The following is a 56,812-nucleotide window of genomic DNA, read 5'->3' as shown; positions in this document are numbered from 1 at the left end:
AGAAGGAGGACCCCGGCTGCTCGAGGAAGGCCAGTTCCTCGGGAGTCGACTCGCGCCCGAGGATGGCGTTGCGGTGGGGATAGCGGCCGAAGCGCTCGATGATCTCGCGGTGCCGCTGCTCGTGGCGCAGGTTCTCCTCCAACCCCGGCTGGTCGAACAGGCCCAGTGCCTCGTCATGGATCGGCAGCGACTCGCTGTGCATGAACGGCATATAGAGGAAGGCGCGCCAGGGTACCTCGAGATGATGATCGATGCGGTTGGCCACCGCTTCCTGGGCCAGCACCAGGGCGACGGGGTCGCGGGCGAAGGCGAGCGGGGTATCACGATGGATGTGGCGCGAGAACTGATCGAGCACGATCACCTCGGCCAGCCGGCCACGGGCCGAGAACCGCCACTGCCACAGCTCGCCGCGACCGGCGGCCTCGAGCAGTGGGCCGAAGCGTTCGCGTATGGTCGCATCCAGGTCGGGATCCTTGCGGAACCACCGGGCCGGCCCGAGCCCGTGGAACCAGAAGTCGATCACCGCCTCCGCTCCCGGCAGCCTGTCGTCCATGCCGCTCTCCCTGTCATCCACGGTTGCCGCCGCGCCCGGGCGTGCTTCGAGCGCCCGGCCGCGGCTGATACCATTAGCCTACACGGCCCCCGAGGAGTCCACATGTCCGTTGCGTATTTCCTGGAAATGACCACCTTCGTCTTCAACCTGGTCGGCCTGGTGGTCTGTCTCGGCGGCCTGACCCTGGTCCATCGCACCCGCCATCGCTGGCCCGGCTACCTGCTCGCCGGGGGCGGCTTCCTGATCGCCGCCTTTCCGGTGCTCTACCAGCTGTTCGCGGGCATGGCCTGAGCCAGACGGCGGCCCCGGCATCGCCGCCTCGTCGGCGCGATGTCCGAATTGGTGGGATATGGGTCATTGCGGACATGCCGCGCACAGCCGACACTCTCGTGTGATCGCCACCGGAGAGTGTCGCCATGCCCCGAACCGTCGTCATGCTGGCCTATCCCGACTGCCAGCTGCTGGATGTCAGTGGACCCTGGCAGGTCTTCGCCACCGCCAATGAGCTGAGCGGGCGCCCGCTCTACGGGCTGCACCTGGCCTCGGCGCAACCGGGCACCGTGACCACCAATGGTGGCCTGGCCCTTCAGGCCGGGATCACCTGGCAGCGGCTCGATACCCTCGGCCCGCTGGATACGCTGCTGATCCCCGGAGGCAACGGGGTGATGGCCCAGTGCCGGGATCCTGCCCTGCTCGAGACCCTACGCCATCAGGCCGGGACGGTGCGGCGCCTGGGCTCCGTCTGCACCGGCGCCTTCCTGCTCGCCGCCGCCGGCCTCCTCGATGGCCGCCAGGCGACCACCCACTGGCGCCACTGCCAACGGCTCGCCAGCGACTACCCCAGGGTCGAGGTACAGACCGATGCGCTGTATCTGGAATCCGGGGGTCTGTATACCAGTGCCGGCGTCACGGCCGGTATCGACCTGGCGCTCTCGCTGCTCGAGACCGACCAGGGGAGCGAGCTCGCCGGGCGGGTGGCACGCGAACTGGTGATGTTCCTGCACCGGCCAGGCGGACAGTCCCAGTTCAGCGAAGTCCTGGCCCACCAGCAGAAGGCCAGCGGTCCCCTGCGTCGGCTGCTGGACCGGCTCCACGCCGACCCAGGCAAGCCGTATCGCCTGGAGGAGCTGGCCGACTACATCGCCGTCTCGCCCCGCCACCTGTCGCGGTTGTTCCGCCGCCAGCTGGACACTACCCCCGGCAACTACCTCACTCGCCTGCGGCTGGAGCAGGCGCGTCTGGCCCTGGTCGAGAGCCCGCAACCGCCCTCCCTGGAGCGCCTGGCCCGCCACTGGCAACTAGGAGGGGCCGAACAACTGCGCCGCCTCTTCCAGCGCCACTACGGGGTCTCGCCTACCCTTTATCGTCAACGCTTCAGCCATTGCCCCGACAACCGAAGCCCCCGCTCACTCGCCAAGGATGCCCAGGAGCCCCCATGCCCATCAGTGTCTCCCTACTCTCCCTCTGCCAGGCGCTGCTGATCAGCGGCAATATCCTGCTGATCGCCGTCTCGCCGCTGATCGGGGCCGCCCTGGCCCCCAGCGCCACCTGGTCGACCGCGCCGGTGGCCACCCAGTGGCTGGGGCTGATGTGCGCGACCATTCCCGCCTCGCTGATCATGGCCCGGCTGGGGCGCCGGCGCGGCTTCATCCTCGGCAACCTGACGGGGCTCGGCGGCGTCGCCGTTGCCGCTCAGGCGCTGATCGGCGCGTCATTCGGCCTGTTCATGCTCGGCACCTGGCTGATCGGCATCGGCATCGGCTTCGGCCAGCTCTACCGCTTCGCCGCCGTGGAGGCCGCGCCCCTGGCGCTGCGCGACCGTGCCATCGGTCTGGTGATGGGCGGCGGCGTGCTGGCCGCCTTCTTCGGCCCCTGGCTGGCCCGGGTCAGCCGCGAACTGACCGAAACCCCCTTCCTCGGCAGCTTCCTGGGGCTCGGCGTGCTCTACCTGGTCGCCCTGGTCATCCTGCTACTGACCCGCCTGCCGCCGCCCGAGGTCACCCACGGCGAGGGGCGGCCGCGCCCCCTCGGCGAGATCGTGTGCCAGCCGGTGTTCCTCGTCGCCGTGGTCTCGGCCCTGATCGGCTACGGGGTCATGAACCTGGCGATGACCGCCACCCCCCTGGCCATGGCCGGCGCGGGTTTCCACTTCGACCACGTCGCCACCACCATCCAGTGGCACGTGCTGGCGATGTTCCTGCCCTCCTTCGTGACCGGCCACCTCACGGCCCGCTTCGGGCCCCACCGGATGATCGCCACCGGCTGCCTGCTGCTCGCGGCGTGCGGCCTGGTGGCACAGATCGAGGCCGGCGTGGCCGGCTTCTACGCCGCCCTGATCCTGCTCGGGCTGGGCTGGAACTTCACCTTCCTGCCGGCCACCGGCCTGCTCACCGAGGCCTACCGCCCGGTCGAGAAGGCCCGCACCCAGGCCACCAACGAATTCCTGGTCTTCACCACCGTGGCCCTCACCGCCCTGCTCGCCGGCCCCCTGGTGAACCTGCTCGGCTGGTCGCTGCTCAATGCCCTGCTGGTGCCGCTGGCGCTGCTACCCATCGCCCTGCTGATCTGGCAGCGGCTTGCCAGACGCGGCCAACGCCCGCACATTAGCGGCTGATCCTGCTGCGAAGGGAATCGTTTCCGATGCGCCAGCCCCTGGCTCGCGAACTCCATGACCTGCTCGAGCGCGGCCGCGACCGCCAGCTTCGCCTGGCGGTCACCGGCCTGTCGCGCTCGGGCAAGACCGCCTTCCTCACCTCGCTGGTCAACCAGCTCCGCCACGCCGGCCTGGAAGCACGGCTCGACCTGCTGCCGGCGGCCCGGGAGGGGCGCCTGCTCGGCGCCCGCCGGGTCAACCAGCAGGACCTGGGCGTGCCGCGCTTTCCCTATGACCGGGCCATGGCGGCGCTGGACGCCTGCCCGCCGTACTGGCCGGAACCGACCCGCGGCATCAGCGAACTGCGCCTGACGATTCGCTACCGCCCGGCGAAACGCGGCTGGCTGGGCAGCGAGGCCCGCCAGCTGTCCCTGGACCTGTTCGACTACCCCGGCGAGTGGCTGCTCGACCTGCCGCTGCTGGAGCACGACTACCCCAGCTGGAGCCGGGCCCAGCAGCCGGCGCGTGGCCACGCCCGCGCCGCCCTGTTCAGCGACTGGCAGGCCGCGGTGGCCGAACTGGACCCCGCCGCCGCGGCCGACGAGGGGCAGCTCGCCGAGATCGCCGAGCGCTATGCCGAGGGGCTGCGGGCCGCACGGGAGGCCGGCTTCGCCGACCTGCAACCGGGACGCTTCCTGCTGCCGGGGGAGCTCGCCGGCGCGCCGGTGCTGCAGTTCTTCCCGCTGCCAGGTATCGAGCAGGCCGCCCCCGGCACACTGGAGAAGCTGCCGCCGGAGAGCAATTACGCCACCCTGGCCAAGCGCTTCCGCCACTACCAGCAGCACATCGTGCGCCCCTTCTACCGCGACCACTTCCGCCGCTTCGACCGCCAGATCGTGCTGGTGGACCTGCTCGGCGCCCTGAACGCCGGCCCGGAACGCTTCGAGGATCTCTCACGGGCGCTGGCCAACCTGATGCAGAGCTTCGACTACGGCAAGCGCAGCCTGCTGTCGCGGCTGTTCGCCCCGCGCATCGACCGCCTGGCCATCGCCGCCACCAAGGCCGACCACGTCACTCCCGAGCAGCACGCCCGCCTGGTCGCCCTGCTCGAGACCCTGCTGGCCGAGCCGCTCAAGGACCTGCGCTTCGCCGACGTGCCGGTCCGCGCCCTGTCGCTGGCGGCAATCCGCGCCACCGAGAGCCGCGAGGTGAGCCATCAGGGGCGACGCTCGCCGGCCCTGCGCGGCATCGACCTCGCCGGCGAGGAGCAGCTGCTGTTTCCCGGCGAGGTGCCGGACCGGCTGCCCGACGCCGACTTCTGGGCCCGCCAGGGCTTCGACTTCCCCGCCTTCCGCCCGGCCCCCCGGGAGGGGGGCGCCCTGCCCCATATCCGCATGGATGCCGCCCTGGACTGGCTGATCGGAGACAAGCTGCAATGAGCGACCCCCGCGCCCCGGACCCGCGCCCGCGGCAACGCTTCCGCCTCGAGGAGCCCCCCGCCGACGAGGCGGAGCACCCCGACCCGCGCCCCGGCGAGCAGTTTGCCGCCGACCTGCCCAGCGAGCCGCTGGAAGCGCCCGAGGCCGGCCCCACCGAGCGCGCGCTGGAGGCGAGCCTGGCCCCGCCGCGCAAGCGCCGCCGGGGGCTGCTGGCCCTGCTCGCCGGCACCCTGGGCCTGGGCGCCGTGGAAGCCGGGCAGACCCTCTACGCCGCCAGCCTGGGCGGCGACTGGCTGGCCGGGGCCTGGAGCCTGCTGCTGCTGCTGGCGCTGGGGCTCGGCGGCTCGGCACTGGGCCGCGAGCTGTGGCGGCTGCGCCGGCTGCGCCGCCACGCCCGGCTGCGCGAGCGCCTGGTGCAGTTGCCCGAGGCCACGCCCGAGCAGGCCCGGGCACTCGCCGAGCGCCTCAGGCGGAGCCTCGGCCTCGACGATGACCACCCCCACTGGCAAGCCTTCATCGCCGCCCGCCAGCCCCACCACGACGGCCGCGACCTCCAGTTGCTGCTCGCCCATCACCTGCTCACCCCCCGCGATCGGGAGGCCCGGCGGCTGATCTCGCGGATGTCCGGCGAGACCGCGGTGATGGTGGCGGTCAGCCCCCTGACCCTGGTCGACATGGCACTGGTGGCCTGGCGCAACCTGGCGATGATCGACCGGCTCTGCCGGCTCTACGGCCTGGAGCTGGGCTACGCCAGCCGACTGCGCCTGCTGCGCAGCGTGCTCTACAACATGGCCTTCGCCGGGGCCACCGAGATGGCCGGCGAGGCAGGCATGGAGCTGCTGTCGCTGAACCTCGCCGGCCGGCTCTCGGCCCGCGCCGGCCAGGGGCTCGGCGTCGGCCTGCTCAGCGCCCGGCTCGGTCTGCGTACCCAGCGGCTGACACGACCGCTGGCCTTCCCCGACGGCGAGGCGCCGCGGGTGAGTGACCTGCGCGGTGAGCTCTGGCAGCAGCTGCGACAGCTGGAAACCAAGGAACGCGAGGACGACCAGGGCAAGGCGTGATCTCGGTCATGACAGGCTGACGGCCAATGGCTACGCTTTGTCTGAAAACTGCCTGCGCTCGGTCATACGGCGTTAAAAATCGGCTCAAAGTACTCATTTACACCGCGTAAACTCCGTCTTTTCGCCGATTTTTGCCTTGTCTGACCATCGCTCGACGACTTTTCGGACAAAGCTTAGTCTCGTAGGGACGATGCCACTCTCATTTTTCAGTCACACAGGACGCTGCCATGTTCAAGACCATCCTGGTTCCCATCGACGGTTCCGAGCACGCCAGGAAGGCCCTCGCCGTGGCCTGCCAGCTGGCCCGCCAGAACGACACCACGCTGCACATCCTGCACATCCCCGAGGAGCTCGCCCACGAGACCACGCTGGTGTGGGGCATCGGGGCCGTCGCCCTGGAAGCCTCCCGCGAGGAGCGCGAGCGCACCGGCCGGCAGATCGTCGACCGCGCCGCCGCGGACGCCCGCCAGCAGGGCGCCACCCGGGTCGAGACGCTCATCGGCCAGGGTGACCCGGCCCGCACCATTCTCAGCGAGGCGCGCAAGAGCGGTGCCGACGCCATCGTCATGGGCAGCCGCGGCCTCAGCGACCTGCAGGGCTTCGTGGTCGGCAGCGTCTCCCACAAGGTCAGCCACGCCGCCGAGTGCACCGTGATCACGGTGCGCTGAGGCGCCCTCCCCAACGACACGCCCCACGGCGCCTCTCAGGCGCCTCTCAGGCGCCGTGGGGCGCCGTGGGGCGCCGTGGGGCGCGACACCGGCGAGACCGCACCTGAAGTCCGACAGGCTGCTAGGCTCTGAGTATCACCATGAATGCTCAAGGCAAGCGCCATGTTCGACTCCATCCTGATGCCCGTCGACGGCTCCGAACACGCCAAGAAGGCCCTCGCCGTGGCCTGCCAACTGGTCCATGAGGGCAGCACACTGCACCTGCTGCACATCCCCGAGCAGATCTCCCACGAGACCCCCCTGGTGTGGGGCATCGGCCCCGTGACCCTCGAGGCCTCCCAGGAGGAGCGAGAGCGGGTCGGCCGGCAGCTGATCGCCCGCGCCGCCGAGGCCGCCCGCGAGCAGGGTGTCACCCGGGTCGAGACGCAGCTCGTCCAGGGCGACCCGGTCCGCACCATCCTCAGCGAGGCAAAAAAGCGCGGCGTCGACGCCATCGTCATGGGCAGCCGCGGGCTCAGCGACCTGCAGGGCTTCGTGGTCGGCAGCGTCTCCCACAAGGTCAGCCACGCCGCCGAGTGCACCGTGATCACGGTGCGCTGAGGCCGCGTCACCCTTCACGCCAGGCGGCGTTCCGTCCCGCTGTCGAAGAGCACCGCGCGGCCCATGTCGACCCGCAGCGCCAGGCGTTCACCGGCGGCCACCCGGCACTTGGGCCCGACCCGGGCCGTCACCTCACCGGTGCCCAACGGCAACCGCAGCAGGATATCGGCGCCGGTGGGTTCGACCACGCTGATGCTGACCGAGACCGGGGTGTCGCGGTCATGCTTGCCGAGCCGCTCGTCCTCCTCGCTGAAGTGCTCCGGGCGCAGCCCCAGTACCACCTGCTTCCCCACCCGCTGGGCCAGGTCCGGGGTCTCACGGGATACCGGCCAGGGCAGCACCAGGTCCTCCTCGCCCGGCGTGGCGATGCGCAGGCGGTAGTCACCCGCCCCGCCCTCCAGGGTCGCGGCGATGAAGTTCATCGACGGCGAGCCCATGAAACCGGCCACGAAGATATCCACCGGGTCGTTGTAGACCTCGTCCGGCGTGCCCAGCTGCAGGATGCGACCGTCGCGCATCACCGCGATGCTGTCGGCCAGGGTCATCGCCTCGATCTGGTCGTGGGTCACGTAGACGATGGTGGTGCCGAGCCGCTGGTGCAGCTTCTTGATCTCGGTGCGCATGTCGACGCGCAGCTTGGCGTCGAGGTTGGAGAGCGGCTCGTCGAACAGGTAGATCTTCGGCTCCCGGGCCAGGGCGCGCCCCATGGCCACCCGCTGGCGCTGGCCGCCGGAGAGCTGCGCCGGCTTGCGGTCGAGCAGGTGGGAGATCTGCAGCAGGTCGGCGACCCGTTCGACGGCGGCCTCGCGCTCGGCCCGGGGCACCTTGCGCATCTCCAGGCCGAAGCTGATGTTCTGGCGCACCGTCATGCTCGGGTAGAGCGCATAGGACTGGAACACCATGGCGATGTCGCGCTCCGCCGGTGTCTTCCAGGTGACCGCCTCGCCGGCGATCAGGATCTCCCCGTCGGTCACCGGCTCGAGCCCGGCGATGGCGTTCATCAGGGTCGACTTGCCGCACCCCGAGGGCCCCACCAGGATCAGGAACTCGCCGGACTCGATCGCCAGGCTGACATCCTTGAGCACGCGTTCGCTACCGAAGTCCTTGCAGACATTAAGAATTTCCAATGCAGACATGATGTCCTCCTCAACCTTTGACGGAACCGGCGGTGAGCCCCCGCACGAAATATTTGCCGGCCAGCACGTAGACCACCAGGGTCGGCAGCGCGGCGATCATGGCGGCGGCCATGTCGACGTTGTACTCGCGAACACCGGTGGAGGTATTGACCAGGTTGTTGAGCGCCACCGTCACCGGCTGGGTGTCGTGGGCCGAGAAGGCCACCCCGAACAGGAAGTCGTTCCAGATCTGGGTGAACTGCCAGATCACCGAGACCACGATGATCGGCGCCGACACCGGCAGCAGGATGCGCCAGAAGATGCGGAAGAACCCCGCCCCGTCGAGCTTGGCCGCCGACACCAGCTCGGTGGGCACCGCCACGTAGAAGTTGCGGAAGAACAGGGTGGTGAAGGCGATACCGAACACCACGTGCACCAGGATCAGCCCCGCCCGGGAGCTCGACAGCCCCAGCCAGCCCAGCGTCTGGGCCATGGGCAGCAGCACCACCTGGAAGGGGATGAAGCAGCCGAACAGCATCAGCGCGAAGACCAGCTCGGAGCCCTTGAAGCGCCACTTGGTCAGGGCATAGCCGTTGAGCGCCCCGATCACCGTGGAGATCAGCACCGCCGGGACGACGATGGCGATGGAGTTGAAGAAGTAGCCGCCCACCCCCTCGCAGCGCATGCCGGTGCAGGCCTCCCCCCAGGCCTTGGCCCAGGGCTCGAGGGTCGGCGCCTGGGGCAAGGCCAGCAGGGTACCGGCGCTGATTTCGCTCAATGGCTTCACCGAGGTGATCAGCATTACGGCGAGCGGCAGCAGGTAGAAGAGCGCGGCCAGGATCAACACGGCATAGAGCGTCAGGCGCCCCAGCCGGGCCGCAGGCGTGCGGCGACGAATCACGTTATCCATGCTTGCGGCTCCGCAGTTCCGAATAGAGATAGGGAATCAGGATCGCCAGCACGCCGCCCAGCATCAGCATGGCACTGGCCGAGCCCAGGCCGATCTGCGCCCGGGTGAAGGCGTGGGCGTACATGAAGGTAGCCGGCAGGTCCGAGGCATAGCCGGGCCCACCGCCGGTCAGCGCCACCACCAGGTCGAAGCTCTTGATGGCGATATGGGCCAGGATCATCACGGCGCTGAAGACCACCGGGCGCAGGCAGGGAATCACCACCCGCAGGTAGATGCGCGGCAGGCTGGCGCCATCGAGCTGGGCGGCCTTGATGATGCTGTCGTCGATGCCGCGCAGCCCGGCCAGGAACAGCGCCATGACGAAGCCCGAGGCCTGCCACACGGCGGCGATCACCAGGGTGTAGACCGCCATGTCGGGGTTGATGAGCCAGTCGAAGGTGAAACTCTCGAAGCCCCAGGAACGCACCATGGCCTGGATGCCCAGGCTGGGATTGAGCAGCCACTTCCACACCACCCCGGTAACGATGAACGACAGCGCCATGGGGTACAGATAGAGGGTGCGCAGGGCGCCCTCCTGGCGGATGCGCTGGTCGAGCAGGATGGCCAGCAGCGCCCCCACCACCAGGCAGATGCCGACGAACAGGGCGCCGAACACCACCAGGTTGGTCGAGGCCACCCACCAGCGCTCGTTGACCATCAGCCGCCCATACTGGGCGAAGCCGACGAAGTCGTAGCTCGGCAGCATGCGCGAGTTGGTCAGCGACAGGATGAAGGTCCACAGCATGAAGCCGTAGACGAAGAACAGGGAAATGGCGATGGAAGGCGACAACACCAGTCGCGGCAGCCATGCCTGCAGTCGAGCGCGTGCGGGTCGCCCGACCGCGACACGCGACGTGCGCGTCGAGGAGGAAACGGTCGACATGAGGGGTACCTCGTGTGGCTTCCACGCCGCCGTCCAGGGGACGGCGGCGTGGAGTGGGGGTCACATGGCGACTTGAGCGGCGCTCGTCATGCGCTTGGCGGCATCTTCGGGCGTCATGTCACTGGCATTGAAGAAGTTGGTGACGATGTCGAAGATGGCCCCCTGGACATCGGCACGTACCGCCATGCCATGGGCCATGCTGGGCACCAGCCCGCCCGTCTCGGCGGTGTGCTGGAAGTCTTCGAGGGAGCGTTGCGCGCATTGGTCGAACTCGCTCATGTCGATATCCGGGCGCGCCGGAATCGAGCCCTTGGCCAGATTGAAGGCCTCCTGGAAGGTCGGCTCGAGCACCAGCCGCGCCAGGGTCTGCTGGGCTTCGCGCTCCGCCTCTTCGGTGACGCGGAACATCGCCAGGCTGTCGATGTTGAAGGTGAAAGCCTCGGCGGTGCCCGGTGCCGGAGCACAGAGGTAGTCCTCGCCGGCGGTGAGACCGGCGGCGGTGAACTCGCCCTTGGCCCAGTCGCCCATGATCTGCATGGCCGCGTCGCCGCCGATCACCATGGAGGTGGCGATGTTCCAGTCGCGTCCCGACATGCCATCGTCCATCAGCTCGCGCATGCGCTTGAAGGTCGCCAGGGCCTCGATCATCTCCTCGCCCCCCAGGGCCTCGGGATCGAGTTCCACCAGGGCGCGCCGATAGAAATCGGCGCCGGCGGTGGCCAGCAGCACCGTCTCGAACACCGTGGCGTCCTGCCATGGCTGGCCGCCATGGGCCAGGGGCACGTAACCGGCGTCACGGATCGCCTCACCCGCGGCGAACAACTCGTCGAGGGTGGTGGGCAATGCCACGCCGGCCGCGTCGAGCACTTCCGGGTTGGCCCACAGCCAGTTGACGCGGTGCACGTTGACCGGCACTGCCACGTACTGGCCGTCGTGCTTCATCATGTCGGCGACGATCTCCGGCAGCATCGCGTCCCACTGCTCGGCCTCGGCCACGGCGTCCAGGTCCCCCAGCAAGCCGAGTTCGCCCCATTCCTGGATCTCCGGCCCCTTGATCTGCGCCGCGGAAGGCGGGTTGCCCGACATGGCCCGCGACTTGAGCACGGTCATCGCCGTCTCGCCGCCGCCCCCGGCCACGGCGAAGTCCTGCCAATCGTGCCCCTCGCCCTCCATCAGTTCCTTGAGCACGTTGGCGGCCCGCGCCTCGCCGCCGGAGGTCCACCAGTGCAGTACCTCGACCTCGCCGGCCTGGGCCTGGGCGGCCCCCAGCGCCGTCGCCACGGCCAGACCGAGCAGGGTTTTGCGTAGCAGTGGGGGGTGCTTCAATGCGTGCATGGGCGTGTCTCCGTCTTGTTATGGATCTCGTCGGCCGCGGGTTGCGACGGCCTGGTAGAAAGCTAGCCCATTTTCCGCCCCTGCGGGGGTTACCTAGTGCTGGATAGTGTTGCCGGTTTCTTACGAGGTTGAAACATTGCCGCGGCGCAGGGCCTCGATAGCGTCGTAGCAGGCTCCCATGGTGTGGTAGTCGACCTTGCCGGCGGGGCTCTTCTCGTCGGAGTAGTGGCGATTGTCGGGGCCGAGGATGCGATACCAGGCACCATGCTCATGGTCGATCATGTGCCGCCAGCTGAACTCCCACAGCCGCTCGTACCAGCGCCAGAAGCACCGCTCGCCGGTACGGCTGCCCAGCATCGCCGCGGCGGCCAGGCTCTCGGCCTGCACCCAGAAGTACTTGTCGCCATCGAAGATCGCGCCGTCGAGGTCGAGGCCATAGACCAGGCCGCCGTGCTCGGGATGCCAGCCGGCCTCCACGCTGCCGAGAAACAGCTCCCGGGCCCTGGGCAGCAGCCAGGGCGCGGGGTGCCGCTGTTCCAGCATCAGCAACAGCTTGGCCCATTCGGTCTGATGGCCGACCTGGTAGCCCCAGGGGCGGAACAGGTGTTTCGGGTCGTCGCGATGGTAGTCCAGGTCGAGCTGCCAGTGGCGATCGTAGTGCTCCCAGATCCAGCCATGGCCCCGCTCTGCCTGGCCCAGGCAGATCGCCTCGGCGACCTGCAGGGCACGCTCCAGGAACTGGGCATCGCCGGTGGCATCGAAGGCCGCGATCAGCGCCTCGCAGCTGTGCATGTTGGCGTTTTGCCCCCGATAGTCGGACACCTGCCAATGCCGATCCGCCTCGTCGGCATAACGCCGCCAGCGGGGCTCCCAGAAGCGCCGCGTCTGCAACTCGTGAACCCGATAAAGCCCCTCTCGGGCCTCATCGATGCCGGCCTTGAGCGCCGTGGCATGGGCCAGCAGCACGAAGGCCAGGCCATAGCAGTGGTTGGTGTCGTCCTCGACCCGGCCATCGTGCAGCGTCCAGGCATAGCCCTGGTAGTCGGGCTGGAAATGCCGCTCTTCCAGGTATCGCAAGCCGTGACGGGCCCAGGCCAGGTAGTCCGGCGCCTGGAAATAGGCGCCGTAGCGGGCGTAGGTGAAGACGTAGCGGGCACTGGAGACCAGGTGGCGATGGCGGCGATCGTAGACCTCGCCATCGTCGCGCAAGTAGTGGAAGAAACCGCCCTCGGGATCGATGGCGCGCGGGTGATAGAAGCCCATGGTCTTGCGGATGTGGGCCTCGAGAAAGGCACTGTCGTAGACGTTCATGGTCGGCACTCTCGGTATTCGGACACAAGCGATGGCCTCAGCCTAGTCGATCGCCCCTCGCCCCCCATGTTTCTTAGATTGCACCAAGTTGCTCGCGGGGCAGCACCAGTGTCGCCACCAGGCCACCATCGGGATGGTTGGCCAGGCGCAGCTCACCGCCATGGGCACGCACGATATGCCGGGCGATGCCGAGCCCCAGGCCGGAGCCGCCGGTATGCCGGCTGCGCGACGGCTCCAGGCGGACGAAGGGATCGAAGACGCGCTCCTGCTCGGCGTCGGGAATCCCGGGGCCGTGGTCACGGATCGCGATGTGCAGCGCCGTGCCGTCCTCGTCCAGGGACACCTCGGCTCGCCCACCGTAGAAGATGGCGTTCTCGAGCAGATTGGCCAGGCAACGCTTGAGGGCCAGCGGCTTGACGGTCAGCGGTGTGGCATGCCCCTCGATGGCGACCTCGCCGCCTTGCAGGCTCAGCTCCTCGGCCAGCCCATCGAGCAGGTCGCGCAGTGATATCTCCTGCAACGGCTCATGGAGATCGAACCCCTTGACCGAGGCGAGCGCCCCCTTGACCAGCTGAGCGAGCTCATCCAGCGCGGCGCAGAAGCGCTCGCGCTGGAGCGGATCGTCGAGCAGCTCGGCGCGCAGTCGCATGCGGGTGATCGGCGTCTTCAGGTCGTGGGAGATCGCCGAGAACAACCGCTCCCGCTCCTCCACCTGCTGGCAGATACGGCGCTGCATGCGATTGAAGGCCACGGCCGTGGCCGCCACTTCCCGCGGCCCGCTCTCGCGCAGCGGCGGTGCGTCGAGGTCGTTGCCCAGCAGATGCGCCGCCCGCGACAGGCGCCCCAGCGGCAGGGTGGCGCTGCGGATGCCCACCAGCGACAGCCCGATCACGGTCAGCAGCACCAGCAGCGCCGCCAGCAGGCGCTCCTCGGACAGCCAGCCGTGCGCGGTGAACAGGTCCTGGATGGGCAGCAGCGTCGCCACATACAGCCAGGTCTCCGGCTCCAGCTCCATCTGCACCACCAGGACCGGTGGCGACAGCGGCTCCATCAGCAGGCTGTGCTGGCCCCAGCGGCGCGGCAGGTCGTGCAGCAACACCTCATTGTTGAGCAGACGCAGCTCCTCGGGGCGCGAGAACTCCACCAGGGCGTCGCGGATGCCCAGCTCCGAGGCCAGCACCCGCTGGAAATTGTCGACCACCAGCGACTTGCCGGGACCGTCGCCGGTATCGAGGATCGGAATGCGGTGATCGTTGACGCTGACGAAGAACCGCGTGCCCCCCATGTCGCGCAACTGGTCGAGCACGATATGCCGGTAGTCGTAGGGCAGCGAGCGGAAGAAACGCATCGTGGAGGCGACGCTGTAGGCCACGTTCCGCGACAGTTCGTCGAGCTGTTCGAGCTGGCTGGAGCGTGCCTGGGTCGTCCAGATGGCGTAGCTGGCGAGCTGTGCGCCCAGCACCCCGACGACCATGATCAACACGAAGCGCCCGCGTAGGGTACGCGGCAAGGCGAGGGCCAGTCGTCGGCGCAGGCGCCGCCAGGGCCCGTCCCGATTCACGGCAGCACGTCCACCCGGGTGGCCAGCACGTAGCCGGCCCCGCGCACGGTGCGGATCAGTTGGGAGTGCTGGGCATCCTCGCCGAGTCGCTGGCGCAGCCGGCAGACGTGCACGTCGATGGAGCGGTCCAGCGGCGGGGCCGGCCGGCCACGGCTCAGCTCGTACAGCCCGTCGCGGGACAGCACCTGTTCGGGGTGCTCGAGGAACACCTGCAGCAGTTGGAAGTCGGCACCCGACAGCGGGCTGCGTTCGCCCTGGCTGTCGATCAGCTCACGGGTCACCCGGTCGAGCCGCCAGTTGCCGAAGGCCACCAGCCGGGTGTGCTCGGGTTCGCTGCTCGGCGTGCGGGTCCGGCGCAGCACCGCCTTGATGCGCGCCAGCAGCTCGCGGGGGTTGAAGGGCTTGCCCAGGTAGTCGTCGGCGCCCAGCTCCAGGCCGAGGATCCGGTCGGTCTCGTCGGCACTGGCGGTGAGCATGATGAGCGGCACCTCGCTCGTCCGGCGCACCTCGCGGCAGATGGTGAAGCCGTCGTCGCCGGGCAGCATGATGTCGACGATCAGCAGGTCGGGGGTCTCCCGGGCCAGCAGGCGGTGCAGTGCCTCGGCATCCTCGGCGACCAGGGCGCGATAGCCGTGGCGGCCGAGATAGTCGGCCAGCAGCTCGCGGATCTCGGGGTCGTCGTCGACCACGATCAGGGTGGCAGGAGTCGTCGTCATCGTCGCCTGGTGGCAGGGGCGGTGCCGGCACCGCCCCTGGCGTATTGTCGTTATGGGAACTCGATGATGATCAAGGGCGGGGACGACGGCAAGGCACTTGCGACCAAGGTGGTAGTCGCCTCACAGGCCGAAGCGCTCGCGCAGCCACCTGGCCACGGCGGCCTCGTCGTGGTGGCCGATGGGGCGCGCCCGCGGTACCAGGGCCGACAGCTCGGGGTGGGCGTTGGCCATCACATGGGCCTCGCCGGCAAGCTGGAGCATCTCGGTGTCGTTGAGGTTGTCGCCGAAGGCCAGGCAGGCCTCGGGGGCGAGCCCGAGGGCCTCGAGCAGCGATGCCAGGGCGGTGCCCTTGTTGACCCCGCCGGCCATGATCTCCAGCGAGTTGGCGGTCGAGTAGGTCACGTGCAGCCGCTCGCCGTGGCGCTCGCACACCGCGGCCTCGAGCCCGGCCAGGCGCCGCGGCTCGCCGATATAGAGCACCTTGCCGACCCCCTCGCCGTCGAGCTCATCGGGCCCGGCGACCCGGTAGCCGAAGCCGGTATGGGCGTGCAGCGCCAGCAACCGCGGGTCCGGGGCGTCGATCAGCCACTCCTCGTCGCGGTAGAGGTTCAGCCGCACGCTGTGGTGGCGCTCCAGGCCGATGAGCTCCCGGGCCAGCTCGGCCTCGAGGTGCCGGGCGGCGAGCATCCGGTCGTCGGGGGCGTGCAGGTAGGCGCCGTTGGTGCTGATCACATGGATCGGCACCCCGAGCCGCTCGCGGAAGGCGAGCATGTCGCGGAAGTGCCGCCCGGAGGCGAAGGCCAGGTGGTGCCCTCGGCTCGCCAGGGTCCGTAGCGTCTCGATGGTGTGCGAATGGAGGTCGTGGTCGGCACCCAGCAGGGTACCGTCGAGATCGGAGACGATCAGGCGTGGGGTCATGGGGCTCTCCCTGTTCTTGAACGCCCAGCTTAACCGATTCAGCCTTCGGCGTCCCACCCTGCTTCGCGACGACGGTGGCCGGGCCATGCCGGCCCCAGCCACCCCCCTCAGCCGTTCTGCAGCCCCCTGGCCACGGCGGCGGCGTGCCGGCCCAGCAGCACATGCACCACATCGCCCTCCAGGCGCTGCACACCCTGGGCGCCGAGCCGGGCCAGGGCCGCCTCATCCAGCGCCGCGGCATCACGCAGCGCCAGCCGCAGCCGGGTGGCGGCCACTGCCGCCACCTCGCGGACATTGGCCTCGCCCCCCAGGGCGTGCAGCCAGTCGCCGCAAGCGGCGGCATCGACGGCCTCGGCAGGCTCCTCCGCCCTCCCCTGCTGCTCGACCGCCTCGCCCTCGCCGGGCGTCGTGCCCTGGGCGGCGATGGGCCCCCGATCGCCCTGACTCAGCGCCTGACGGATCTCGTCGGCCACGCCATCGGCGATCGGGCCCAGGATCACCTGCACGCCGCCGCCCTGCAGGCGCAGCAGGCCCCGGGAACCCAGCGCCTTGAGGGCCGCCTCGTCGATCCGCGCGGGATCCTCGAGCACCAGGCGCAGCCGGGTGGTGCAGGCGCCGACGCTGGCCAGGTTGGCAGCGCCCCCCAGGGCCGCGACGAAGGCCGGCCCACGCTCGCCGGTAGCGGTGGTGACACCGCTGGAGGGTGACTCCGTTTCGGGCTCGCGGCCCGGGGTGGGCAGGTCGAAACGGGCAATGGCCCAGCGGAACACCGTGTAGTAGAGGGCGAAGTAGGCCAGGCCCACCGGCAGCATCAGCCAGCCGTTGGTGGAGAGCCCGTAGGAGAGCGCAAAGTCGAAAGCGCCGGCGGAGAAGGTGAAGCCCAGCTTGACGTCGAGCCAGTGCATCAGCGCCATGGAGGCCCCGGTCAGCAGCGCATGCAGGCCGTAGAGCAGCGGGGCCAGGAACATGAAGGTGAACTCGATGGGCTCGGTGACCCCGGTGAGGAAGGCGGTCAGCGCCAGCGACAGCAGCAGGCCGCCCACCTGGGCACGGCGCCCCTTGGGGGCGGCGTGGTACATGGCCAGGGCCGCCGCCGGCAGACCGAACATCATCACCGGGAAGAAGCCGGCCATGAAGCTGCCCGCCGTCGGGTCGCCGGCGAAGAAGCGGTTGAGGTCCCCGCTGGCCAGGGTCCCGGAGGCCGCCTCGAAGCTGCCGAACACGAACCACACCAGGCTGTTGAGCACATGGTGCAGACCGGTGACGATCAGCAGGCGATTGAGCGTGCCGTAGACGAACAGGCCCAGTTCGCCGGCATCGATCAGCCAGCGGCCGAGCGAGTCGATGCCGTGCTGCACCGGCGGCCAGGCCAGGCCGAAGACCACCCCCAGGGCCACTGCGGCGAGCCCGGTGGCAATGGGCACGAAGCGCCGCCCGCCGAAGAAGGCCAGATAGTCCGGCAGCCGGATCGCCTTGTAGCGGTTGTAGAGCAGCCCCGCCACGCTGCCGATGATGATCCCCGCCAGCACCCCCATGTCGATCTCGGGGTTCAGGGCGGTGAGCACCGCATCCAGCACCAGGTAGCCGATCACCCCGGCCAGGCCGGCGGCGCCGTTGGCGTCGTCGGCGAAGCCCACCGCCAGGCCGATGGCGAAGATCAGCGCCAGGTTGGCGAAGATCGCCTCGCCGGCGCCGGCGATGAAGGCGATGTCCAGCAGGTCGGGCTGGCCCAGGCGCAGCAGCAGGCCGGCGATGGGCAGCACCGCGATGGGCAGCATCAGGGAGCGACCGAGCCGTTGCAGGCCGGCCATCAGTCGGTTACCAAGGGTCATGGTCATCAGGAGATCCTCTCGAGAAGCGTTGTTGTTGTCTCGTCCACCCGGGCCTGCCAGGCCCCCAGCCGCTGCCGCACGGCGGCGGCGTCGTCCAGGGCCAGGAACTCGGGAAGCCGTGCCGCCAGGGCCGCGGCGTCCAGCCGGCGCAGCGCGGCCTTGACCGCCGGCACCCGGGCCGGTTCCACGGAGAGCTCGTCGACGCCCAGCGCCACCAGCAGGGGCGCGGCCAGGGGATCCCCGGCGGCGGCGCCGCACACCCCCACCGGGCAGCGACCGGCGGCCCCCTCCACGGTGGCCCGGATCAGCCGCAACACCGCCGGGTGCAGCACATCGGCCCGCGCCGCCAGCTCGGGATCCTCGCGATCCATGGCCAGGGTGTACTGGGTCAGGTCGTTGGTGCCGATGGAGAGGAAGTCGGCCTCGACGGCCAGGCTCGCCGCGCACAGCGCGGCGCTGGGCACCTCGATCATGGCGCCCAGCTGCGGGCGCTCACTCAGGCCCAGCTCGGCGGCGATGGCCTCCAGGTGCTCGCGCACCTGACGCAACTCCCCCGCCTCGGTGACCATGGGCAGCATGATGCGCAGGCTCGCCAGCGGCGTGACGGAGAGCAGGGCTCGCAGCTGGGTCTCGAGCAGCTCGGGCTGGCTCTGCCAGAGACGCACGCCGCGCACCCCCAGGGCCGGGTTGGGCACCGCGGGCAGGCGCAGATAGGGCAGTTGCTTGTCGGCGCCGATATCCAGGGTACGGATGATCACCGGCTTGCCGCCCAGGGCCTCCAGGGCGGCCTGGTACTCGCCGCGCTGGAAGGCCTCGCCGGGCGCGCTGTCACCTTCGAGGAACAGGAACTCGCTGCGCAGCAGGCCGATGCCGTCGGCCCCGGCCCCTGCCGCCAGGCAGGCCTCCTCGCTGCCCCCGACATTGGCGCACACCTCGATCCCGCGGCCATCGCGGGTCACCGCCGGGGCCTGGGCCGCTTCCCGCTCCGCCTCGGCCCGGCGGCGCCGCTCCGCCAGCAGGGCTTCCACTTCGGCCAGCCGCGCCGGGCTCGGCGAGACTTCCAGTCGGCCGCGCTCGCCGTCCAGTACCGCCCGCTCGCTCGCCAGCCCCGCCAGGGCATCGCCCATGGCCACCAGGCAGGGAATGCCCCGGGCCCGGGCCAGGATCGCCACATGGGCGGTGGTGCCGCCACCGGCCAGGCAGAGGCCGGCGGGACGCCGCTCGGCCAGGGCCACCAGCCGGGAGGGCGTCAGCTCCTCGGCCAGCAGGATGGCGCCCTCGGGCACCGCCTCGTCCTCGGCCGCACCGGGCTCGGCCAGTTCGGCCATCACCCGCTGCTGCAGGTCGCGCAGGTCGGCGACCCGCCCCGCCAGCAGGGCATTGCCGCTGGCGGCGAGGCGCTCGGCCTCGTCGTCCAGGGCCTCGCGCCAGGCCTGGCCGGCCCCGCGCCCGGCCCCCATCCGCGTCCGGGCCGCCTCGATCAGGTCGGGATCCTCGAGCCAGGCCTGGTGGGCGGCGAAGATCTCCGCCTCCGCCGCCTGGCCCTGGGCCCGGGCCTCCCGCTCGGCTCGCGCCAAGTCATCGCCGACGCTCGCCAGGGCGGCGCTGAGCCGCGGCCACTCCACGGCCTCGCCGGCGCCCTCCCGGGTGACCCGGGGCAGCGGCGGTCGATAGGCCACCAATGGGCCCAGCGCCAGGCCCGGACTCGCCACCAGCCCCGCCAGCTCGCCCTCGGCCAGGGGCCGGTCCGGCACCGTCTCGGGCGTCGGCGCCCCGTGGTCGTCCGCCTCCGGGGTGGTCAGCAGTGCCTCGGCGTCCGCCAAGGCCGCCTCGGCCTCCTCGCCCCGGGCCGCGAGGGTCAGGGCGACGCCCCGGGTCAGGCCCAGGTTCATCAGCGCGCTCAGGCTCTCGGCATCGGCCTCGCCGGCCTCGCTGCGCACCCTCAGCGTCACGCCATGGCCGCGGGCGATGGCCCGCAGGCGCGCCGCGGGGCGAGCGTGCAGCCCGGCCGCCAGGGCCAGGGTGACCGGGCGCTCACGCAGCGGGCCCGTCTCGCCGGCCCCCGGTCCGGTCGCGCCACCGACCGCTTCCAGCGCCAGCAGGGGCTCGCCCAGGGCGACCCGGGCGCCGGCGGCAGGGTGTGGCGGGCACAGCCGCCAGCCGGCGGCCCCGGTGATCACCAGCGGGGTGATCAGGGCGCTCGCGCCCCGGGCCAGGCGGTCGGCATCGAAGCGGCACAGCGGGTCGCCGGCACGCAGCCGGTCGCCCACCGTCACCAGCAGCTCGATGCCCTCCCCGTCCAGGTTGACGGTATCCAGGCCCAGGTGGAGCAGCAGCTCCGGGCCGGCGTCGGTCCTCAAGGTCACGGCATGGCGGGTGCGGGCGCACTGCACCACCTCGCCGTCACAGGGGGCGTGCAGGCACTCGCCCAGAGGGTCCAGGGCGATGCCCTCGCCCAGGGTGCCCCCGGCGAAGACCGGGTCGGGCACCTCGGCGAGGGGGATCACCACCCCGTCGATGGGAGCCTGCAGGATCAGGCGTGTAGCAGTCGTCATGGGAATCTCCCGACTTGTTGTTATGGGGTCAGAGGGTGCGGGTCACCTTGTTGAGGTGGCGGGGGCGATCGGGGTCGTTGCCCCGGGCCGCCGCCAGGCCGGCCACCATCACGTAGAAGCTCTGGATCACCGAGAGCGGCTGCAGCGCCTCGTGGCCGGCATCCACCAGCGGCAGCCGGCGCCGGGTCACGCCGTCGTCGGCGGCCAGCAGCACCCGGGCGCCGATGCCCTCGAGCCAGTCGGCCAGCTCCAGCAGCCCGGCCTGCTCCGGCCCCGGCGGGGCGAACACCAGCACCGGGTAGCCCGGGCCGATCAGCGCCATGGGGCCGTGGCGCACCTCGGCACCGCTGAAGGGCTCGGCCTGGATGGCACAGGTCTCCTTGAACTTGAGCGCTGCCTCCTGGGCCACCGCCAGGCCGGCGCCCCGGCCGATCACCATCAGCCTGTCGACGCCGGCCAGCGCCTCGATGGCCGCCGACCAGTCCTGCTCGGCGGCCCGGGCGAGCCGGGCCGGCAGGGTGTCCAGGGCGGCGAGCAGGTCACGATCCCCGTTCCAGTGGCCCAGCAGTTGGGCCATCGCGGCCAGCGTCGCCAGGTAGCTCTTGGTGGCGGCGACGCTGTGCTCCTCGCCGGCGTAGAGCGGCACCTCCAGGTCGCTGACCGCGCCGAGCGGCGATTCCGGGGTATTGACCAGCGCCAGGGTACGGGCGCCGGCCGCGGCCAGGGCACGCTGGGTGGCCACCAGGTCCGGGCTCTGGCCCGACTGGGAGACCGCCACCGCCAACTGGTCAGCGAGCCGCCAGGGGGCCTCGGCCAGGGTGGTCAGCGACGGCGGCAGCGAGGCCACCGGGATGCCGCGGTGCTTCATGCAGAGGTAGGCGAAGTAGCTGGCGGCGTGGTCGGAACTGCCGCGGGCCACGGTCACCGCCGCCGGCGGCGGCGCCAGTCGCAGTTGCTCGCCCAGCTCGGCAAGCATGCCGGCATTGCGCTGCAGCTGGCCGCGGATGCGTTCCGGGGCATTGCGGGCTTCCTCGAGCATCAGGGACATGGGGGGGCTCCTTCGATGGCACGGCCCTCGACGAAGACCGCTTGCAGGTTGAGTCGGGGATCGAGCACCACCAGGTCGGCCGGGGCGCCCTCGGCCAGACGTCCCCGCTCGGGAAGCCCGAGGAAGTCGGCCGGAAAGCGCGACAGGCGATCGGAGGCCTCGGCCAGGGTCAGCCCCAGGCCGACCAGGTTGCGCAATGCTTGATCCATGGTCAGGGTGCTGCCGGCCAGGGTGCCGTCGGCCAGGCGTACGCCGCCCAGGCACTTGGTCACGGTCTGCTCGCCCAGACAGTAGTCGCCGTCCGGCATGCCGGCGGCGGCGGTGGAGTCGGTGACCGCATAGAGATGCGGAATGCAGCGCAGCGCGGCGCGGATGGCGCCGGGATGCACGTGCAGCAGGTCGGGGATCAGCTCGGCGTAGTCGGCATGGGCCAGGGCCGCGCCCACCATGCCGGGCTTGCGGTGGTGCAGCCCGGTCATGGCATTGAAGAGGTGGGTAAAGCCGCAGGCGCCGTGCTCGAGGGCCTCGACCCCCTCCTCGTAACTGCCCAGGGTGTGACCGAGCTGCACCCGGATGCCCCTGGCCGTCAGGTGGCGAATCAGCGCGAAGTGCCCGGAGAGCTCCGGGGCCAGGGTCACCAGGCGGATCGGCGCCAGCGCGCAGAGGGCGTCCACCTCCTCGATCGCCCCGCTGCGGGCGTGGGCCGGCTGGGCGCCGAGCTTGCCGGGGTTGATATAGGGGCCCTCCAGGTGCACCCCCAGCACCCGGGCGGCGTCTGCCGCCGGGGCCCGGAGATAGGCGTCGATCTCGCCGAGCACCCGGCGGATCTCGGCGTCCGGTGCGGTCATGGTGGTGGCCAGCAGGCTGGTGGTGCCGAAGCGCGCATGGGTGCGGGCCAGGGTCTCCAGGGCCGCGCCGCCCTCCATGGTGTCGGCGCCGCCGCCGCCGTGCACGTGCAGGTCGATGAAGCCGGGCAGGATCCGCGGATGGTCGTTGGTCGCCGGATCCACCGGCTCGCCGCCGAGGCGGCTGATGCGCCCCGCCTGCCAGCGGAGCTCGCCCAGCTGCCAGCCGTCAGGGGTCAGGATATTGCCGTAGAGCATGGTCGTTCCTCCTCAGCGGGTCAGCTCGACCATGAAGTCGTAGTAGTCGGTGCGGCAGTAGGTGACGGTGAGCTCCGCCGGGGTGCCGTCGCCCAGATAGCCCAGGCGTGTCACCTTGAGCAGCGCCTGGCCCTGGGGCACCTCGGCGAGCTCGGCGAGTTCGGCATCGGCGTTGATCGCGGTGACGTGCTGCAGGGCCCGAGCCACGGGCTTGTCCGCCGCCTCCAGAACCGCATAGAGGGAGGTCTCCACCGCCATCGGGTCGGGCAGGACGGTGGTCGGCAGGCAGCTCTCCTCCACCGCCATGACCACGTCGTCGGCCAGGCGCAGCCGCCTGAGCCGCGCCACCCTGGCATCGGCGCCCAGCCCCAGGCGCATGCCCTCCTCGGCGCTGGGCGACGCGAGGCGGCGGGAGAGCCAGTGGGAGCGCGGGGTGAAGCCACGCTGGGTCAGCATTTCGGTGAAGCTCACCAGCCGGGTCAGGGACTGGTTGAGCCGCGGGGTGATGAAGGTGCCGGAGCCGTGGCTGCGGCGGATCAATCCCAGCTCCGCCAGGCGATCCAGCGCCTTGCGGGCGGTGATCCGCGAGACCGCCAGGGACTCGGCCAGACTGCGCTCCGAGGGCAGCGCCTCGCCGGCCTCCCAGGCACCGGTCTCGATGGCGCGCTCCAGTTGGCTCGCCAGTTGCTGGTAGAGGGGGGTCGCCCCCTGGGGGTCGAGCCGCAACTGCTGAAAACGGGCATCCATGGATCTCTCCTGACCTTACCAATGTAAGACCACTATAGCCTCAAGTTGATACCAATTAAATACCACATGGCTACGACCATGGTCGAAGACCACCGGATCGCCGCCCGGTCGACCGGCCGGCCGCCTGCCTTGGCCGGAGGGTGACGACCCGGTGGGGTGTCACGGCTCGGTGCCCGGATATCCTGGCCGCGGCTGCGCAACTGGCTGATTCGCCGTAAGGCCGGCGGCCAGTGTTTGGCGGCGAGGGTGCGAATCCGTATAGTGGCTCCCTTACTCCCGCCACCCGATCGTGATCCATGCTGCAGAACAACTCGATGCTTGCTCAGCTCAAGCAACAGATCCGTGACAACACGCCCCGCGTCGAGGGCGTGATCAAGGCCACCGACAGGGGCTTCGGCTTCCTCGAGACCGACGATGGCGAGTCCTACTTCGTGCCGCCGCCCGCCATGAAGCAGGTGCTGCACGGTGACCGCGTCGAGGCCGTCGTCCACGAGGAGGGCGACAAGAAGTCCGTGGAACCGACCGCCCTGTTGGAGATCGGGTTGCAACGCTTCATCGCCCGGGTCCAGAAACGCGAGGGGCGCCTCGCCGTGGTGCCCGACCACCCCTCGATCAAGAACGTGCTCAAGGCGCGCATCAAGCGCAGCCTCGACGAGGAGAGCATCGGCGACGGCGACTGGGTGGTGGCTCGCCTGGTGCGCCATCCACTCAAGCCCGACGACCGCGCCTTCTTCACCCAGATCGACGAATTGGTGGCCAAGGCCGACGACCCGGCCGTGCCGTGGCGCGTGACCCTGGCCCGCCACGCCCTGGAGCAGGAGTGCCCGGACGCCGGCGACGACTGGCCGCTGCGCGACGAGGGCCTCGAGCGCGAGGACCTGACCGCCGCGCCCTTCTTCACCATCGACGGCGAGAAGACCCGCGACATGGACGATGCCCTGCGCATCGAGTCCGGCGAGAACGGCGGCTGGCGACTGACGGTGGCCATCGCCGACCCCACCGCCTATGTCGAGGAGGGCCATGCCGCCGACCTCGAGGCGCGCACCCGCGCCTTCACCGTCTACCTGCCGGGGCAGAACGTCACCATGCTGCCCGAGCAGCTGGACGACGACCTCTGCTCGCTGTGGGAGGGCAAGGAGCGCCCGGTACTGGCCTGTACCCTGGAGATCGGCGCCGACGGCAGCCTCGGCGACTACCGCTTCTTCGCCGCCACCGCCTGCTCGAAGGCCAAGCTGGCCTATGACCGGGTCTCGGACTGGCTCGAGGGCCGGGGCGACTGGGCCCCGGCGGACGAGATCGGCGAGCAGCTCAAGGCCCTGGAGGCCATGACCGAGGCGCGCAGCGCCTGGCGCGCCGAGCACGCCCTGGTGTTCAAGGACCGCCCCGACTATGTCTTCGACCTGGACGAGGCCGGCAACGTGCTGGACATCCGGACCGAGGAGCGGCGCATCGCCAACCGCATGATCGAGGAGTCGATGATCGCCGCCAACGCCTGCTGCGCACAGCTGCTGGCCGAACACGTGGGCCACGGCATCTTCAACGTGCACCGCGCCTTCGAGCCCGAGAAGGCCGAGGCGGCCCATGAGTTCCTCGCCGCCCAGCAGATCCAGGTGGAGCCCGAGGCGCTCACCGAGCTGCCCCGCTACCGGGAGCTCAAGCGCGAGCTCGAGGGGCGCGAGGATGCCTGGCTCGACGCCCGCCTGCGCCGCTTCCAGGGTTTCACCAGCATGTCGGCCCTCCCCGGCCCCCACTTCGGCCTGGGCCTGGCCGCCTACGCCACCTGGACCTCGCCGATCCGCAAGTACGGCGACATGGTAAACCACCGACTGATCAAGCGGGTGCTCAAGGGCGAGCAGGCGCCGGCCGAGGCCAGCCAGCAGCTCACCGAGCAGCTCACCGAGCGCCGCCGGCTCAACCGCATGGCCGAGCGCGACGTCAAGGACTGGCTCTACGTGCGCTACCTGACCCCCGCCGCCGAGGCCCAGGAGACCTTCGACGCCGAGATCATCGCCATCAACCGTGGCGGCATGCGCGTGCGCCTGACCGCCAACGGCGCCACCGCCTTCATCCCGGCCCCGCTGATGCACAGCGACCGCGACAAGGTGGTGATCGACGACAAGGAAGGCCGCATCCAGATCGAGGGCGAGGAGCGCTTCAAGCTCGGCGACCACCTCCGCGTGGCTCTGACCGAGGCCCGCGAGGAGACCCGCTCGCTGGTGGGCCGCCCCGTGGTCTGAGGCGTCTCGACCGTGCGGAGGAAACGCGCCCCGGCCACTCGAGTGGCCGGGGCGTTTTCGTTGGTCGCGATCCATCGCGGCCACCTCGCCATGACGCCCCCTTTATGTCACTCTTGGTGCGAAAGCATCAGCCCGCGGCTAGTCCCGCGGTATGACAATGATAACCACGACCCTGCATCGGGATTCTTGGGGAACCTTCACCATGGCTGCACGCTGGGGGCTGAGAGGCAAGTCGGCCGCGACCTTGCTTTTGGCCTGCCTACTGTCACTGATCCCCGCCGCCATCATCGGCTGGCAGGCGATCGACGACATTCGCCGTCATTTCGCCAACGCCTACGCCGAAAACTACACCCTGCTGCACATGCAGAAGATCCTGGCGCCGGTATCGCGGGAACTCGCCCTGGCACGACGCCTCGCCGACTCCGTCGTGACGCGCCAGTGGCTCGAGGACGAAACGGACCGCGACAAGCGGGCCCGCTTCTTCGAGGAGGCCGAAGGCTTCCGCCACGCCTTCGCCGACCGCTCCTACTTCGTCATCACCGATGCCGGCGGCGATTACTATTTCAGCGACGACGACCAGCCCGACCAGCGCCGGCCCCGCTATCGGCTCGACGCCGAGGACCCGGACGATGCCTGGTACTTCGGCACCATCGCCAGCGACGAACCCTACAACCTCAACGTCAATATCGACCGCAAGCTCGGCGTCACCAAGGTCTGGTTCAACGTCGTGGTGCGCAACGGCCAGGGCCCGTTGGGACTGGCCGGCACCGGGCTCGACCTCAGCGACTTTCTCGATGCCTTCGTCCGCGATGAAGCCCCGGGGCTGACCCCGCTGATCGTCGACCGCCAGGGTGCCCTGCAGGCCCACCCCTCCCTGGAACGCATCGCCTTCAGTTCCGGGGCCGGCGACGGTGATATCGACGAACGGCAGACCGTTCACTCCCTGCTCGGCGACGCCGAGCAGCAGCAGCGGCTGACCGACGCCATGCAGGCATCGCGACAGTCGCCCGAGCGTGTCGAGACCCTCTGGGCGACCCTCGAGGGGCGTGAGCGCCTGCTCTCGGTCGGCTATATTCCCGAGATCGACTGGCACCTGATCACCGCCCTCGACCTCGGCGTCGCCCCGATCCTCGAACGGCGCTGGCTGTGGTCGCTGTTCATCGCCTTGACCCTGGTCCTGGGCATCCTCCTGATGGCCTTCGCCTACGCCATCGACCGGCTGATCCTCACCCCGCTGAATCGCCTCAAGCTCTCGGCCCAGGCCATCGCCGACGGGCACTACGACTCGCGGCTTCCGACGTCCCGCAACGACGAGATCGGCGAACTGTCCCAGGCCTTTTCCCGCATGGCGGACCAGGTAGAGCGCCATACCCAGGAGCTCGAGGGCAAGGTGCGCGAACGCACCCGGGCCCTGGAGCAGGCGAATGCCGAGATGGCGGCGGCGCACCAGCAGATCGGCGACTCGCTGCAATACGCCAGCATCATCCAGCGTGCCATCCTCCCCGACCGCCAGCTCGATCTCCACCTCGAGCATGCCCACGGCGTGCTGTGGAAGCCCCGCGATACGGTCGGCGGCGATTTCTACGTCTTCCGGGCCACCGACCGCGGCTACCTGATGGGGGTCGTCGACTGTGCCGGCCATGGCGTGCCGGGCTCGCTGATGACCATGCTGGCCCGCGCCATCATCGACCACGCCATCCTGCAGGTCGGCCCCGAGGACCCCGCCGCCATCCTGATCGAAACCGACCGCCAGAACCGTGACACGCTACGCCCCGACCAGTTGCCCGCCTCGATCGCCACCAACATGGACATCGGCCTGGTCTGGGTGGACCTACAGGCGCGACGGTTGACCTTCTCCGGCGCCAAGATCGGCCTCTATGCCACGGATGGCGCCACCCTGGAACGACTGCCGGGCCACCGGCAGGCCCTGGGGCACCGGCGCCCCGTCACCTATCAGAACCAGAGCGCACCGCTGCACCTGGACTGGACCTACTCGCTGTGTACCGACGGCTTCCTCGACCAGGCGGGAGGCGATGACGGCTTCGGGTTCGGCACCCGCCGTTTCGAGGCGATGCTCAAGGCCCAGGCCCGGCGCCCCATCGACGAGCAGATGGTGGCCTTCGAGACCGAGCTGCGCGCCTACCAGGGCAGCCTGCCGCAGCGCGATGACATCACCCTGCTGGGGTTTCGTTTCACCCGGGACACCGAGGTCCGACAGCGGAACCGGGAGCACGACACCCACCGGGAACCACCCACCGATTCCCCCGCCGGGACGGGACAACCGCAATAGGAGGTGTCATGGACCTGTTAGGCATGCGTGAAAGCTACCTGCGACAGCGCATCATGCTGTGTTTCAACGGCCCCATATCGCGCAGCCTGATCGAGGAGATCGGCAATGCCCTGCGCAACTACCTGCACTCCCAGGACGCGGCCCCCTCTGCCGCCATGGACGTCTTCGCCGCCTATATCGAGATGACCCAGAACATCCGCCACTATGCCCTCCGGCAGGGCTACGACGAGGAAGGCGCCTCGGCCACGGTGGCGGTCGCCAGAAACGAGCGGGGACACTATGTCGTCTCGGCCGGCAACCTCGTCGAACGGGAGGATGGCGAGCGCGTGGTCGCGACCATCGAGACGCTGCGGTACCTCGACAAGCCGGCGCTGAAGCAGGCCTACAAGCAGCAGCTCCGCCAGCCGCGCGACGCCGTGTCGCGCACCGGCGCCGGCCTGGGACTGCTCGATATCGCACGCAAGTCGAGCGAGCCCATGGAGGCGTCACTCGAGCCGTTGCCCGACGGACGCGGATTCCTTAGCCTTACAGCCATCATCTGATCCTGCCGAGTAAGCCCATGACCACCGACCTGAACATTCCCGGCAGCCAGTCCACGCCGACCATTCTCGGCGACTGGCAGTCGGGCCGTCTCGCCATGCAGGGCGACTCCTACCCCGAGAACTCCTACGAACTCTTCGATCAGGTGATCGGCTGGGTCGAGCGTTTCCTCGACCGCGAGTCGCGGCCGCTCCAGCTGGAACTGGAACTCGTCTATCTCAACACCAGCTCGGTCAAGGCCATGATGGATATCTTCGACCACCTCGAGGAGGCGCACCTCGAAGGCCGCCAGATCGGCGTGACCTGGCGCTACGACCCGCGTAACGAACGCATCGCCGAGCTGGCCGAGGAGTTCCGCGAGGACTGCACCTTTCCGTTCGCGATCACCCCGGCACGGAGCGAGGCATGACCCGGGAGGCCGCGGCGCTGCTGTCCTGGGTCGAGTCGCTGCTCGCCGACCCGGCCCATGCCCGGCACCCTCTGCATGAGGCCCTGGAAGCGCTTTACCGGCACCACCTCGAGGAGAAGGCACGCCTCGAGCGCCTGATCACCATCTCCGACAGCTACCAGCGCTACGCCCGGGAGGATCACCTCTCCACCCGGCAACGCTATGACAAGATCCGCAGACGCCAGGAAAAACTGGCGCGCATCTCGGATGGCTACCAGCAGCTCATGCGCGAGCATAATCTCGCCCTGGAGCGCGACTCGACCCACGACCCTCTCACGGGGCTGCCAAACCGCCGCATGATCGGCATACGGCTCGAGGAGGAGTCGAGACGCGCCAGCCGCCATGGCCAGCGTTACACCCTGGCCATGGTCGATATCGATCACTTCAAGCGCATCAACGACCGTCATGGTCATGAAACCGGCGACCGGGTCCTGGTGGCCATCGCCCACGTCATTCGGCAGGAGTTGCGCAACTATGATCTCTGCGCCCGCTGGGGGGGCGAGGAGTTCCTGCTGTTACTGACCAACACCGGCATCGAGGAAGGCCGTGCCATCGTCGACCGCCTGTGCCAACGCCTATCCAGGTTTCCCATCGTGGTCGGCGACATGACCCTGTCGGTCACCGCCAGCGCGGGGCTCAGCGAACACCGTGCCGGTGAGGACCCGCTCGCCGAAACGCTCCAGCGAGCCGACCGCGCACTGCTGCAGGCCAAGCGGAGCGGCCGCAACCGCAGCTGCATCGCCCCCATCCCGGGATGACGAGGGCCCGCCGACCTCACTCCCCCTGCAGGGTGCGCGCCAGCATGTCGGTGAGCGGCTTGGCGAGGTAGCTGGCGAAGGTGCGCTCCCCGGTCCGGATCATGACCTCGGCCGGCATGCCGGCGAGCAGCCGACGCCCCTCGGGCCCCGCCGGCCCCTCCGCCTCGTCGACCCGGATGCGTGCCTGGTAGTAGCTCGCTCCGCTCGACTCGTCCTCGAAGCTGTCGGCCGAGACGTGCACCAGCTCGCCCTCGACGGTATCGGTGCGTTGCTGATCGAAGGCCGTGAACCGGATCGCCGCGGGCTGGCCCGGATAGACATTGTTGATGTCGCGATCCGCGATGCGGGCCTCGACCACGAAGCCCTCGCCGCTGGGGACGATCTCCATGACCGGGTCTCCCGGGGCGATCACCGCACCGCGGGTCCGGACCCCCAGCCCGACCACGGTGCCCGCGACCGGCGCCTTCACCAGGGTGCGCCGGACCTCGTCGTCCAGGGCCGTGATGCGCTCCTCGGCATCGGCGATGCCGGCCTGGGCCTGGCGCAGCTGCTCGCCGATCTCCTGGTGGAACTCCTGGACCCGCGTCTGCTTCTGCACAGCGTTTTCACTGACCTGCGCCTGGATCTCCGCGATCCTGGCCCGCTGCCCGGCGATCTCGCCGCGGGTCTCCAGCATCTCCCGTTCCAGCTCGCGCACCCGCCGGTTGTCGCCCAGGCCGCGTTCGAGCAGCGAGCGGTGGTCCTCGACCTCCTCGTTCAACGACGCGACCCGTTGACGGTTGATCTCCACCACGGCTTCCAGTCCTTCGCGCTGCTCGTGCAGCCGCCGCGTCTGCTGGTCGAGGGCATCGAGCGCTCCCTGCAGGGCCTGGCGGCGGGCAACGAACAACCCCCGCTGCACGGCGAGAAAATCGGCAACCCGTCGGGAGTCGCTGTCGCGCAGCTCGTCGGGGAATGCCAGCCGCTCCCGGTCGGACAGCTCCGCCAGCAGCCGGACCTCGTTGGCGCGTTCGAGCAGGTACTGTGACCGGGCGATCTTCAGCCGGGAGAGCACCTGGGTATCGTCGAGCACCAGCAGGACATCGCCGGCGTCGACGCGGTCGCCGTCCTCGACGCGGATATCGCTGACGATGCCGCCCTCGTAGTGCTGGATCGTCTTCTTGGAGGAGACCACCGACACCTTGCCGGGGGCCACCACCGCCACCGCCAGGCTGGCCGCCAGCGCCCAGCCACCGAAGCCGCCGAAACAGAGCAGCACCAGGGCGATCCCGAGCCGACGGTACCTCCGGTCCTCCACCGGCGGGCGCGTCGCGCTCCCCCCAGCGGCGTGTCGCGGCTGATCGACCATCAGGCCCGTACCTCCGGGTGTTGCCGCGCCGGCGCGGCGGCCCGCTCTCCTGCTGGCCGCGGCCCCTCGCCGGCGGTCCGGTCAGGCGCCGCGCCGGTTCCCGGCCGCGCCAGCCGGGCCAGCACGCGGTCCCGTGGTCCGAACAGACTGATGCGCCCCTCCTTGAGCACCAGCAGCTTGTCGACCTGCCGGAGCACGCCGGTTCGGTGGCTGATGACCAGCAGGGTCACATCCTCCTCCCTCAGGCGGGCCAGCGTCTCGCCCAGGGCTCGCTCGCCGCTGTCGTCCAGGTTCGAGTTGGGCTCGTCGAGCACCACGACCACCGGGTTGCCGTAGAGGGCCCGCGCCAGGCCGATGCGCTGTCGCTGCCCGCCGGAGAGCGCCTGGCCGCGGGCGGTGAGATGGGTGTCGTAGCCCTCGGGCAGCCGCAGGATCATGTCATGGACGCCGGCCCGTCTGGCCGCCTCGACCACCCGGTCCGCGTCGACGTCGCCGAAGCGGGCGATGTTGTCACTGATGGTGCCGTCGAACAGCTCGATATCCTGGGGCAGATAGCCCAGGAAGGGGCCCAGTTCGTCACGGTTCCAGCGCGCGATGTCCGCGCCGTCGAGCCGCACCGTTCCCACCTGGGCCGGCCAGACCCCCAGTACGACCCGGGCCAGGGTCGACTTGCCCGACGCACTGGGCCCGATGATGCCCACCTGCTCGCCTCGTTCGATCCGGACGCTGACGCCGCGCAGTACCGGCAGCGAGGCGCCCGGCGGCCCGGCCGACACCCCCTCGATGTCGAGGGTGCCACGTGGCGCCGGCAGCGACATCCGCCGCGGCTCGGCCGGGGCCGCGGCGAACAACAGATCGAGGCGCCGGTAGGCGTCACGCGCCCCGACGAAGCCCTTCCAACTGCCGATCATCTGGTCGACCGGGGCCAGGGCACGCCCCAGGAGCAGGGAGCCGGCGATCATCATGCCCGGCGTCATGCGGCCCTCCAGCACCAGCAACGCACCCAACCCCAGAATCAGCGACTGGCTGAGCAGCCGCAGGGTCCTGGCCAGGTTGGAGACCACCCCGGCGCGGTCACTCGCCCGTGACTGCTTGAGCAGGTAACCCCGGTGTCTGGCCGACCAGCGCAGCATGATCCCCGGCAGCATGCCCATGGCGTGCAGCACCTCGGCATTGCGCAGGTTGCCGTCGGCCTGTTGGCGCGCCTCGAGCTGCTCGCTTTCGGCCTCGGCCATCAGCCGGCGGGTGGCCTTCTCGTTGGCGACGGCGAGGGCCAGCAGTACGGCACCGGCGACGCAGGCAAAGACCCCGAGCCAGACATGGAACAGGAACATCACGACCAGGTAGACCGGCACCCAGGCGGCATCGAAGAAGGCGAAGAGTCCGCCCCCCGAGAGGAACTGACGCAGGGTGGCGAGATCGTCGAGCGGCCGGGCCGACTGCTGCATCGCGGTTCGAATGCCGTGCCGGAAAATGGCGCGATAGAGAGAGTGGCCGAGGCATGCGTCGAGGCGATTGCCGATGCGGACCATGATGCGGGAGCGCACCATCTCCAGCCCGCCCAGCACCGCGAACAGGAACAGCACGACCAGCGTCAGCATGAGCAGGGTATCCCCGCTTCGCGTGGGAATGACCCGGTCGTAGACCTGGAGCATGTAGAGGGCCGGGCTCAGCATCAGCAGGTTGATGAACAGGCTGAACCCGGCCACCGAGGCCAGCGAGGAGCGACACGCCTTCAGCGCGTTCGGCAAAGCGGAGGGGGCGTCGTTCGAGGCCATGGCACACCATCGGATCCGGGACGGAAAGGACGCGATCACGACGGGCTCGACCTCGTCATGCCCGCCGCGCGAGGCGCCAGAGTACCAGCCGGGATGATACTTAATGATTACTTTTATAATACTTTTGTAATCCCCATGTTGGCCACTTTCCCTGGGCCATCAGGCTGCCCCTCTCGCCTCATTACAAAAGAACAGGATAATCAAAGTCGTGTGGATAAACGGAGCCATCATCCGGCATGCCCGGCCGGTAACATGGCCAATGGTCACCGCCGATAACGACCCGATCTTCCGCTGTACGGCACGTCATTCGGCCATTAGCATCTCCCTCGCGCCTGACCGACACCCGGACATCGCCTCGCCTTCGGTGACGATGTCCCGCTGTCGTGACCGTCGATTTTCCGGAGAGACCGCATGAGCGAGCAGAACGATGTTATCCGTGTTGGCACCGACACCACCGCCAGTGAACTCGAGGAGTTGATCAACGGCGCCCCTGCCGGTGCCACCCTCGAACTCGAGGCCGGGCACTATCTGCTGGATGACGCCATCACCATCACGCGATCCGATGTCACCCTGACCGGCGCGGGCTCCGGCCAGACCACCCTCACCTTCAGCGACACGGCACTCGCACGCAACGACGACTACGGCATCCGGGTGGATGGCAGCGAGAGGGAGACCGTCGGCCGGCTATCGCTGGACCACCCCGAGGGCACCCAGCGCCTGACCCTCGACGGCGATCACGACCTGGCGCCCGGCGACAGCATCCGGGTCTGGCAGGACAACGACGACGCCCTCTTCGACGAGATCGGCGACACCTCCTGGCGCAAGGTGCAGTACGCCGAGCTGCGCACCAGCATGGCCCGGGTGGAGGCCGTGGACGGCAACGACATCACCCTCGACCGCGGCCTGCACTTCGATTTCGAGGGCGGCCAGACACGGGTCGAGCGCCTCGACACGGCCGATGGCGTCACCCTGACGGGCTTCAGCATCGACTTCGAGCTGGGCACGCCCGACAACGCCGTCTTCGAGAATACCCTGGGGGAGCTGACGGGCTACCAGGCCGTCGTCCTCGATGGTACGGTCGATGCCCGGCTGGCCGACATCCAGGTCCTCGACGGCCCCTCCAAGGCCTTCCATTTCGCCAGGTCGCTGGATATCGACGCCACCGACCTGCAGGCGCACGGCGCCTTCAACAAGGGCAGTGGAGGCAACGGCTATGCCTATGAGTTGCGGGAGAGCTACGACGGTACCTTCGGTGGGCTCGAGGACAGTGGCATGCGCCATGGCCTGCTGTTCGACTCCTGGCGGTCGTCGGTGGGCAACGATATCGAGGTAGCCTTCACCGACCGCGACATCAACTTCCACGGCGGCCTGGACCATGACAACAGCATGCGGGTCGAGCAGTCCATCCGCGACCCCGATGCCGACCTGATGTCGCCCACCCTGTGGGTCAATGCCGGCGGCGAAAGCTTTGGCGCCATCACCGATGCCGATGCCAATGAGGTGGTCTTCGACTATGTCATCGGGTCGCGTCGCGACGACAGCCTCCAGGGCTCGGACGACGGCGTCTTCCTCGGCGGCGGCCTGGGCCACGACACCCTGGTCGGTGGCGACGGCAACGATCTCCTGCAGGGCGGGCCCGGCGACGACTGGTATGACGGCGAGGACCGGCTCGAGGGCGGCAAGGGCACCGACACCGCGCTCTATACGCAGGACTACGACCATTACGACATCGCCTTCGCCGACGACCACGTCGTCATCGAGGGCAAGGGCAGCATCGATACCCTGGTCGACATGCAGTATGCGGTCTTCGGCGATGGCACCACCCTGCATCTGGCCTCGGGCAACGCCTTCCAGGGGGAGCCGGCCGCGCCCCCCTCCCCCAAGGAGATCCTCGACGGCGATGGCATGCTGCCGGGACTGATCGACGACGACACGGACCTCGTCGTCACCGGCAATACCACCAGCATCTGGTCGACGGGCCATGTCGCCGAGATCTTCATCGAGAACGCCTCGGACAGGGAGATCATCGACCCCGAGGTTCGCTTCGACCTGGCCGCCGATATCGACACCCTGTGGAACGGGGAGCTCAGCCGGGACGACGGTGGCTACCGCGTCACCGACGACGCCCCGCAGGTGCTGGAGCCCGGCGAGGCCTGGCGCTTCGCTTTCAAGGCCTACGGTGACGACTCATCGCTGCCCGACCGGCTGGAGGCCGAGGCGAGCGGTAGCCAGCTGCAGGTACAGCTGCTGGGCCTGGGCGACGCCGCAGTCGATGACATGGTCGGCTGAGGCGCCGGCCGCCCGGCCAGCGCCTCCGGCAGACGAAGGAAAGGGGCACCCGAGGGTGCCCCTTTCCACCTGCCTGGCTGTCGAAAGCGCGGCTTACCAGCCGGTGACTTCCTTCAGCGCATCGCCGATCTCGGCCAGGGAACGCACGGTCTTCACACCGGCGTCCTCCAGGGCGGCGAACTTCTCGTCAGCGGTACCCTTGCCGCCGGAGATGATCGCCCCGGCGTGGCCCATGCGCTTGCCCGGAGGGGCGGTGACACCGGCGATGTAGGAGACCACCGGCTTGGAGACATTGGCCTTGATGTAGGCCGCGGCCTCTTCCTCGGCGGTGCCACCGATCTCGCCGATCATCACGATCGCCTCGGTCGCCGGGTCCTTCTCGAACATCTCGAGGATGTCGATGAAGTTGGAGCCCGGGATGGGGTCGCCACCGATGCCCACGCAGGTGGACTGGCCGAAGCCATGATCGGTGGTCTGCTTGACGGCTTCATAGGTCAGGGTGCCGGAGCGCGACACGATACCGACCTTGCCCGGCTTGTGGATGTGGCCCGGCATGATGCCGATCTTGCACTCGCCCGGGGTGATCACGCCGGGGCAGTTCGGGCCGATCAGGCGCACGCCCAGCTCGTCGCACTTCACCTTGGCGTCGAGCATGTCCAGGGTCGGGATGCCCTCGGTGATGCAGACGATCAGCTTGATGCCGGCGTTGGCGGCCTCGAGGATGGAGTCCTTGCAGAACGGGGCCGGCACGTAGATCACGCTGGCCTCGGCTCCGGTCTCCTTCACGGCTTCCTTGACGGTGTTGAACACCGGCAGGTCCAGGTGCATCTGGCCACCCTTGCCCGGGGTCACGCCGCCGACCATCTGGGTGCCGTAGGCGATCGCCTGCTCGGAGTGGAAGGTCCCCTGGCCACCGGTGAAGCCCTGGCAGATGACCTTGGTGTTCTTGTCGATCAGGATACTCATTACTTGCCCTCCGCTGCCTTGACGACCTGCTGAGCCGCATCGGTCAGGCTGGTAGCAGCGATGATGTTCAGACCACTGGAGGCCAGCTTCTCGGCACCCAGCTCGGCGTTGTTACCTTCCAGACGCACCACGACCGGCACGTTGACGCCGACCTGCTCGACGGCACCGATGATGCCCTCGGCGATCATGTCGCAGCGCACGATGCCGCCGAAGATGTTGACCAGCACGGCCTTGACGTTGTCGTCGGAGAGGATGAGCTTGAACGCCTCGGCCACGCGCTCCTTGGTCGCACCGCCGCCGACGTCGAGGAAGTTGGCCGGCTTGCCGCCGTTGAGGTTGACGATGTCCATGGTGCCCATGGCCAGGCCAGCGCCATTGACCATGCAGCCGATGTTGCCGTCGAGCGCCACGTAGTTCAGCTCCCAGGCGGCCGCTTCGGCCTCGCGCTCGTCTTCCTGGGATGGGTCGCGCATCGCCTGCAGGTCCGGGTGACGATAGAGGGCATTGCTGTCCAGGTTGATCTTGGCGTCGAGGCAGTGGAGGTTGCCTTCATCGGTGATCACCAGCGGGTTGATCTCGAGCAGCGCCAGATCCTTGTCGTGGAACAGCTTGGAGAGGCCCAGGAAGATCTTGGTGAACTGTTTCACCTGGTCGCCCTTCAGGCCCAGGGCGAAGGCCAGTTCACGCGCCTGGTAGGGCTGGGCGCCTACCAGCGGGTCGATCTCGGCCTTGAGGATCTTCTCGGGGGTCTCCTCGGCGACCTTCTCGATCTCGACACCGCCTTCGGTGGAGGCCATGAAGACCACGCGGCGGGTGGTGCGATCGACCACGGCGCCCAGGTAGAGCTCGCTGGCGATGTCGGTGCAGTTCTCGACCAGGATCTTGGCGACCGGCTGGCCGTTCTCGTCGGTCTGGTAGGTCACCAGGTTCTTGCCCAGCCACTGCTCGGCGAAGGCCTTGGCCTCGGCCGGGTCCTTGATCAGCTTGACGCCGCCGGCCTTGCCGCGGCCACCGGCGTGGACCTGGGCCTTGACGACCCACATGTCGCCACCGATCTTCTTGCAGGCTTCGGCGGCTTCTTCGGGGGTGTCGACGGCGAAGCCCTTGGACACCGGCAGACCATAGTCGGCAAACAGCTGTTTGCCCTGATACTCGTGAAGGTTCATCGATTCATGCCATTGGTTGCATGTGACTCGAACGGTAACCTCGCCAGCACTCGTGTGGCGCGACGCTCAGGCTACCACCGACCTCTTCCGGTACATGGCCGGAAGGGACGCGCCGCCCGAAGGCGGCGCTTCTTGTCTTACTTGCGCTTCTTGCGATTGGCCATATGGATGGCATGGCCTTCCACGGCCAGCGCCGCCTCGTGCACCGCCTCCGACATGGTCGGGTGAGCATAGCAGGTCAGCGCCAGGTCCTCGGCGCTGGAGCCGAATTCCAGGGCGATCACGCCCTGGGCGATCATCTCGCCGGCGTGCTGGCCGACGATGTGCATGCCCAGCACGCGGTCGGTCTCGGCGTCGGCGATGATCTTGGCCTGGCCCTCGGTGGCGTTGTTGGCCATGGCACGGCCACTGGCGGCGAACGGGAAGGACCCGGTCTTGACCTCGATGCCGGCCGCCTTGGCTTCCTGCTCGGTCAAGCCGACCCAGGCCACCTCGGGGAAGGTGTAGATGACGCTGGGGATGGCGTCGTAGTTCATCTCGGCCTTGTGACCGGCGATGATGTCCGCCACCATGATGCCCTCTTCGGAAGCCTTGTGGGCCAGCATCTGACCGCGCACACAGTCACCGATGGCGTAGACGTTCGGCACGCTGGTGCGGCACTGGTCGTCGACGAAGATGAAGCCGCGCTCGTCGAGCTTGACGCCCACGCCTTCTCCCACCACCCCCTGGGTGTAGGGACGACGGCCGACGCAGACGATCAGCTTGTCGAAGGTCGCTTCCTGCTCGCCGTTGGCGTCGGTGTACTTGACGACGACCTCCTTGCCCTTGACCTCGGAACCGGTGACCCGGGTGCCCAGGCGAATGTCCAGCCCCTGCTTCTTGAGCAGCTTCTGGGTCTCCTTGGCGATGGCGGTATCGACCATCGGCAGGAAGGTGTCCATGGCCTCGAGCATGGTCACATCGGCGCCCAGGCGGCTCCAGACGCTGCCCAGCTCCAGGCCGATGATGCCGGCACCGATCACGCCCAGCCGCTCGGGCACCTCGTCGAATTCCAGCGCACCGGAGGAGTCGACGACCATGCCCTCGACCAGCGGGGTCGGCGGGATCTCCACCGGCACCGAACCGGCGGCGATGACGATGTTGTCCGCCTCATAGGTGGTGGCCTTGCCATCCAGGCCGGTGACCTCGACCTGCTTCGAGGAGGTCACCTTGCCGGTGCCGTCGATGGCGGTGACGCCGTTCGCCTTGAACAGACCGGAGATGCCGCCGGTCAGGTTCTTCACGATCTTTTCCTTGCGGGCCATCATCTTCTTGACGTCCATGCTGACGTCACCGGCCTGGATCCCGATGTCATCGAAGTCGTGCTTGGCCTCGACGAACTTGTGGGAGGCCTCGAGCAGCGCCTTGGACGGGATACAGCCCACGTTCAGGCAGGTGCCGCCGTGGACGACCTTGCCTTCCTTGTCGAGCCACTTCTCGACACAGGCGGTCTTCAGCCCCAGCTGGGCGGCGCGGATGGCGGCCACGTAGCCCCCGGGGCCCGCACCGATGACGATCACATCAAATTTATCGGCCATGTGGTTCTTCCTGTTGATCGGTTCGCGTTTGAGTCCGTTGAGTCGGGCGATGCCTAGATGTCCAGCAGCAGGCGTGCCGGATCCTCGAGCAGTTCCTTGAGGGTCACCAGGAACCGCACCGCGTCCTTGCCGTCGATCATGCGGTGGTCGTAGGACAGCGCCAGGTACATCATCGGGCGGACCTCGACCTTGCCATTCACCGCCATGGGACGCTCCTGGATCTTGTGCATGCCCAGGATGGCGGTCTGCGGCGGGTTGAGGATCGGCGTAGAGAGCAGCGAGCCGAAGATACCGCCGTTGGTGATGGTGAAGGTGCCGCCCTGCATCTCGTCGATGCCGAGCTTGCCGTCACGGGCACGCTTGCCGAAGTCGACGATGCCCTTCTCGACATCGGCGATCTTCATGCTGTCGGTGTCACGCAGCACCGGCACCACCAGGCCACGGTCGGTGGACACGGCCACGCCGATGTCCTGGTAGCCGTGGTAGACGATGTCGGTGCCATCGATGGAGGCGTTGACGTCGGGGAAGCGCTTGAGCGCCTCGCTGGCCGCCTTGACGAAGAAGCCCATGAAGCCGAGCTTGGTGTCGTGGGCCTTGAGGAAGGAGTCCTTGTACTGTGCCCGCAGGTCCATCACCGCGCCCATGTCCACCTCGTTGTAGGTGGTGAGCATGGCGGCGGTCTGCTGGGCCTGGACCAGACGCTTGGCGATGGTCTGGCGCAGGCGGCTCATCGGCACGCGCTTCTCGGGGCGCTCGCCCTCGACGGCCGGGGCGGCGGCAGCGGCCTGCTTGGGCGCTGCGGCCGGCTTGGCGGCCTTCTTCGCGGTGCCGGCCTTGACTGCCTTCTGCACGTCCTCCTTGAGGATGCGGCCGCCCTTGCCGGTGCCCTCGATTCGGCACACGTCGAGGTCGTGCTCGGCCACCAGCTTGCGGGCGGCCGGGGCGAGAATCTTGTCGCCGACCTTCTCGTCGCCGGCACCGTCGTCGGCGGAAGCGGCAGGCACCTCTTCGGCCGCGGTGGCAGCGCCGCCGGCGCCCTCGACGAAGAGAGCCAGCACCGCCTCGGATTCGACCTGGCTGCCCGCTTCCGCCTTGATCTCGGAGAGCGCGCCATCGGCCGGCGCCACCACCTCGAGCACCACCTTGTCGGTCTCGATATCGGCCAGCACCTCGTCGCGCTTGACCGCCTCGCCGAGGCGCTTGTGCCAGGTGGCTACGGTGCCCTCCTGGATCGACTCGGGGAAGGTCGGTGCCTTCACCTCGTGACTCTTGCCGCCGCCGGCGGGCTTGACGTCGCTCTTCTGCTCGGCCTTGGCATTGAGCTTCTGCTCGACCTTTTTCTCGCCGCCCTTGGCCGCGCCTTCGCCGATGCGCCCCAGCACCTGCTCGGACTCCACCGTCTCGCCTTCCTCGGCCAGCACCTCGGAGAGGGTGCCGGCTTCCGGGGCCAGCACCTCGAGCACCACCTTGTCGGTCTCGATCTCGACGAGCAACTCGTCGCGCTCGACGCTGTCGCCGGGCTTCTTGTGCCAAGCGGCCACGCTGCCTTCGGCAACGGATTCCGGAAAGGTGGGTGCCTTGATCTCGGTAGCCATGTCGTATCCCTTGTATGTTCTCTCTCGTCCCGGTGGTCGCTTCAGACGTTGAAGGCGTCTTCCACCAGCTGGCGCTGCTGTTCGGTATGCACGGACATGTAGCCCGCTGCGGGTGCCGCCGATGCCGGTCGTCCGGCGAACTTCAGTTCCCGCCCCAGGCCGTTACGGTGCATGTCGATGACCGCACGCATGTGGTGCTGGCTCGAGTACCAGGCCCCCTGATTGAGCGGCTCCTCCTGGCACCACACCACATCGGTGACATTGGTGTAGGCCTTGATCGCTTCGAAGAGCTCCTCCTTGGGGAAGGGATAGAGCTGCTCGAGACGCAGGATGGCGACGTCGTCGCGGGCGTTCTCTTCACGCCAGTTGGCGAGGTCGTAGTAGACCTTGCCAGCGCAGAGGATGATGCGCTCGACCTTGCCGGCCTCGAGCTTGCCCTGGTCGGGCAGCACCATCTGGAAGCCGACATCGGCCAGCTCCTCGAGGCTCGAGGTCGCCTCCTTGTGGCGCAGCAGGCTCTTGGGCGACATCACCACCAGCGGCTTGCGCAGCGGGCGGATCACCTGGCGACGCAGCAGGTGGAAGATCTGGGCCGGGGTGGTGGGCACGCAGACCTGCATGTTGTGCTCGGCACACAGCTGCAGGAAGCGCTCGAGACGCGCCGAGGAGTGCTCGGGGCCCTGGCCCTCGTAGCCGTGGGGTAGCAGCATGGTCAGGCCGCACAGCCGACCCCACTTGGTCTCGCCGGAGGAGATGAACTGGTCGACCACCACCTGGGCACCGTTGAAGAAGTCACCGAACTGCGCCTCCCAGACGATCAGCGCATTGGGCATGGTGGTGGCATAGCCGTACTCGAAGGCCAGCACGGCCTCTTCCGAGAGGAAGGAGTCGTAGATGGTGAAGCGCGGCTGGCCGTCGGCCATGTGTTGCAGCGGCACATAGGCGCTGCCGTCCTTCTGGTTGTGGATCACCGCGTGGCGGTGGGAGAAGGTCCCGCGGGCCACGTCCTGGCCGGTGATGCGCACCGGGTGCCCCTGGTCGAGCAGGGTGGCATAGGCCAGGGTCTCGGCGAAGCCCCAGTTGACCGCCAGGCCACCGGCCTGCATTTTGCGGCGATCCTCGTAGATCTTGGCCACCTGGCGCTGCACGGCGATGCCGTCGGGAATCTCGCACATCCTGGCCGCCAGCTGCTGCAGGCGCTTCATGTCGACGGTGGTGTCGGCGTCGCCGCTCCACTCGTGGCCCAGGTAGGGCCTCCAGTCGACGAACAGCGAGGTGTTGGGCTCCTGCACCAGGGCGTTGGCCACGTGATTGCCGGCCACCAGGCCATCGCGGTAGGTCTCGACCATCGCCTTGGCCGCCTCCTCGCTGACCACTCCCTGCTCGACCAGATGCTTGGCGTAGAGGGTCCGGGACGAGGGGTGCTGCTTGATCTTGCTGTACATCATCGGCTGGGTGCCGGAGGGCTCGTCGGCCTCGTTGTGGCCGCGCCGACGGTAGCAGACCAGGTCGATGACCACGTCACGCTTGAACTGCTGGCGGTAGTCCAGCGCCACCTGGGTGGCGTGCAGTACCGCATCGGCGTCGTCGCCGTTGACGTGGAAGATCGGCGCCTGGACCATCTTGGCGATGTCGGTGCAGTACTCGGTGGAGCGGGCGTCCAGCGGGTTGGAGGTGGTGAAACCGACCTGGTTGTTGATGACGATGTGCACCGTGCCGCCGGTCTTGTAGGCACGGGTCTGGGACATCTGGAAGGTCTCCATGACCACGCCCTGGCCGGCGAAGGCGGCATCGCCGTGGACGTTGATCGGCAGCACCTTGTCGCCAACCGGGTCGTCACGGCGGTCCTGGCGGGCGCGTACCGAGCCCTCGACCACGGGAGCGACGATCTCCAGGTGAGAGGGATTGAACGACAGCGCCAGGTGCACCTCGCCACCCGGGGTCATGACGTTGGAGCTGAAGCCCTGGTGGTACTTGACGTCGCCCGAGCCGCGCTCGATGACCTTCTTGCCGTCGAACTCGTCGATCAGCTCGGAGGGGTTCTTGCCGAGGATGTTGACCAGCAGGTTGAGGCGCCCGCGGTGGGCCATGCCGATGACCACTTCCTTGGTGCCGTAGCCGCCGGCACGCTGGATCAGCTCGTCCATCATCGGGATGAAGGCCTCGCCGCCCTCCAGGCCGAAGCGCTTGGTGCCCGGGTACTTGGAGGCCAGGTAGCTCTCCAGGCCCTCGGCGGCGGTCAGCCGCTCGAGCACGTGCTTGCGCACCTCGTCACTGAACCTGGGCGCCGAGCGCACCGACTCGAAGCGCTGCTGCAGCCAGCGCTTCTCCTCGGTATCGACGATATGCATGATCTCGCAGCCGATCGAGCGGCAGTAGGTCTGCTCCAGCGCCTCGACGATATCCTTGAGCGGTGCCTTGTCCAGGCCCATGAAGAAGGAGCCGGTCTGGAACTCGGTATCCAGGTCGGCCTTCGAGAGCTGGTGGAAGGAGAGGTCGAGGTCGGGGACGGGGGTGGGGCTGCGCAGGTCGAGCGGGTCGATTTTGGCCTTCTGGTGCCCACGGAAGCGGTAGGCGTTGATCAGCTGGAGAACCTTGACCTGCTTCTTGTTCTCCCCGCTGTCGGCGGCGGTGCCTGCCTGGGCGGTGCGCCGCGCTCGGCCGAGCTGGTAGAACTGATCGCGGATCGGGGCAAGCGGAACGTCGTGTGAAGCGCTGCCTTCAGGACGCGGCAACTGGTCGAAATAATTGCGCCATTCGTCGGGGACAGCCTGGGGATCTTCGAGGTACTGCTCGTAGAGCGCTTCCACATAGTGGGCATTACCGCCACTGACGTGGGAGGAGCGCCACATCAACTCCATTATGCCTTGTTGCATCTCTCGGTCACCCTGCACTGATGGGGTGTAGTCGGCGTCGCCAGGAAACGGGCATGGCGACATCGGTGGTGCCCTGCCGGTGGGGCGTCTTCGTCTCCGGCGGTTCCGGCCGGAAGCCGGAAACCCTGAATTTCGATGGTCAAGAGCCGGTGCCCAGGGCACCGGCTCTTGACACTACTGTGCCGGCTCCCGGCTGCGACGATGGGTCGCAGCCGAAAACCGTGGCACATGATAACAAGCCGGGCGCCACGATTTAAGTGGCATTGGCCAGCAACATTTCGCGGATCTTGCCGATCGCCCGCGTCGGGTTGAGCCCCTTGGGGCATACCGCGACGCAGTTCATGATGCCGCGGCAGCGAAACACGCTGAACGGATCCTCGAGCTCGGTCAGGCGCTCGCGGGTCGCAGTGTCGCGGGAGTCCGCCAGGAAGCGATAGGCCTGCAGCAGGCCTGCCGGGCCGACGAACTTGTCGGGGTTCCACCAGAACGACGGGCAGGCGGTCGAGCAGCAGGCGCACAGGATGCATTCGTAGAGGCCGTCGAGCTTGTCGCGCTCCTCCGGCGACTGCAGGCGCTCGATCGCGGGGGCCGGGGTGTCGTTCTGCAGGTACGGCTGGATGCGTTCGTACTGCTTGTAGAACAGCCCCATGTCGACCACCAGATCACGGATGACCGGCAGGCCCGGCAGCGGACGCAGCGCCAGCTTGCCCTTCTTCACCACCTCGGACAGCGGGGTGATGCAGGCCAGGCCATTCTTGCCGTTCATGTTCATGCCGTCGGAGCCGCAGACCCCTTCGCGGCAGCTGCGACGATAGGCCAGGCCGTTGTCCTGCTCCTTCATCAGGTGCAGCACGTCGAGCACCATCAGGTCACGGCCCTGGGTGTCGACCTGGAACTCCTGCATGTAGGGTGCGGAGTCGGTTTCCGGGTTGTAGCGGTAGATGGATACCTGAAGCGTGGACATCGTGACTCCCCTGTTAATAGGTGCGGACTTTCGGCTCGAAGGTGTCGACCGTCCTGGGCGCGAAGTTGACGTCGCGCTTGCCGACTCGCTTCTCGGTCGGGAAGTAGAGCGAGTGCTTCAGCCAGTTGACGTCGTCGCGGTCCGGGTAGTCGTAGCGGGAATGCGCCCCGCGGCTCTCCTTGCGGTCCAGCGCCGCGATGGCGGTGGCCTCGGCCACTTCCATCAGGTTGTCCAGCTCCAGGGCCTCGACACGGGCGGTGTTGAAGGCGTTGGACTTGTCGGGCAGATGCGCCTTGGCGATACGCTCGCGCAACTCTGCCAGTTGCTTGACGCCCTTCTGCATGTTCGCTTCCTCGCGGAACACACCGAAGGAGTTCTGCATGATGCTCTGCAGCTCGCGCTTGAGCTCGGGTACGGTCTCGCCCTCGCCGGACTCGTTCCAGCGGGTCATGCGCTTCATGGCCGACTCGATGTCGGACTCGGACGCCTCGAGGTAGTCGATGCCCTCGTTGAGCGCCCCCTCGATGAACATGCCGGCCGCGCGACCGAACACCACCAGGTCGAGCAGCGAGTTGCCGCCCAGGCGGTTGGCACCGTGCACCGAGACGCAGGCCGCCTCGCCACAGGCGAACAGGCCGCCCACGACCTGGTCGTTGCCGTCGGCATCCTGCATGATCGCCTGGCCATGCACGTTGGTGGGGATCCCGCCCATCATGTAGTGACAGGTCGGCACCACCGGGATCGGCTCCTTGGCCGGATCCACGTGGGCGAAGGTCTTGGAGAGCTCGACGATGCCGGGCAGACGCTTGCCGAGCACCTCCTCGCCCAGGTGGTCGAGCTTGAGGAAGACGTGATCGCCCTGTTCGCCGCAGCCGCGGCCCTCGAGGATCTCCATGACCATGGAGCGCGCGACCACGTCGCGGCCGGCCAGGTCCTTGGCGTTGGGCGCATAGCGCTCCATGAAGCGCTCGCCGTCCTTGTTGACCAGGTAGCCGCCCTCACCGCGGCAGCCCTCGGTCACCAGGGTGCCGGCACCGTAGATGCCGGTCGGGTGGAACTGCCACATCTCCATGTCCTGCATCGGGAAGCCGGCACGCAGCGCCATGCCGATGCCGTCACCGGTGTTGATCAGGGCATTGGTGGTGGACGCATAGATGCGGCCGGCGCCGCCGGTGGCCAGCACGGTGGCCTTGGACTTCACGTGAACCACCTCGCCGGTCTCGATGTCCATGGCGATGCAGCCCACCACGTCACCGTTGGCGTTCTTGACTAAGTCGACGGCGTACCACTCGTTGAGGAAGGTGGTATTGTTCTTCAGGTTGTTCTGGTAGAGCGTATGCAGCAGGGCGTGGCCGGTGCGGTCGGCTGCGGCACAGGTACGGGCCGCCTGGCCGCCCTCGCCGAAGTTCTTGGACTGGCCGCCGAAGGGACGCTGGTAGATGCGGCCGTTGTCGAAGCGGGAGAACGGCAGGCCCATGTGCTCGAGTTCGAACACCGCTTTCGGGCCTTCGGAACACATGTACTCCGCGGCATCCTGGTCGGCGATGTAGTCGCCGCCCTTGACGGTGTCGTACATGTGCCAGCGCCAGTCGTCCTCGGGGTCGGCGGAGGCGATGGCACAGGTGATACCGCCCTGGGCGGAGACGGTGTGCGAGCGGGTCGGGAAGACCTTGGACAGCACGGCGGTCTTCTTGCCGGACTTGGCCAGCTCGAGGGCGGCCCGCAGGCCGGAGCCGCCACCGCCGATGATGATGGCATCGAATGACAGGCTACGCATGTTGGACATGGATCAGGCTCCCCACAGAATCTGAATGCCCCAGACCAGGAACACGAAGATGGCCAGGATGATGAAGGTCTGGATGCCGACACGCAGGCCGGTCGGCTTGAGGTAATCGGTGGTCACGGTCCACAGCCCGATCCAGGCGTGCGCGGCAATGGAAACGAAGGCGAGCAGCGAGAAGATGCGCATCCAGGTCTGGGCGAACAGGCCGCTCCAGGTGGCGTAGTCGAGGCCCGGATTCAGCAGCAGGTAGGCGACGATGAAGAGTGTGTAGAGCGCGAGGATGATCGCCGAGACGCGCTGGACCAGCCAGTCGGACAGGCCGCTGCGTCCGAAATTCGTGATGTTGGTTACCATACCCAGACTCCAGCCAGAATGATCAGAACGGCGCTCAGTACCACGGTGATCTGCGCCTTCTTGATGCCGCCCTCGAGGGTCACGCCGATGTCGATGTCCATCAGCAGGTGCTTGATGCCGGCCACGAAGTGGAAGGCCAGGGCCGACAGCAGACCCCAGGCAATCAGCTTGACCAGGAAGTTGCTGGCCAGGGCGTCACGCACCGCCTCGAATCCCGCCGGGGACGACAGGGACTTGTCGAGCGCCCAGAAGGCGAAGATCAGGCCGATGAAGAGGATGACGCCGGTGATGCGGTGGGCGATCGACGTCAGGGCGGGGAGGGGAAACTGTATCGTGGAGAGATCCAGGTTTACGGGTCGTTTGCTATTCACGGCTCTATACACACTCTCTTGGCCCGCTCTGTGCTCTGGGCATGGCGGCCCGAGCGGGCGGTGGTTTCGGGAAGGGACTCGGCCGTTGCCAAGTGTGGCAAGGCCACCTTTTCCTGCCAGTCGCGCGGGGTGGATTATAGGGACATGGCTGTCCCATGACAAATGGACACCGGCCCGACTCGACCATGGTGCTAGCCTGCCGCAGGGTTGCCACGAGCCGCCTTGCATGCCCCGTGCGCGCCTCACGCTCCCGAATGGTGCATAGCACCATTTTCTTCACAATAATTATAACTTGAAATGCACACGTACAAGTAAAGCCTCGCGATGGGCTAATTGACAATCGCTGAGACGCTTCTATAGTGGGCGAACCTTTTCGCCGGCAACTTCAGCGAATTCACGACATTTCGTTCCACCAAGTACTCGAGAGGAGGCCAGATTATGGCTGACAGGAAAGCGACCCTGACGGTAGACGGTCTGGAGAAGACGATCGAGCTACCGATCTACTCAGGTACCCTGGGGCCTGACGTGATCGATGTCCGCGGCCTGGGCGCGGAAGGCCTCTTCACCTACGACCCCGGTTTCATGGCCACCTCCTCCTGCCAGTCCGCCATCACCTACATCGATGGTGGCAAGGGCGTGCTGCTGCACCGCGGCTACCCGATCGACCAGCTGGCCAAGGAGTCCACCTTCGTCGAGCTGTGCTACCTGCTGCTGTTCGGCGAGTTGCCCAGCGACGAGCAGTATGCAGATTTCGAGTCGCGGGTCCGCAACCACACCATGGTCCACGACCAGATCAACAACTTCTTCAAGGGCTTCCGTCGCGACGCCCACCCGATGTCGATCCTCTGCGGCGTGGTCGGCGGCCTGGCGGCCTTCTATCACGACCACATGGACATCACCCAGGAAGAGGACCGCCAGATCAGCGCGATCCGCCTGATCGCCAAGATGCCGACCCTCGCGGCGATGTCCCACAAGTACAATGTCGGGCAGCCGTTCAACTATCCGCGCAACGAGCTGAGCTATGCAGAGAACTTCCTCTACATGATGTTCAGCAACCCCTGCGAGGAGTACAAGATCAACCCGGTCTACGCCAAGGCCATGGACCGCATCTTCATGCTCCACGCCGACCACGAGCAGAACGCCTCCACCTCTACGGTGCGCCTGGCCGGCTCCACCGGCGCCAACCCCTTCGCCTGCATCAGCGCCGGGATCGCCGCGCTGTGGGGCCCGGCCCACGGCGGCGCCAACGAGGCGGTGCTGAAGATGCTCGACGAGATCGGCGACGAGTCCGAGGAGAACATCCAGCGCTTCGTCGACCGCGCCAAGGACAAGGACGACCCGTTCAAGCTGATGGGCTTCGGCCACCGCGTCTACCGCAACTTCGACCCGCGCGCCAAGGTGATGAAGGAGACCTGCGACGAGGTGCTGGCCGAGCTGGGCATGGCCGACGACCCGCAGTTGAAGATCGCCAAGCGCCTGGAGCAGATCGCCCTCGAGGACGAGTACTTCATCGAGCGCAAGCTCTACCCGAATGTCGACTTCTACTCCGGCATCATCCTCAAGGCCATGGGCATCCCGACCAACATGTTCACGGTGATCTTCGCCGTATCGCGCACCATCGGCTGGATCTCCCACTGGCACGAGATGCTCAGCGACAGCTACAAGATCGGTCGCCCGCGCCAGCTCTACACCGGCCATACCCCGCGCGACTATCCTGCCAAGGACTATCCTGCCAAGTAAGTCGGCAGGCAGCGGCCCAGGCCGCCTCGCAACGGAAAGCCGCCTTCGGGCGGCTTTCTGCGTCATGCAACACCTAAAGAAGGAGCATCAGGATGAGCAGCATCTCGACGGTGGCCTTTATCGGCCTGGGCGTGATGGGGTATCCCATGGCCGGCCACCTGGCCCGCCAGGGGCTGACCGTGCGCGTCTATAATCGCACCGCCGCCAAGGCCGAGGCCTGGGTCGCCGAGCACGGCGGCAGCCACCACCCCAGCCCACGGGCCGCCGCCGAGGGCGCCGACCTGGTGCTGGTCTGCGTGGGCAACGACGATGACGTGCGTCATGTCACCACCGGCGAGGACGGCGCGCTGCTCGGCATGGCCCCGGGCAGCCTCCTGGTGGACCACACCACCGCCTCGGCGGACCTGGCCTGCGAGCTGGACGCCGCCTGTCGCGAGCGGGACATCGGCTTCGTCGATGCCCCCGTCTCCGGTGGCCAGCAGGGCGCCGAGAACGGCGCCCTGACCATCATGTGCGGCGGCGCCGAGGACGACTTCGAGCGTGCCCGCCCCGCCCTAGCCCACTACGGCCGTGCGGTGACCCTGATGGGTACCGCCGGCAGCGGACAGCTGGCCAAGATGGTCAACCAGATCTGCATCGCCGGCCTGGTTCAGGGCCTGGCCGAGGGGCTGCACTTCGCCGAGCAGGCCGGTCTCGACCAGCAGCGCGTCGTCGACGTCATTTCCCAGGGGGCCGCCGGCTCCTGGCAGATGGAGAATCGCCACAAGACCATGATCGGCGACGAGTACGAGCACGGCTTCGCGGTGAACTGGATGCGCAAGGATCTGGGCATCTGTCTCGAGCAGGCCCGGCGCCTCCAGGCCCGCCTACCGGTGACGGCCCTGGTCGACCAGTTCTATGGCGACGTCCAGGCCATGGGGGGCGGCCGCTGGGATACCTCCTCGCTGCTGCGCCGCCTGCGCGCCCTGGGACACGACTGACGCCCTCCCCGGCGGTCGCGGCCCATCCACGTCCGCCGGGCATTCCCCCCATGGCTCCCCCCACCTCATGCGGGCCTCCAGCCCCTCACACCAAGGCATTACAATCCTCATCCCCAAGGGATGAGCCCTCTCCACGAACCCGGCGCAGTGTTTTCCACACATTCTGTGGATAAACCTGTTCACAACCACTCGAAAAGGCCTTCGAATCGCCATGAAATGGGGAACCGTCTTAGATTGATCAATTTTTGATCTTTTCTAACAGGTTGATTTTAAAGGAAATAAAGAAGATCCCCGCAACCATGCGGGTTGGCGCCGAAGCTGTGCACAGACGATCCGCCGGGAGCCGGCCAAGTGGACAAGTCGAGACTGATGTCAAGCCCCCAAGGTCGCTATGTAACGAGACGTCAGGCGCCTGAAGCCAGCTTGTAACGGGATGTCAGTATTAGACGGACGGCCAGCGCCTGCCGCTGCCGGGTCGACTCCGTCGACGGGCAAAGACAAAAAGACGCCTCGAGGCGTCCGCGCTTGTCGCCACGGGAGGGCGACGGAAGGGAAAGCGAAGTGGCGTCCCATAGGGGGTTCGAACCCCTGTTCCCGCCGTGAAAGGGCGGTGTCCTGGACCACTAGACGAATGGGACGCAGTGCTTCCGATCGAGATGTGGTGGAGCCTAGCGGGATCGAACCGCTGACCTCAACACTGCCAGTGTTGCGCTCTCCCAGCTGAGCTAAGGCCCCAGTGCTTCTCGGTGTCTCGTGAAGACGGAGCGTATAGTACTGATTCGCCTCACCTTCGTCAACAGGAAAAGCACCGATTTATCGTCCCCTGTGGGAGCTTGGCTCCGCCGAGCGATTGGCGCCGCCAGGCGCCTTGGCGGTGGCCGCCAAGGCGCCTGGCCGATGACCGCCCAGCGCCGCTTCGCGGCGAATCGCTCCGCAGAGCGTAGCTCCCACAGCGCCGATTCCAGCAACTCAGGAAAGCTCGCGGTACTCCTTCTCGAAACGCTTGGCCTGCTTCTTGGAAACCCCGCCCAGCACCTCGATGGCGTGGCGCAGGCGCGCCCGGGTCATGTCGGAGCCGAGGATCGCCATGGCGTCCATCACCGAGGTACTCGACGACGAGCCGGTGATGGCGATGAACACCGGCGCCAGGAAGGCCTTCATCTTCAACTCGAAGTGCTCGGCGAGTGCCTTGACCTCGGCGAGCAGCGCCACCTTGTGCCAGGCCGGCACGACCTCGAAGCGCCACACCAGGAACTGCAACAGCTTCAGCAGCTCCTCGCGGCCGAGCTTGACGTCGTCGAAGCTCTCCTCCTCGATCGCCGGCAGGCCGGAAAAGAAGTGGCCGGCCAGGGGCACCACCTGGGAGAGGGTCTCCACCCGCGGGCGCACCTGGGGCAGGATCTCCCGCACGTACTCCTCGTTGAAGGCCCACTTCATCAGCGCCTCGAGGAAGGCGTCGTCGTCGAGCTCCTCGCGGATATAGACGCCGTTGAGCCAGGTCAGCTTCTCCAGGTCGAACACCGGCCCGCCCAGCGACACTCGCTGGATGTCGAAGTGCGCCATCATCTCGTCGAGGCTGAACTTCTCGCGCTCGTCGGGCATCGACCAGCCCATGCGGCCCAGGTAGTTGATCACTGCCTGGGGCAGGAAGCCCATGCGCCGGTAGTAGTTGATGGAGGTCGGGTTCTTGCGCTTGGAGAGCTTCGACTTGTCGGGGTTGCGCAGCAGCGGCATATGGCAGAGCTCCGGCATCTCCCAGCCGAAGTACTCGTAGAGCAGCTGGTGCTTGGGTGCCGAGTTGATCCACTCCTCGCCGCGCAGCACGTGGGTGATGCCCATCAGGTGGTCGTCGACCACGTTGGCCAGGTGATAGGTGGGCATGCCGTCGGACTTGAGCAGTACCTGGGCGTCGACCTGGGCCCAGTCCACCTCGATGGAGCCGCGCAGCATATCCCGGATCACGCAGGTGCCGTCGCTGGGCACCTTCATCCGCACCACGTGGGGCCACCCCTCCTTCTCGCGGCGGGCCACCTCCTCGGCGGGCAGCGCCAGGTCGGCGGGCTTGAGCGCCAGCTGCATGCCGGCGGCCTTGCGCACCTCGCGCAGCTCGTCGAGCTCTTCCGCGGTGCGGTAGCACTTGAAGGCATGGCCCGATTCGATCAACTGACGGGCATACTCGCCGTAGATGTCAGCGCGTTCGCTCTGGCGGTAGGGTCCGTGGGGGCCGCCGACGTCGGGACCCTCGTCCCACTCCAGCCCCAGCCAGCGCAGCGAATCGAGGATCATCTGCTCGGATTCGGCGGTGGAGCGCACGCGGTCGGTATCCTCGATGCGCAGGATGAACTGGCCGCCATGCTGGCGCGCGAAGCAGAGGTTGAACAGGGCGATATAGGCGGTGCCCACGTGGGGATCGCCGGTGGGTGACGGCGCGATACGGGTGCGTATGGTCATGTCGGCCTTGGTCCTGGCAATGGAAATGACCCCTGCGGACAGGGCAATGGCCGCATTATACGCACCTGGCCCGCGCCCGGCAGCCGTGTGTCGCGGGAATCATTCTTCCCCGGCGTGGTCCATGCCTGAGTCTCCCGTCAACCGCGGCATCACCGTCCGGCACACAAGGAGTACCTCCCCGCCTTGCGACTCAAGACCCTGAAAGGCAGTCTGACGGGGCGCTATCCAGCGCCCTTCGTCGGCTCTCGGCTCGCATCGGCGCCAACGGTGACCGTCATTCCGGCTGACCAGCCACTCCGGCGTGCCAGCGCGGTGGCCACGGCCATGCCGAGGAAGACGCGAGCATGCCCCGGGCTGCTGCAGCGCATCGGCGGCACCGGGATGCCGAATAGCGTTGATGCGCGGTATTGCACAGCCGTGAGTGATCGCTGATGATCGCTGATCCCATTAATCATCGACAGGATGGAGAAATGGATTCACTAGGCCCTCGTATCAAGGAACTTCGGCTGGAGGCCAACCTCAACAAGGCAGCTCTTGCCCGCAGGGTCGGTGTATCCGACGTCACGATTTCCTACTGGGAATCCGGCGCCATCAAGCAGATCGGCCACGAACGGCTGGTCGCCCTGGCCCAGGCGCTCGGCTGCCCCCTGTCGCGGTTGATCGAGAGTGACGAGCGGGGCCGCGCCGCGCCCCTCTATCTGCGTCGCCTGCCACCGGCCCCTTGGCAGGATCCCGGCGCACGCGCCATCGAGCTGCCCTTCGAACTGGTGCCGGCGCAACGCTGGGAGGGGGAGTGCTACCTGGTGACCCCGGCCCCCGGCGAGCCGTTCGACTTCCTCGCCCAGGGCGACCTGGTGGCCATCGCGCCCACCGAGGTGTTCCGCCAACCCGGGCTCTACCTGGTCGAACTGGCCGGTGCCCAGAGTGTGCGCCGCGTCAGCCAGGGCCCCACCGGCGAGCTGCAGTTCGAGCGCCAGGCCAGCGACGAGATCACGCCCTACACCCCCGATTGCCGACTGCTCGGCAAGCTGGTGGCCCGCTGGCAGGCCAGCCCGCTCTGACGCCCCCGGCCAAGCCCCCTAGATGGGACTTACTCGATACCCAGCACCTCGACCTGGTCGGTGGTACGGCGCGGCTCGCTGCCGACCAGGAAGCGGCGCGAACTGCTCGCCACCTGGCCCAGCCCGTGCCGCGACGTGCTGACTAGCGGCCCGCTCAGGTGCTCGCCCTGCTCGCCGATGCGTTGCCTCACCGCCAGGGGCTGCACATTGGCTACGGGCAGGTTCACGGTGATGCGATAGCCGCCATCCGGTAACCCGCTGCCGGGACCGAAGGGACCCGCGGCGAAGTGCCCCTCCTCCAGGCTGGTACGCGACTGCCAGCGCACGCCACTGGCCTCGCGCTCCACCACGATCAGCAGGCGGGCCGAATCGGGCAGGTTGCTCTCGCCCTCGACCATCAACCGTCGATCGCTGCGCAGCGTGGCCACGAAGTCGATCTCCACCGGTTCACTGAAGGGCTCCACCCGCGGCTCGGGCTCGGGCGCCGGCTCCTCCATGGCCATCTCTTCGCTCGCCTCCTCGGTCGACTCGGGGTCTTTCGTTCCGTTCTCGTTCCCCCCGCAACCCGCAAGCAGCAGCAGGGCCACCAGCCCCATGCTGGACAGTCGACACCACGCCTTCATGCACGCCCTCCAGCCCTGTTGATGGACCCTCAGCCTACCACCGCGCCTCCGCCCCCGTCCCGTCCGGGTCGGCGATGGCACCCGGCATCACGTGGCCAGCGACGAGAAACCGACCATCGACGGGACACCGGTCGCGCGATGCACGGGCCACTCGGTGAGGCTTGCGTGGCGGCTCAGCGGGACTCGGCACAGGCCCGGCACAGCGTGGTGAAGGGTAGCGCCTCGAGCCGCGCCGGCGTGATCGGCTCCTCGCACACCTCACAGACATCCCCCTCCCCCGCCTCGATCCGCGCCAGAGCATGCATCACCTGGCGCAGCTCTGCCTCGGCCTCGTTCTCCAGGGAATCGATCACGTCGTCGTTCTGCACCTCGACGGCCTGCTCCTCCATGTCCTTGTCCAGCGGGCCCTCCCGATGCTCCTTGTGCCCCCGGTAGCGTTCCAGCCGGTCGATCAGCTCATCGCGCAGTGCCTCCAGTTCCACCTTCCGATCCGCCATAAGAACACCTCGTGCAGGTCGCGGAATCAAGGGCGGTGTCACCGCCCTCCCCCTATTTCATAGCATACGCCAACCGATGGCGATGCCATCATGGATCCCTCCCGGGGGCCGCAAGGCACGAGCAGCCGGGCCGGGCTGGCCGAGAGCCTGACCCGCCACCGATTCAGTCGTCCCTGTGCGCCAGGCTCATCAGGTAAAGGGCGGCCGCCAGGGCCAACACCGAGAGCGCCAGGTAGATCGCATCCAGTGGCGTCTGGAAGCGAATATCGACCACCGCCCGGAAGAACTCGATGATCACGGCCAGGATCACCACCCGCGCAATCTTGTCCTTCAACTGATCGAAGGACTGCACATTGAACGGGTGCTTCGGCGCATGCTCCTCGGCCTGCTCGATCGGCGACACGAACAGCCGATAGACACCCAGGCCAAAGATCAGCAGCACGATGGCGATCAGGTAGATGTCGATCGCCATGATGATGTTCGGCACCACCGTGTCGTGGATGTCCGCTCCGACGCCCAGCAGATAGTAGGCGGTGGCCCCCAGCAGGATCTTGAAGATGTCGATGGTGCCGATGATGAACAGCACCAGCGCCCCGATCAGGCTGGGCAGGACCGCCAGCATGACCAGGAACCGTGAGTTCCACAGGAACCGCTCGAACGCCCTTTCCCCTCTCCCTTGCCGCCCTCCGCGAGGCGGTTCATCCTGGTGCTGCGGTTCGACTGGCATGGCATTCCCCCGATGGCCGTGATCGATGGCAGGGCAGTTCCCTGATCTCCACCTCTCCATACTGCCAAAAAGTCACGCGCCCCCCTAACGGCAGCGACGAGCTCGCGGCGCTTGGCCCATTCCTCTGCCATCGCCTTCCTGGGGAACGTCCGCGATTCTGAGTGGTCTGGTTGCCCACGGCGGGCGATGCGGATCTGGGCCAGGTATGAGAAACTGCCGTCCTTTTTCCGACGCTTCCTGATCGTCGCCACGCGAATCCTCCCGATGTACCAAATTGCCACGGCCCCGTGTGCCAAAAATGTACCAACGAGTGGCGAAAAACGAGGCTAAACCACTGTAAACATGTACAGTTATGACAGATAAGGCAACCGCCACAACCCGCATGGATACTGGCACCACGCGCCCCGCGCTGGACAGGACTTTCTCCATCGCGCCCATGATGGACTGGACCACGAGAGACTACAGAGTCTTCGCCAGGACCCTGACCCGGCGTGCGCTGCTCTATACCGAGATGGTGACCACCGGCGCCATCCTGCACGGCAGCCCGCGCAGCCGATTTCTCGGCCATGACGAGGTAGAGCATCCCCTGGCACTGCAGCTGGGCGGCAGCGATGCCGGCGAGCTCGCCGAGTGTGCGGCCATCGCCGAGGAGTGGGGCTACGACGAGGTGAACCTCAACGTCGGCTGCCCCAGCGACCGGGTGCAGAACAACCTGATCGGGGCTTGCCTGATGGGCCACCCGGGGAAGGTCGCGGCGGCGGTGCGCGCCATGCGCGAGGCGGTGTCGATTCCGGTGACGGTGAAATGCCGCATCGGCATCGACGACCAGGACGAGGACGCCGACCTCGAGCGCTTCATTTCCCAGGTGGCGGATGCCGGCTGCGAGGTATTCATCGTCCACGCCCGCAAGGCCTGGCTGCAGGGGCTCTCGCCCAAGGAGAACCGCGATATCCCGCCGCTCAACTATCCGCGCGTGCATCGCCTGAAGCAGGGCCGGCCGGAGCTGCATATCGGCATCAACGGCGGAATCAGGACGCTGGACGAGTGCCGCGGGCAGCTCGAGCACGTCGACAGCGTGATGGTCGGTCGCGAGGCCTACCAGAACCCCTGGCTGCTGGCCGGCATCGACCAGGCGCTCTACGGCGAGCCGGGCCCGGCGGCCAGCCGCCATGACGCGGCGCGCGCCCTGCGCCCCTATATCGCCCGGCGGCTCGAGGAAGGCGCCAAGCTCAACCACATCACCCGCCACCTGCTCGGCCTGTTCCAGGGTCAGCCGGGGGGCAGGCGTTTCCGCCGCCACCTCTCCGAGAACGGCCACCTGGACGGCGCCTGCCTGCGGGTCTTCGACGATGCCCTCGGCCTGGTGCCCGAGCGCGAACCGGCCCCCGAGACCGCCTGAGGCTCAGTAGAGCGAATCGGGCGGCGGTTCCAGGCTCGACTGAAAGCTCTCCACGGCACTCTCCGCCTCCTCGATGGCATCGAAGCGGGCCACATGGAACAGCGCCTCGCCCTCGTTGGCCAGCGGCAGCCGGCTCATGCCGATGACGATGCCGTCGGCCATCGACTTCACCTCACCCTCGGCGTTGCCGAAGGGATCGGCCACCTTGCCCAGCACCTCGCCCTTGGCCACCCGTGCCCCCAGGCGCACCTGGGGCCGCAGGATGCCGTCGATGGGTGCCCGCGCCCAGCTGGAGCCGTTGGCCAGCTCCGCCGCCGGGGGCGGGCGACGGCGGTGTTCACCGGTCAGCATGCCGATCCGCCGCATCACCCGCAGCACGCCACGCACCCCCGGGGCGATCGCCCACTCGTCGAAGCGCAGCGCCTCGCCGGCCTCATAGGTGAGCACCGGAATGCCGCGATTCTGGGCATAGTGGCGCAGGCTGCCCTCGCGCAGCTCGGCATTGAGGATCACCGGCGCGCCGAAGGCGCTGGCCATGCGCTCCGTCTCGCTGCCCGGGCTCAGTTGGGCGCGGATCTGCGGCAGGTTGGTGCGGTGAATGGCCCCGGTGTGCAGGTCGATGATATGGGTGGCGTGATCGACGATCTGCTCGCGGAACAGCGCCGCCACCCGCCCGCCCAGCGAGCCCGACTCGCTGCCGGGGAAACAGCGGTTGAGGTCGCGCCGGTCGGGCAGGTAGCGGCTGTGCTGCACGAAGCCGAAGACGTTGACGATGGGGGCGGCGATCAGGGTCCCGCGCACGCTCTGCAACTGCCGCGAGCGCAGCAGCCGCCGCACGATCTCGACGCTGTTGATCTCGTCGCCGTGGATGCCGCCGCAGACCAGCAGCACCGGGCCGTGCTGTCGGCCATGCACCACTTCCACCGGGATGTGCAGCGGCGCATGGGTGTAGAGCCGGGCGACGGGCACGTCGATCTGGGTACGCGAGCCCGCCGCCACCCGGACGC

47 protein-coding genes and 2 tRNA genes (2 of these 49 only partly in view) are annotated in these 56,812 nt (G+C 68.1%); 17 read left to right on the top strand and 32 right to left on the bottom strand.

The window, feature by feature from the left end; translation table 11 throughout:
- A protein-coding gene (locus MKP05_RS05815) for a DUF924 family protein (RefSeq protein WP_110283626.1) crosses the window boundary here: on the bottom strand, positions 1-553 show its 5' portion. 2 nt of this gene lie to the left of the window's left edge; only the first 553 of its 555 coding nucleotides appear in the window; its start codon is at positions 551-553; its stop codon straddles the left edge of the window (only 1 of its three bases is visible, at position 1).
- A gap of 102 nt (positions 554-655) precedes the next feature.
- Here MKP05_RS05815 and MKP05_RS05810 point away from each other — a divergent pair, with 102 nt between their 5' ends.
- The 7 genes from MKP05_RS05810 (at position 656) to MKP05_RS05780 (ending at position 6,914) form a co-directional block, all read left to right on the top strand.
- Complete coding sequence (locus tag MKP05_RS05810) at positions 656-844, top strand: hypothetical protein (RefSeq protein WP_110283625.1); 189 nt, start codon at positions 656-658, stop codon at positions 842-844.
- Positions 845-969: 125 nt separating this feature from the next.
- Positions 970-2,034, top strand: coding sequence for a GlxA family transcriptional regulator (locus MKP05_RS05805; RefSeq protein WP_110283624.1), 1,065 nt, complete (start codon positions 970-972; stop codon positions 2,032-2,034).
- Positions 1,989-3,167 carry an MFS transporter gene (locus tag MKP05_RS05800; protein ID WP_240567425.1) on the top strand — a complete coding sequence of 393 codons (1,179 nt, stop codon included), beginning with the start codon at positions 1,989-1,991 and terminating at the stop codon, positions 3,165-3,167. The genes MKP05_RS05805 and MKP05_RS05800 overlap by 46 nt, the downstream gene beginning before the upstream one ends.
- A 26-nt stretch (positions 3,168-3,193) precedes the next feature.
- On the top strand, positions 3,194-4,585 hold the full coding sequence (locus tag MKP05_RS05795; protein WP_110283622.1) for a YcjX family GTP-binding protein: 1,392 nt from the start codon (positions 3,194-3,196) through the stop codon (positions 4,583-4,585).
- Positions 4,582-5,646 (top strand): TIGR01620 family protein, encoded by a 1,065-nt coding sequence (locus MKP05_RS05790; RefSeq protein ID WP_240567424.1) that lies wholly within the window; start codon positions 4,582-4,584, stop codon positions 5,644-5,646. Before MKP05_RS05795 ends, MKP05_RS05790 begins: the two co-directional genes overlap by 4 nt.
- A 227-nt stretch (positions 5,647-5,873) precedes the next feature.
- Positions 5,874-6,314, top strand: coding sequence for a universal stress protein (locus tag MKP05_RS05785; RefSeq protein ID WP_110283620.1), 441 nt, complete (start codon positions 5,874-5,876; stop codon positions 6,312-6,314).
- Between the two features lie 162 nt (positions 6,315-6,476).
- Positions 6,477-6,914: a universal stress protein gene (locus MKP05_RS05780; protein ID WP_240567423.1), complete on the top strand. Its 438-nt coding sequence runs from the start codon at positions 6,477-6,479 to the stop codon at positions 6,912-6,914.
- A 14-nt stretch (positions 6,915-6,928) separates the two neighbouring features.
- On the opposite strand, the gene MKP05_RS05775 is transcribed toward MKP05_RS05780, so the two are convergent.
- The 13 genes from MKP05_RS05775 to MKP05_RS05715 all read right to left on the bottom strand — a co-directional run bounded on the left by MKP05_RS05775 (position 6,929) and on the right by MKP05_RS05715 (position 22,987).
- Positions 6,929-8,050: an ABC transporter ATP-binding protein gene (locus tag MKP05_RS05775; protein ID WP_240567422.1), complete on the bottom strand. Its 1,122-nt coding sequence runs from the start codon at positions 8,048-8,050 to the stop codon at positions 6,929-6,931.
- Positions 8,051-8,060: 10 nt separating this feature from the next.
- Positions 8,061-8,939 carry a carbohydrate ABC transporter permease gene (locus MKP05_RS05770; RefSeq protein ID WP_110283617.1) on the bottom strand — a complete coding sequence of 293 codons (879 nt, stop codon included), beginning with the start codon at positions 8,937-8,939 and terminating at the stop codon, positions 8,061-8,063.
- The gene (locus tag MKP05_RS05765; RefSeq protein ID WP_181422038.1) at positions 8,932-9,861 is read right to left on the bottom strand and encodes a carbohydrate ABC transporter permease; all 930 of its coding nucleotides are present in this window, start codon (positions 9,859-9,861) and stop codon (positions 8,932-8,934) included. The genes MKP05_RS05770 and MKP05_RS05765 overlap by 8 nt, the downstream gene beginning before the upstream one ends.
- Positions 9,862-9,921: 60 nt before the next feature.
- Positions 9,922-11,196: an ABC transporter substrate-binding protein gene (locus MKP05_RS05760; RefSeq protein ID WP_240567421.1), complete on the bottom strand. Its 1,275-nt coding sequence runs from the start codon at positions 11,194-11,196 to the stop codon at positions 9,922-9,924.
- A 120-nt stretch (positions 11,197-11,316) separates the two neighbouring features.
- Complete coding sequence (locus MKP05_RS05755; RefSeq protein ID WP_240567420.1) at positions 11,317-12,507, bottom strand: AGE family epimerase/isomerase; 1,191 nt, start codon at positions 12,505-12,507, stop codon at positions 11,317-11,319.
- A gap of 73 nt (positions 12,508-12,580) precedes the next feature.
- Positions 12,581-13,981 carry a sensor histidine kinase gene (locus MKP05_RS05750; protein ID WP_240567463.1) on the bottom strand — a complete coding sequence of 467 codons (1,401 nt, stop codon included), beginning with the start codon at positions 13,979-13,981 and terminating at the stop codon, positions 12,581-12,583.
- Between the two features lie 83 nt (positions 13,982-14,064).
- Complete coding sequence (locus MKP05_RS05745; protein WP_240567419.1) at positions 14,065-14,784, bottom strand: response regulator; 720 nt, start codon at positions 14,782-14,784, stop codon at positions 14,065-14,067.
- 120 nt (positions 14,785-14,904) lie between these two features.
- Entirely contained in the window at positions 14,905-15,702 is a 798-nt protein-coding gene (locus MKP05_RS05740; protein ID WP_110283613.1) for a Cof-type HAD-IIB family hydrolase, read from the bottom strand.
- Between the two features lie 107 nt (positions 15,703-15,809).
- Positions 15,810-17,540 (bottom strand): N-acetylglucosamine-specific PTS transporter subunit IIBC, encoded by a 1,731-nt coding sequence (nagE, locus tag MKP05_RS05735; protein WP_240567418.1) that lies wholly within the window; start codon positions 17,538-17,540, stop codon positions 15,810-15,812.
- Positions 17,540-20,089, bottom strand: a complete 2,550-nt coding sequence (gene ptsP, locus MKP05_RS05730; RefSeq protein ID WP_240567417.1) for a phosphoenolpyruvate--protein phosphotransferase — start codon at positions 20,087-20,089, stop codon at positions 17,540-17,542. The genes nagE and ptsP overlap by 1 nt, the downstream gene beginning before the upstream one ends.
- Positions 20,090-20,117: 28 nt before the next feature.
- Positions 20,118-21,137 (bottom strand): SIS domain-containing protein, encoded by a 1,020-nt coding sequence (locus MKP05_RS05725; protein ID WP_110283610.1) that lies wholly within the window; start codon positions 21,135-21,137, stop codon positions 20,118-20,120.
- Positions 21,128-22,240, bottom strand: a complete 1,113-nt coding sequence (gene nagA / locus MKP05_RS05720) for an N-acetylglucosamine-6-phosphate deacetylase (protein WP_240567416.1) — start codon at positions 22,238-22,240, stop codon at positions 21,128-21,130. Before nagA ends, MKP05_RS05725 begins: the two co-directional genes overlap by 10 nt.
- A 12-nt stretch (positions 22,241-22,252) precedes the next feature.
- On the bottom strand, positions 22,253-22,987 hold the full coding sequence (locus MKP05_RS05715; protein WP_110283608.1) for a GntR family transcriptional regulator: 735 nt from the start codon (positions 22,985-22,987) through the stop codon (positions 22,253-22,255).
- A gap of 296 nt (positions 22,988-23,283) precedes the next feature.
- On the opposite strand from MKP05_RS05715, the gene MKP05_RS05710 reads away from it, so the two are divergent.
- The 5 genes from MKP05_RS05710 (at position 23,284) to siaD (ending at position 29,260) form a co-directional block, all read left to right on the top strand.
- Positions 23,284-25,224 (top strand): exoribonuclease II, encoded by a 1,941-nt coding sequence (locus MKP05_RS05710; protein WP_240567415.1) that lies wholly within the window; start codon positions 23,284-23,286, stop codon positions 25,222-25,224.
- Positions 25,225-25,426: 202 nt separating this feature from the next.
- On the top strand, positions 25,427-27,514 hold the full coding sequence (siaA, locus tag MKP05_RS05705) for a biofilm regulation protein phosphatase SiaA (RefSeq protein WP_240567414.1): 2,088 nt from the start codon (positions 25,427-25,429) through the stop codon (positions 27,512-27,514).
- Positions 27,515-27,522: 8 nt separating this feature from the next.
- Positions 27,523-28,056 (top strand): biofilm regulation protein kinase SiaB, encoded by a 534-nt coding sequence (gene siaB / locus MKP05_RS05700; protein ID WP_240567413.1) that lies wholly within the window; start codon positions 27,523-27,525, stop codon positions 28,054-28,056.
- Positions 28,057-28,073: 17 nt separating this feature from the next.
- Positions 28,074-28,463 carry a biofilm regulation phosphoprotein SiaC gene (gene siaC / locus MKP05_RS05695; protein ID WP_240567412.1) on the top strand — a complete coding sequence of 130 codons (390 nt, stop codon included), beginning with the start codon at positions 28,074-28,076 and terminating at the stop codon, positions 28,461-28,463.
- Positions 28,460-29,260 (top strand): biofilm regulation diguanylate cyclase SiaD, encoded by an 801-nt coding sequence (gene siaD / locus MKP05_RS05690; protein ID WP_240567411.1) that lies wholly within the window; start codon positions 28,460-28,462, stop codon positions 29,258-29,260. The genes siaC and siaD overlap by 4 nt, the downstream gene beginning before the upstream one ends.
- Before the next feature lie 16 nt (positions 29,261-29,276).
- Here the strand turns inward: siaD and MKP05_RS05685 are convergent, their stop codons facing one another.
- Together MKP05_RS05685 and MKP05_RS05680 are read right to left on the bottom strand one after the other, a co-directional pair.
- Complete coding sequence (locus MKP05_RS05685; RefSeq protein ID WP_240567410.1) at positions 29,277-30,608, bottom strand: HlyD family type I secretion periplasmic adaptor subunit; 1,332 nt, start codon at positions 30,606-30,608, stop codon at positions 29,277-29,279.
- Positions 30,608-32,386, bottom strand: coding sequence for a type I secretion system permease/ATPase (locus MKP05_RS05680; RefSeq protein ID WP_240567409.1), 1,779 nt, complete (start codon positions 32,384-32,386; stop codon positions 30,608-30,610). The genes MKP05_RS05685 and MKP05_RS05680 overlap by 1 nt, the downstream gene beginning before the upstream one ends.
- A 411-nt stretch (positions 32,387-32,797) precedes the next feature.
- Between MKP05_RS05680 and MKP05_RS05675 the strand changes: the two genes are divergently transcribed.
- Positions 32,798-34,675, top strand: a complete 1,878-nt coding sequence (locus tag MKP05_RS05675; protein ID WP_240567408.1) for an alginate biosynthesis protein — start codon at positions 32,798-32,800, stop codon at positions 34,673-34,675.
- Positions 34,676-34,768: 93 nt separating this feature from the next.
- On the opposite strand, the gene sucD is transcribed toward MKP05_RS05675, so the two are convergent.
- The 9 genes from sucD to sdhC all read right to left on the bottom strand — a co-directional run bounded on the left by sucD (position 34,769) and on the right by sdhC (position 46,327).
- Positions 34,769-35,641: a succinate--CoA ligase subunit alpha gene (sucD, locus tag MKP05_RS05670; protein ID WP_110283599.1), complete on the bottom strand. Its 873-nt coding sequence runs from the start codon at positions 35,639-35,641 to the stop codon at positions 34,769-34,771.
- On the bottom strand, positions 35,641-36,807 hold the full coding sequence (gene sucC, locus MKP05_RS05665) for an ADP-forming succinate--CoA ligase subunit beta (RefSeq protein ID WP_110283598.1): 1,167 nt from the start codon (positions 36,805-36,807) through the stop codon (positions 35,641-35,643). The genes sucD and sucC overlap by 1 nt, the downstream gene beginning before the upstream one ends.
- 137 nt (positions 36,808-36,944) lie before the next feature.
- Positions 36,945-38,384, bottom strand: coding sequence for a dihydrolipoyl dehydrogenase (gene lpdA, locus MKP05_RS05660; RefSeq protein ID WP_240567407.1), 1,440 nt, complete (start codon positions 38,382-38,384; stop codon positions 36,945-36,947).
- 53 nt (positions 38,385-38,437) lie between these two features.
- Positions 38,438-39,979 (bottom strand): 2-oxoglutarate dehydrogenase complex dihydrolipoyllysine-residue succinyltransferase, encoded by a 1,542-nt coding sequence (odhB, locus tag MKP05_RS05655; protein ID WP_240567406.1) that lies wholly within the window; start codon positions 39,977-39,979, stop codon positions 38,438-38,440.
- A gap of 41 nt (positions 39,980-40,020) precedes the next feature.
- Positions 40,021-42,855: a 2-oxoglutarate dehydrogenase E1 component gene (locus tag MKP05_RS05650; RefSeq protein WP_240567405.1), complete on the bottom strand. Its 2,835-nt coding sequence runs from the start codon at positions 42,853-42,855 to the stop codon at positions 40,021-40,023.
- A 253-nt stretch (positions 42,856-43,108) separates the two neighbouring features.
- Positions 43,109-43,819: a succinate dehydrogenase iron-sulfur subunit gene (locus MKP05_RS05645; protein WP_240567404.1), complete on the bottom strand. Its 711-nt coding sequence runs from the start codon at positions 43,817-43,819 to the stop codon at positions 43,109-43,111.
- A 13-nt stretch (positions 43,820-43,832) separates the two neighbouring features.
- Complete coding sequence (gene sdhA / locus MKP05_RS05640) at positions 43,833-45,605, bottom strand: succinate dehydrogenase flavoprotein subunit (protein ID WP_110283593.1); 1,773 nt, start codon at positions 45,603-45,605, stop codon at positions 43,833-43,835.
- A 3-nt stretch (positions 45,606-45,608) separates the two neighbouring features.
- Positions 45,609-45,956, bottom strand: a complete 348-nt coding sequence (gene sdhD, locus MKP05_RS05635) for a succinate dehydrogenase, hydrophobic membrane anchor protein (RefSeq protein ID WP_110283592.1) — start codon at positions 45,954-45,956, stop codon at positions 45,609-45,611.
- Positions 45,950-46,327, bottom strand: coding sequence for a succinate dehydrogenase, cytochrome b556 subunit (sdhC, locus tag MKP05_RS05630; RefSeq protein WP_240567403.1), 378 nt, complete (start codon positions 46,325-46,327; stop codon positions 45,950-45,952). Before sdhC ends, sdhD begins: the two co-directional genes overlap by 7 nt.
- A 438-nt stretch (positions 46,328-46,765) precedes the next feature.
- On the opposite strand from sdhC, the gene gltA reads away from it, so the two are divergent.
- The gene (gene gltA, locus MKP05_RS05625) at positions 46,766-48,067 is read left to right on the top strand and encodes a citrate synthase (protein WP_240567402.1); all 1,302 of its coding nucleotides are present in this window, start codon (positions 46,766-46,768) and stop codon (positions 48,065-48,067) included.
- A 92-nt stretch (positions 48,068-48,159) separates the two neighbouring features.
- Positions 48,160-49,047, top strand: a complete 888-nt coding sequence (locus MKP05_RS05620; protein ID WP_240567401.1) for an NAD(P)-dependent oxidoreductase — start codon at positions 48,160-48,162, stop codon at positions 49,045-49,047.
- A gap of 562 nt (positions 49,048-49,609) precedes the next feature.
- Here MKP05_RS05620 and MKP05_RS05615 read toward each other — a convergent pair.
- The 3 genes from MKP05_RS05615 to gltX form a co-directional block, all read right to left on the bottom strand.
- Positions 49,610-49,685: transfer RNA gene (locus MKP05_RS05615), tRNA-Glu, on the bottom strand.
- 21 nt (positions 49,686-49,706) lie between these two features.
- Positions 49,707-49,782 (bottom strand) — tRNA-Ala (locus tag MKP05_RS05610).
- A gap of 234 nt (positions 49,783-50,016) precedes the next feature.
- A complete protein-coding gene (gene gltX / locus MKP05_RS05605) occupies positions 50,017-51,498 on the bottom strand; it encodes a glutamate--tRNA ligase (protein WP_240567400.1) in 1,482 nt (493 codons plus the stop codon).
- A 470-nt stretch (positions 51,499-51,968) separates the two neighbouring features.
- On the opposite strand from gltX, the gene MKP05_RS05600 reads away from it, so the two are divergent.
- Positions 51,969-52,559, top strand: a complete 591-nt coding sequence (locus MKP05_RS05600; protein ID WP_181422036.1) for a helix-turn-helix domain-containing protein — start codon at positions 51,969-51,971, stop codon at positions 52,557-52,559.
- Between the two features lie 29 nt (positions 52,560-52,588).
- On the opposite strand, the gene MKP05_RS05595 is transcribed toward MKP05_RS05600, so the two are convergent.
- From MKP05_RS05595 to MKP05_RS05585, 3 genes are all read right to left on the bottom strand, one after another.
- Entirely contained in the window at positions 52,589-53,182 is a 594-nt protein-coding gene (locus MKP05_RS05595; RefSeq protein WP_240567399.1) for a hypothetical protein, read from the bottom strand.
- Positions 53,183-53,355: 173 nt separating this feature from the next.
- Positions 53,356-53,679: a TraR/DksA family transcriptional regulator gene (locus MKP05_RS05590; protein ID WP_110283586.1), complete on the bottom strand. Its 324-nt coding sequence runs from the start codon at positions 53,677-53,679 to the stop codon at positions 53,356-53,358.
- Between the two features lie 163 nt (positions 53,680-53,842).
- Positions 53,843-54,406 (bottom strand): YqhA family protein, encoded by a 564-nt coding sequence (locus MKP05_RS05585; protein ID WP_276316528.1) that lies wholly within the window; start codon positions 54,404-54,406, stop codon positions 53,843-53,845.
- A gap of 382 nt (positions 54,407-54,788) precedes the next feature.
- Here MKP05_RS05585 and dusA point away from each other — a divergent pair, with 382 nt between their 5' ends.
- A complete protein-coding gene (gene dusA, locus MKP05_RS05580) occupies positions 54,789-55,805 on the top strand; it encodes a tRNA dihydrouridine(20/20a) synthase DusA (protein WP_240567397.1) in 1,017 nt (338 codons plus the stop codon).
- Positions 55,806-55,808: 3 nt separating this feature from the next.
- Here dusA and MKP05_RS05575 read toward each other — a convergent pair whose 3' ends face one another.
- A protein-coding gene (locus MKP05_RS05575; RefSeq protein ID WP_240567396.1) for a succinylglutamate desuccinylase/aspartoacylase family protein crosses the window boundary here: on the bottom strand, positions 55,809-56,812 show its 3' portion. 28 nt of this gene lie beyond the right edge of the window; only the last 1,004 of its 1,032 coding nucleotides appear in the window; its start codon lies beyond the right edge, outside the window — the gene reads right to left on this strand; its stop codon occupies positions 55,809-55,811.

The organism is Halomonas flagellata, assembly GCF_022487945.1.
Lineage (GTDB): Bacteria > Pseudomonadota > Gammaproteobacteria > Pseudomonadales > Halomonadaceae > Halomonas > Halomonas flagellata.
The sequence above is the reverse complement of the archived record's forward strand: the minus strand, read 5'-3'. Positions and strand labels throughout refer to the sequence as shown.

Excerpts from the sequence above, each read along its gene's own strand:
- MKP05_RS05810 (WP_110283625.1), top strand. The coding sequence starts at position 656 with ATGTCCGTTGCGTATTTCCTGGAAATGACCACCTTCGTCTTCAACCTG.
- MKP05_RS05805 (WP_110283624.1), top strand. The coding sequence starts at position 970 with ATGCCCCGAACCGTCGTCATGCTGGCCTATCCCGACTGCCAGCTGCTG.
- MKP05_RS05800 (WP_240567425.1), top strand. The coding sequence starts at position 1,989 with ATGCCCATCAGTGTCTCCCTACTCTCCCTCTGCCAGGCGCTGCTGATC.
- MKP05_RS05795 (WP_110283622.1), top strand. The coding sequence starts at position 3,194 with ATGCGCCAGCCCCTGGCTCGCGAACTCCATGACCTGCTCGAGCGCGGC.
- MKP05_RS05790 (WP_240567424.1), top strand. The coding sequence starts at position 4,582 with ATGAGCGACCCCCGCGCCCCGGACCCGCGCCCGCGGCAACGCTTCCGC.
- MKP05_RS05785 (WP_110283620.1), top strand. The coding sequence starts at position 5,874 with ATGTTCAAGACCATCCTGGTTCCCATCGACGGTTCCGAGCACGCCAGG.
- MKP05_RS05780 (WP_240567423.1), top strand. The coding sequence starts at position 6,477 with ATGTTCGACTCCATCCTGATGCCCGTCGACGGCTCCGAACACGCCAAG.
- MKP05_RS05775 (WP_240567422.1), bottom strand. The coding sequence starts at position 8,050 with ATGTCTGCATTGGAAATTCTTAATGTCTGCAAGGACTTCGGTAGCGAA.
- MKP05_RS05770 (WP_110283617.1), bottom strand. The coding sequence starts at position 8,939 with ATGGATAACGTGATTCGTCGCCGCACGCCTGCGGCCCGGCTGGGGCGC.
- MKP05_RS05765 (WP_181422038.1), bottom strand. The coding sequence starts at position 9,861 with ATGTCGACCGTTTCCTCCTCGACGCGCACGTCGCGTGTCGCGGTCGGG.
- MKP05_RS05760 (WP_240567421.1), bottom strand. The coding sequence starts at position 11,196 with ATGCACGCATTGAAGCACCCCCCACTGCTACGCAAAACCCTGCTCGGT.
- MKP05_RS05755 (WP_240567420.1), bottom strand. The coding sequence starts at position 12,507 with ATGAACGTCTACGACAGTGCCTTTCTCGAGGCCCACATCCGCAAGACC.
- MKP05_RS05750 (WP_240567463.1), bottom strand. The coding sequence starts at position 13,981 with ATGGTCGTCGGGGTGCTGGGCGCACAGCTCGCCAGCTACGCCATCTGG.
- MKP05_RS05745 (WP_240567419.1), bottom strand. The coding sequence starts at position 14,784 with ATGACGACGACTCCTGCCACCCTGATCGTGGTCGACGACGACCCCGAG.
- MKP05_RS05740 (WP_110283613.1), bottom strand. The coding sequence starts at position 15,702 with ATGACCCCACGCCTGATCGTCTCCGATCTCGACGGTACCCTGCTGGGT.
- nagE (WP_240567418.1), bottom strand. The coding sequence starts at position 17,540 with ATGACCATGACCCTTGGTAACCGACTGATGGCCGGCCTGCAACGGCTC.
- ptsP (WP_240567417.1), bottom strand. The coding sequence starts at position 20,089 with ATGACGACTGCTACACGCCTGATCCTGCAGGCTCCCATCGACGGGGTG.
- MKP05_RS05725 (WP_110283610.1), bottom strand. The coding sequence starts at position 21,137 with ATGTCCCTGATGCTCGAGGAAGCCCGCAATGCCCCGGAACGCATCCGC.
- nagA (WP_240567416.1), bottom strand. The coding sequence starts at position 22,240 with ATGCTCTACGGCAATATCCTGACCCCTGACGGCTGGCAGCTGGGCGAG.
- MKP05_RS05715 (WP_110283608.1), bottom strand. The coding sequence starts at position 22,987 with ATGGATGCCCGTTTTCAGCAGTTGCGGCTCGACCCCCAGGGGGCGACC.
- MKP05_RS05710 (WP_240567415.1), top strand. The coding sequence starts at position 23,284 with ATGCTGCAGAACAACTCGATGCTTGCTCAGCTCAAGCAACAGATCCGT.
- siaA (WP_240567414.1), top strand. The coding sequence starts at position 25,427 with ATGGCTGCACGCTGGGGGCTGAGAGGCAAGTCGGCCGCGACCTTGCTT.
- siaB (WP_240567413.1), top strand. The coding sequence starts at position 27,523 with ATGGACCTGTTAGGCATGCGTGAAAGCTACCTGCGACAGCGCATCATG.
- siaC (WP_240567412.1), top strand. The coding sequence starts at position 28,074 with ATGACCACCGACCTGAACATTCCCGGCAGCCAGTCCACGCCGACCATT.
- siaD (WP_240567411.1), top strand. The coding sequence starts at position 28,460 with ATGACCCGGGAGGCCGCGGCGCTGCTGTCCTGGGTCGAGTCGCTGCTC.
- MKP05_RS05685 (WP_240567410.1), bottom strand. The coding sequence starts at position 30,608 with ATGGTCGATCAGCCGCGACACGCCGCTGGGGGGAGCGCGACGCGCCCG.
- MKP05_RS05680 (WP_240567409.1), bottom strand. The coding sequence starts at position 32,386 with ATGGCCTCGAACGACGCCCCCTCCGCTTTGCCGAACGCGCTGAAGGCG.
- MKP05_RS05675 (WP_240567408.1), top strand. The coding sequence starts at position 32,798 with ATGAGCGAGCAGAACGATGTTATCCGTGTTGGCACCGACACCACCGCC.
- sucD (WP_110283599.1), bottom strand. The coding sequence starts at position 35,641 with ATGAGTATCCTGATCGACAAGAACACCAAGGTCATCTGCCAGGGCTTC.
- sucC (WP_110283598.1), bottom strand. The coding sequence starts at position 36,807 with ATGAACCTTCACGAGTATCAGGGCAAACAGCTGTTTGCCGACTATGGT.
- lpdA (WP_240567407.1), bottom strand. The coding sequence starts at position 38,384 with ATGGCCGATAAATTTGATGTGATCGTCATCGGTGCGGGCCCCGGGGGC.
- odhB (WP_240567406.1), bottom strand. The coding sequence starts at position 39,979 with ATGGCTACCGAGATCAAGGCACCCACCTTTCCGGAATCCGTTGCCGAA.
- MKP05_RS05650 (WP_240567405.1), bottom strand. The coding sequence starts at position 42,855 with ATGCAACAAGGCATAATGGAGTTGATGTGGCGCTCCTCCCACGTCAGT.
- MKP05_RS05645 (WP_240567404.1), bottom strand. The coding sequence starts at position 43,819 with ATGTCCACGCTTCAGGTATCCATCTACCGCTACAACCCGGAAACCGAC.
- sdhA (WP_110283593.1), bottom strand. The coding sequence starts at position 45,605 with ATGTCCAACATGCGTAGCCTGTCATTCGATGCCATCATCATCGGCGGT.
- sdhD (WP_110283592.1), bottom strand. The coding sequence starts at position 45,956 with ATGGTAACCAACATCACGAATTTCGGACGCAGCGGCCTGTCCGACTGG.
- gltA (WP_240567402.1), top strand. The coding sequence starts at position 46,766 with ATGGCTGACAGGAAAGCGACCCTGACGGTAGACGGTCTGGAGAAGACG.
- MKP05_RS05620 (WP_240567401.1), top strand. The coding sequence starts at position 48,160 with ATGAGCAGCATCTCGACGGTGGCCTTTATCGGCCTGGGCGTGATGGGG.
- gltX (WP_240567400.1), bottom strand. The coding sequence starts at position 51,498 with ATGACCATACGCACCCGTATCGCGCCGTCACCCACCGGCGATCCCCAC.
- MKP05_RS05600 (WP_181422036.1), top strand. The coding sequence starts at position 51,969 with ATGGATTCACTAGGCCCTCGTATCAAGGAACTTCGGCTGGAGGCCAAC.
- MKP05_RS05595 (WP_240567399.1), bottom strand. The coding sequence starts at position 53,182 with ATGAAGGCGTGGTGTCGACTGTCCAGCATGGGGCTGGTGGCCCTGCTG.
- MKP05_RS05590 (WP_110283586.1), bottom strand. The coding sequence starts at position 53,679 with ATGGCGGATCGGAAGGTGGAACTGGAGGCACTGCGCGATGAGCTGATC.
- MKP05_RS05585 (WP_276316528.1), bottom strand. The coding sequence starts at position 54,406 with ATGCCAGTCGAACCGCAGCACCAGGATGAACCGCCTCGCGGAGGGCGG.
- dusA (WP_240567397.1), top strand. The coding sequence starts at position 54,789 with ATGGATACTGGCACCACGCGCCCCGCGCTGGACAGGACTTTCTCCATC.